This is a genomic window from Xenorhabdus bakwenae, from assembly GCF_030272115.1.
GTDB lineage: Bacteria > Pseudomonadota > Gammaproteobacteria > Enterobacterales > Enterobacteriaceae > Xenorhabdus > Xenorhabdus bakwenae.
Genome location: NZ_CP119194.1, coordinates 230,687 through 288,357 on the forward strand (window position 1 = coordinate 230,687; position 57,671 = coordinate 288,357).

Here is a 57,671-nt window from a genome sequence, read left to right on the forward strand (position 1 = left end):
TGGCAGGAGATGGCATTTTGACGGGGCTTCTGGGAACATGTGCCGTTTTTTTCAGGAACACCAAATTGTCAATAAAAGTAAGAAGATTTGTATAATGTATTCTTATAATTTATCGTTATCGACTTGAAGTTAATTTAAGTTTTTATCATCAGATACTTTGATAAATTTTTTGAGTTTTTACCCATAACATTTCTGGGCCTATTCAGTGAAAATGTTAATTTATTAAAAATGCTAATACTATCTGATAATGTTAAGTGTTCCTGATTCAGATTAAGTTATTCTTTGAAGCAAGTCAGAAAAAGGATATTTGTACTGGAAATTCGTGATTATGTGATGTAAATAGGGTTTTATCTCAGACTTATTTTGGGATTGCATAAATTTTGTTAAGAAAGGAGAAAATAAAACCCATGATGATTTAAATAGTAAAAAAATGCAGTAAACCTTTGCCCTATTTAATAGAGTAGAGTAATGTCACAATCGGTATTATTTTATTTGATACTGCTGAAGTAAAAACACCAGGTTAGTTAGTAATTAAAATCAAAAAAAAGTGATGAATAAACAATGATAAATGCAAATCGTCAGATAATAAACCTCGATCTCGATCTGCTAAGAACTTTTGTTGCTGTTGCTGACTTAAATACTTTTGCAGCAGCAGCGGCAGCTGTTTCTAGAACGCAGTCAGCTGTGAGTCAGCAAATGCAGCGGTTGGAACACCTCGTGGGGAGAGAGTTGTTTGCTCGTCACGGCCGTAATAAGCTTCTGACCGAACATGGTCTTCAACTTCTTGGTTACGCACGCCAAATTCTGCGAGCCAATGACGATGCAACCGCATCATTAACCTACAATGATGCAGACGGTGAATTGAGAATAGGTGTATCAGATGACGCTGTTGATACACTGCTTCCTTTCTTATTGAACCGTATTGCCTCTGTCTATCCACGTGTGGCTGTTGATGTGCGCATTAAGCGCGCTCAGTTTATCGAAAGCATGTTGGATAACCATGAGATTGATTTGGCAGTAACCACAGCAAAAATCAACCACCATCCTAAAACACTCTTACGTTCTTCGCCTGTCTTATGGCACTGTGCACCAGATTTCCAATTGCAGACAAACGAATCTGTCCCGTTGGTTGTGATGGATGAAACTAATCCTTTCCGCCAGATCGCTCAGGAAACGCTGGATATGGCCGGCATTTCATGGCGTATTGCGTATGAAGCTGCTTCCTTGTCCGCTGTGCGTGCGGCTGTGAATGCGGAAGTCGGTATTACCGCCCGCCCTCTGGAAATGCAGAATGCGGACCTGAGAATTTTAGGTGAAATTGAAGGATTACCACGTCTGCCGGAAATCCAATTCTTCTTATATCGTAATAGTAACGAACAGAACGAATCTGTTCTGACTGTTTTTGATGCGATAGAAAATAAGAAAACACCTTATACTGTAACAACTGTTGAATCCGATGAATCCGCCGAAATGGATGAATCTATCGACGTTATTGAACCCATTAAATCAACTGAATCAGTTGATGACAATTCCGTTGAAAATATAGACGAATAAGTATTATGTGTTTTATAGGCTAATATTTCCATTTTATTTATGGAAGTATTAGCCTGTTGCTAATGACTTATTAATAATCCTCCCAAGTTTCCATTTCCATTTCTGATATTTCTAACAAGAAATATACCCTACTAATTTTCCTATACCTTTCTAATTTTAGTTAAGAGAATGTTGCTGTGTTAACAAATTTCATTTTCCTAACTTGATAAAATAAAGCCATTTTCAGGAATGGTTCGCTTATCGCACTTTAATCGTTCTTTTTAGAAACGATTTATTAAGAATTGAATAAATTACATTCAAGTGTTGAATATTTTTCAATGAAATTGTGCACTTGATCATAAAAATACCCCAATTAGCGCAGTGGAAAGACAGGTTTTTCCTGCGATAATGATGTAGTAAAGTCGAGTTATCGGTTAGACTAGTTATGTCGGTAAGATGTTTTTTTTGTACGACTGACACGTTTTAGCGGTATACCAGCACAATCCGTTAATTAATGGTTTGTGGTTTGTAAATAAAAATGCAGGTGCTTTTGCCGTTATGGCAAATTTTGTTGAGAGGAATAAAAACCAAGACGACTCAAGCTAGAAGATAGATTGATTAGCATTGTTTCAGATTTGGTTGTTATCCCTTCCCATGAATCGATGTGGTGCAACACTGCCGGCAAAAAGAGCAGACACTTTGACACCACTTTTGATGAGTAAGCAACGAGTATGTCGACATCCACTGGAATTTTGGCCCATCACTGGGCATTCGCGGTTTTTCTAATAGGTGCTCTTGGTTTGTGCGCATTCATGTTATTGGGTGGGTACTTCATGGGGGGCAGGGCGAAAGCCAGAGCAAAACACGTACCTTATGAATCAGGTATCGATTCTGTCGGCAGTGCACGTTTGCGTCTGTCGGCGAAGTTTTATCTGGTTGCCATGTTCTTTGTTATCTTCGACATTGAAGTCCTTTACCTGTATGCATGGGCCGTCTCAATCAAAGAGAGCGGTTGGCTAGGCTTTGCCGAAGCAAGCATTTTCATTTTGGTGTTATTGGCAGGTTTGGTTTATCTGGCGCGCATTGGGGCGTTAGATTGGACACCAGCACGTTCAAAACGTCAGGTCAATAAACCGAGTGCTGATACTTATATCAACACGACTGGCAACCATACCAACAACAGTCACATGCAGTAATAGCGAGGCATAAAGATGGATTATACGCTCACCCGCATAGATCCTAACGGTGAGAATGACCGTTATCCCCTGCAAAAACAGGAAACTGTCAGCGATCCCTTAGAGCAGCATGTTCACCGAAGTGTCTATATGGGGAAACTGGAACATGCTCTGCATAATATGGTGAATTGGGGGAGGAAAAATTCCCTGTGGCCCTATAACTTCGGGCTTTCTTGCTGCTACGTGGAAATGGTGACGTCATTTACCGCTGTTCACGATGTTGCACGTTTTGGTGCAGAAGTTTTGCGAGCATCTCCCCGTCAGGCTGATTTCATGGTGATTTCCGGAACCTGTTTCGTCAAAATGGCACCTGTCATTCAACGCCTGTACGACCAATTGCTGGAGCCGAAATGGGTCATTTCAATGGGAGCCTGTGCAAACTCCGGTGGTATGTACGATATTTATTCCGTAGTGCAGGGGGTTGATAAGTTTATCCCTGTCGATGTTTATATTCCTGGCTGCCCTCCTCGCCCAGAAGCCTATATGCAGGCACTGCTGCTGTTGCAGGAGTCCATAGGTAAAGAACGACGCCCACTGTCATGGGTAGTTGGCGATCAGGGAGTTTACCGTGCCAATATGCAATCAGAAAGAGAAAGAAAACGCGGTGAACGTATTGCAGTGAAAAACCTGCGGACTCCAGACGAAATTTAAGGCTTTTAGCCATATAGCGTAACCAGAGCAATGTGTTGCGATCACAAAAACCCTGATCAAGCGTTGTGGTGAAGAATGATGACAGATCAGATAGCGCAAGAAAGCGCCCGGCCTGCCTGGGCAACACGAGATCATCTTGATGATCCTGTTGTCGGCGAGCTTCATCGTCAATTTGGCCCGGATGCCTTTACCATCCAGCCGACCCGTACTGGTATGCCCGTTGTTTGGGTCAAGCGGGAACCGTTCCTGAAGGTAATAACGTTCCTGAAACAATTGCCCAAACCCTATGTCATGCTGTTTGACTTGCATGGCGTCGATGAGCGTCAGCGCTCTCACCGAGAAGGCTTGCCAGCGGCTGACTTTTCGGTGTTTTATCACCTCCTTTCCATTGAGCGTAACCGTGACATCATGCTGAAAGTCGCGCTCGCTGAACAAGACCTGAATATCCCTACTGTCACGTCAATTTTCCCAAATGCCAATTGGTATGAACGTGAAACGTGGGAAATGTTTGGCATCACATTTAACGGCCATCCCAATTTGCGTCGTATCTTGATGCCGCCGACATGGGAAGGCCATCCGTTGCGCAAGGAGTATTCTGCGCGAGCCACGGAATTTGATCCTTTCGTCCTGACTAAGCAGAAAGAAGATCTGGAAATGGAAGCGCTGACTTTCAAACCCGAAGAGTGGGGCATGAAGCGGGGCACGGATAATGAAGATTTCATGTTCCTTAACCTTGGCCCAAACCATCCTTCAGCTCATGGTGCATTCCGCATTATTCTGCAACTGGATGGCGAAGAAATTGTCGATTGTGTTCCTGATATCGGCTATCACCATCGTGGTGCCGAAAAGATGGGGGAACGTCAGTCATGGCACAGCTATATCCCTTATACCGATCGTATCGAATATTTGGGGGGATGTGTTAACGAAATGCCTTATGTACTGGCGGTTGAAAAGCTGGCCGGTATTGAAGTCCCCGATCGGGTGAAAACCATTCGGGTCATGTTGTCCGAGCTGTTCCGCATTAATAGCCATCTGCTTTATATCAGTACATTTATTCAGGACGTTGGGGCGATGACGCCCGTCTTCTTTGCCTTTACTGACCGGCAGAAAGTTTACGATGTCGTCGAGGCGATTACCGGGTTCCGTATGCATCCGGCATGGTTCCGTATTGGAGGTGTTGCCCATGACTTGCCACGCGGTTGGGATAAGCTCTTGCGTGAATTGCTGGACTGGCTACCGAAACGTCTGAATTCTTATGTCAAGGCCGCGTTGAAAAACAGTGTCCTGAAAGGGCGTTCTGTTGGGGTTGCGTCCTACAATGCCAAACAGGCTTTGGACTGGGGGGTGACTGGTGCGGGGCTGCGGGCCACGGGTATTAGTTTTGACGTACGTAAATGGCGTCCTTATTCCGGTTATGAAAATTTCGATTTTGAAGTACCGACAGGCTACAACGGTGATTGCTATGATCGGGTAATGCTGAAAGTAGAAGAAATTCGTCAGAGTCTGCGCATCCTTGAGCAGTGCCTGAAAAATATGCCGGAAGGACCATTCAAGGCTGATCACCCACTGACCACGCCGCCACCGAGAGAACGGACTTTGCAGCACATAGAAACCATGATTAATCACTTCCTGCAAGTGTCATGGGGTCCGGTCATGCCCGCCAATGAATCATTCCAGATGATCGAAGCGACTAAGGGTATCAACAGTTATTACTTGACCAGCGATGGTAGCACCATGAGCTACCGTACCCGTATCCGTACACCCAGTTTTGCTCACTTGCAGCAAATTCCCTCGGTGATCCGCGGTAGTCTGGTTTCTGACCTTATCGTCTATCTGGGCAGTATCGATTTTGTTATGTCTGATGTGGATCGCTAACGATGCAAAGTGAATTTAACGCAAACAAGCAAGCACGCCTTGATGTGGTTAACGTAACGGACGCTCAGACACCGGATGAGTTTGTATTGAGTGCTGACGAACGTAATGCCATTGAGCAGGAAAAACACCACTACGAAGATCCGCGTGCTGCGTCAATCGAAGCACTGAAAATTGTACAAAAGCAGCGTGGTTGGGTGCCGGATGGTGCCATTTATGCCATTGCTGGGGTACTGGGTATTCCGGCCAGTGACGTGGAAGGGGTGGCGACGTTTTACAGCCAGATTTACCGGCAGCCAGTGGGACGCCACATTATCCGGTATTGTGACAGTGTCGTATGTCACATCACGGGTTACCAGGGTGTTCAGGCAGCGATAGAAGCGTGTCTGGACATTCGTCCGGGGCAAACCACGGCCGATGGGCGTTTCACACTGTTGCCAACCTGCTGCTTGGGTAACTGTGACAAGGGACCTACGATGATGATTGATGAGGACACCCACAGTTACGTGAAACCCGAAGAAATTGAAAAATTACTGGAGCAATATCCATGACAACGCATTCAGGAGTGAAAGAAATTATCCGCACAGCGGAAACTCATCCCCTGACATGGCGGTTGCGTGATGACCAACACCCTGTCTGGCTGGATGAATACCGGAGCCAAAATGGTTATAAAGGAGCCGAAAAAGCACTGAAGGGCATGGCTCCTGATGAAATTACCGCACTGGTTAAAGATGCTGGCTTAAAAGGTCGTGGTGGTGCGGGCTTCTCGACAGGCTTGAAATGGAGCCTGATGCCAAAAGACGAAAGCATGAATATCCGCTATTTGTTGTGTAATGCGGATGAGATGGAGCCGGGTACTTATAAAGACCGCCTATTGATGGAGCAACTGCCTCATCTGTTGGTGGAAGGCATGTTAATCAGTGCTTTTGCATTGAAAGCCTATCGCGGTTACATCTTCCTGCGTGGTGAGTATGTCGAAGCCGCTGTCCATTTACGCAAAGCCATAGAGGAAGCGAAAGCGGCCGGATTGCTTGGCAAAAACATTTTGGGCAGTGGTTTTGATTTTGAACTGTTTGTTCATACGGGTGCGGGACGTTATATCTGTGGTGAAGAAACCGCCCTGATTAACTCCCTTGAAGGGCGCCGGGCAAACCCACGTTCAAAACCCCCATTTCCTGCGACAGCGGGCGTATGGGGCAAACCTACGTGCGTCAACAACGTCGAAACCTTGTGTAACGTTCCTGCAATTCTTGAGCATGGAAAAGAGTGGTATATCGGTCTGAGTGCCGGCAAAAGTAAAGATGCCGGTACTAAACTGATGGGCTTTTCTGGTCGGGTCAAAAATCCGGGTCTTTGGGAACTCCCTTTTGGCACAACCGCCCGTGAAATTCTTGAAGATTACGCGGGAGGAATGCGTGATGGCCTGCAATTCAAGGCCTGGCAACCCGGAGGGGCAGGAACCGATTTCCTGACCGCAGACCATTTGGATTTGCCAATGGATTTTGAGCACATCGCCAAAGCGGGTAGTCGTTTGGGAACCGCGCTGGCAATGGCAGTGGATCATGAGATCAATATGGTTTCCCTGACCCGCAATCTTGAAGAATTCTTCTCTCGTGAATCTTGTGGCTGGTGCACACCATGCCGTGATGGCTTGCCGTGGAGTGTCAAAATCCTCCGGGCTATTGAGAGTGGCAAAGGCCAGCCAGGTGATATTGAAACATTAGAACAACTCTGTCGTTTTCTTGGGCCGGGCAAAACGTTTTGTGCCCATGCGCCAGGTGCTGTGGAACCTTTGCAGAGTGCTATTAAATATTTCCGTGAAGAGTTTGAAGCAGGAATTGTCACCAAAGATTACGGCAATACCAACCTGATTGCGGGTATTCAACCAAACCTGCTCAACCAGCGTTGGTAACAGACAGCGCTAATTTTTGATTAACGCCTGCTGCGGCAGGCCATTGGGAAGCATGCTGACTATGGCTACGATACATGTAGACGGCAAAGAATATGATGTAAACGGGGCTGATAACCTGTTACAAGCCTGCCTCTCATTGGGGCTTGATATACCTTATTTTTGCTGGCATCCAGCGCTGGGAAGCGTTGGCGCTTGCCGCCAGTGTGCGGTGAAGCAATATCAAAATGCGGAAGATACGCGTGGTCGTCTGGTGATGTCTTGTATGACACCCGCATCAGATGGCACGTATATTTCCATTGATGATGATGAAGCTAAACAGTTCCGTGCCAGTGTTGTGGAATGGTTAATGACCAACCATCCCCACGACTGTCCAGTTTGTGAGGAAGGGGGTAACTGTCATTTGCAGGATATGACAGTAATGACGGGGCATTCATTCCGCAAATACCGTTTTACCAAGCGTACTCACAAAAATCAGGAATTGGGACCATTTGTTGCTCATGAAATGAACCGTTGTATCGCCTGTTACCGTTGTGTCCGTTATTACAAAGATTATGCGGATGGAACGGATTTTGGCGTTTATGGTGCTCATGACAACGTCTATTTTGGTCGCCCTGAAAGTGGCACACTGGAAAGTGAATTTTCCGGTAACCTCGTTGAAATTTGCCCAACAGGGGTATTTACCGACAAAACACATTCAGAACGCTACAACCGTAAATGGGACATGCAGTTTGCGCCAAGCATCTGCCAACAGTGCAGTATTGGCTGTAACACCAGCCCCGGTGAACGTTATGGTGAACTGCGCCGGATAGAAAACCGTTATAACGGTACTGTCAACCACTACTTTATGTGTGACCGAGGGCGTTTCGGTTATGGCTATGTCAACCGCGACGACCGTCCTCGCCAGCCACAACAATTGCGTGGCGATCAATGGATTTCATTGAATGCCGAGCAAGTCATGCAAGGAGGCGCAGACATTTTGCGTCAGGCGAAAAATGCCATTGGCATCGGTTCACCGCGTGCCAGTATTGAAAGTAACTTTGCCTTACGTGAATTGGTTGGTGCGGAAAACTTCTACAGTGGTATTTCAGCGGAAGAACAACATCGCCTTGATACGATGTTAGAAATTCTCCAGCAAGGGGGCGTCTATACGCCATCTCTGCGTGAAATTGAAGATTATGATGCGGTGTTGGTGTTAGGGGAAGACCTGACCCAAACGGCTGCCCGCATGGCGTTATCTGTGCGTCAGGCAGTGAAAGGCAAAGCGCGAGAAATGGCGGCTGCTCAGAAAGTGGCAGACTGGCAGATTGCGGCTGTGATGAATATTGGTCAACATGCCAAGTATTCTCTTTTCCTGACCAGTGTTGATGAAACCCGACTGGATGATATTGCCGCATGGAGTTACCGTGCACCGGTTGATGATCAGGCTCGCTTAGGCTTTGCCGTGGCACATGCCCTGAACAATATCGCTCCTGCGGTTGATGGCCTGCCGGGTGAACTGAAATCGAAAGTGGCAATCATTGCACAGGCATTACGTGATGCGAAAAAGCCATTGATTATCAGTGGTAGCAATTCAGGCAGCGATGCCTTGATTCAGGCTGCCGCTAATATTGCATGGGCGTTGAAAGATAAAGGCGCAGATGTCGGCCTTTCTTATGTTGCCGCGTATGCCAATAGTCTGGGGCTGGCAATGATGGAAGCGCAGCCATTGGATGTTGCTTTGCAGCGTATTGCTAAAGGGGATTCAGACACCGCCATTGTGATGGAAAACGATCTCTATCGTCATGCACCGGCGGATAAGATAGATCGCGCACTGGATAGCCTGAAAAACCTGATTGTCGTGGATCATCAGCGCACCGCCATCATGGATAAGGCGCATTTGATTCTGTCAGCCTCCAGTTTTGCAGAGAGTGACGGTACGTTGGTGAATCAGGAAGGTCGTGCCCAGCGCTATTTCCAGGTTTACGAACCGGCATTTTATGACAAATCTATCGTTATGCTGGAAAGCTGGCGCTGGATGCATTCCCTGTATACCACTTATACACAGTGCCAAACTGACTGGACACAGCTTGATCATGTGATAGCCGCTTGTGTCAAAGTGATGCCGCAATTCAAAGGCATTATAAATGCGGCTCCCGATGCGACATTCCGTATTCGTGGGCAAAAACTGGCGCGTTCACCTCATCGTTACAGCGGCCGTACGGCAATGTTGGCTGATGTCAATGTCCATGAGCAGCGCCAACCCCAGGATATCGATACCGCATTTGCTTTCTCAATGGAAGGGAACAACAGCCCATATGCACCACGCCAGCAAATCCCATTTGCATGGGCACCCGGCTGGAACTCACCACAAGCGTGGAATAAATTTCAGGCGGAAGTCGGTGGTAAGCTGCGTTTTGGCGATCCGGGGGTTCGTTTAATTGAAACGGTTGATGGTGGATTAAACTATTTTGACACTATCCCGACCGCATTCACTGCGCAAAAAGATCAATGGCATGTTGCGCCCTATTTCCATCTGTTCGGTAGTGAAGAACTGTCCCAACGTTCTGATGTAATACAGGAGCGTATGCCTGAGCCGTATGTGATGTTCAATCATAAAGATGCGGAGCATTTGAAGGTGAAAGAAGGTGCAGTAATGGCATTTGATTGTGAAGGGCAGAAACTGCGTTTGGCCGTGCGCTTGAGTGGTAATCTGGCCCAGGGGCAAATCGGCTTGCCTCTGGGAATGTCGGGTGTACCGCCGATCCTGGCAGGCAAATTAGTCCATAATTTACGGGAGGTTGCATAATGAGCTGGTTTACTCCCGAGGTCATTGAAATCCTGATTGCTGTACTGAAAGCGGTTGTCATTCTACTGGTCGTGGTTATCTGCGGGGCATTCATGAGTTTCTTTGAACGCCGTATCCTTGGCCTGTTTCAAAACCGTTATGGGCCAAACCGAGTCGGTTGGGGCGGTTCATTGCAGCTTGTTGCAGACATGATCAAAATGTTCTTTAAAGAAGACTGGGCACCCCGCTTTTCTGACAGAGCCATTTTCACCTTGGCTCCTGTCATTGCATTCTGCTCAATGCTTCTGGCCTTTGTGATTGTACCGGTAAGCCCGACATGGATGGTTGCAGACCTGAACATCGGCATCTTATTCTTTATGATGCTGGCAGGTCTGGCGGTTTATTCCGTGCTATTTGCTGGTTGGGCGAGTAACAACAAATATGCCCTGCTGGGTGCGATGCGGGCATCCGCACAGACACTGAGTTATGAAGTTTTCCTCGGTATGTCCATGATGGGCGTTGTGGCACAAGCCGGCTCCTTTAACATGGTGGATATCGTCAACTCACAGCAACATGTGTGGAATGTTATTCCTCAATTCTTTGGCTTCCTGACTTTTGCCATTGCGGGGGTAGCGGTATGCCACCGTCATCCCTTTGACCAACCGGAAGCAGAGCAAGAACTGGCTGACGGCTATCACATTGAATATTCCGGTATGAAATTCGGTCTGTTTTTTGTCGGGGAATATATCGCGATTGTGACGGTATCTGCTTTGATCGTCACGCTGTTCTTTGGTGGCTGGAATGGGCCTTTCTTGCCGCCGTTCGTCTGGTTTGCGCTGAAAACAGCATTTTTCATGATGATGTTCATCTTGATCCGCGCTGCTTTGCCGCGTCCTCGTTATGATCAGGTGATGTCGTTTGGCTGGAAGGTTTGTCTGCCGTTAACGTTACTGAATATGCTAGCGACAGCCGCAGTTATTTTATACAACGCTCAATAAAGGGGGCGATTGAACCATGACATTGAAAGAATTAGTGGTCGGTTTCGCCACCCAAGTACGCAGTATTTGGATGATAGGGCTTCATGCCTTCCATAAACGCGAAACAAAAATGTATCCGGAAGAGCCGGTTTATCTGCCGCCCCGTTACCGTGGACGCATCGTCCTGACGCGTGATCCTGACGGTGAAGAGCGTTGTGTTGCGTGTAACTTGTGTGCAGCGGTATGTCCGGTAGGATGTATCTCACTGCAAAAAGCCGAGCATAAAGATGGGCGCTGGTATCCTGAATTTTTCCGCATTAACTTTTCGCGTTGCATTTTCTGTGGCCTGTGTGAAGAAGCGTGCCCAACTACCGCTATTCAGTTGACACCGGATTTTGAACTGGGTGAATTCAAGCGTCAGGATCTGGTGTATGAGAAAGAAGATCTGCTGATTTCAGGGCCGGGTAAATATCCTGACTATAACTTTTACCGTAAGACAGGTATGGCGATTGACGGCAAAGATAAAGGTGAAGCCGACAATGAGGCCAAGCCTATCGACGTTAAAAGCCTGTTGCCGTAAGGAACGATATTCATGGAATTTACATTTTATGTCGCAGGGCTGGTTGCTATTCTGGCAACACTCAGGGTGATAACCCATACGAATCCAGTGCATGCACTGCTGTATTTGATTATTTCCTTGTTGGCATTGTCCGTTGTGTTTTTTTCAATGGGTGCCTATTTTGCGGGTGCTTTGGAGATCATCGTTTACGCGGGCGCTATTATGGTGTTGTTCGTCTTCGTCGTGATGATGCTGAATTTAGGCAAATCAGTTGTCGAGCAGGAACGGCGCTGGTTACAACCCAGAGCCTGGATTGGCCCGTCAATCCTGTCTGTTGTGCTGTTGATTGTGCTGGTTTATGCCATCAGTACACTGCCATCCGCTGAAATCAGTGGTGAAGTGGTCAGTGCCAAAGAAGTGGGCATTAGCCTGTTTGGCCCTTATGTACTGGCGGTCGAGCTGGCCTCTTTGCTGTTGTTGGCAGGGTTGGTAGTGGCTTACCACATCGGCCGTGAAAATCGGCAAGGGGAAGTGATCAGCACTCGTACGGAGGACCAACAATAATGATAGCGTTACACCATGGACTCATTCTGGCGGCTATTCTGTTCATATTAGGCTTCACCTGCCTGATTATCCGCCGCAATCTGTTATTTATGCTGATCGGGTTGGAAATCATGATCAATGCTTCAGCACTGGCGTTTGTCGTTGCTGGCAGCTATTGGCTCCAGCCTGATGGTCAGGTGATGTACATTCTGGCCATTACTCTGGCAGCCGCCGAGGCGAGTATCGGGTTGGCACTGTTACTACAGCTGCACCGTCGTCGCCAAAACCTGAATATTGATACAGTCAGTGAGATGCGCGGATGAACTTACTCTATTTAACCATTCTGCTGCCACTGCTGGGATTTTTGCTATTGGCATTTTCCCGTGGCCGCTGGTCTGAAAATATGTCAGCCACCATCGGGATAGGTTCTGTTGGGCTGGCAGCATTAGTCACATTCTGGGTAGCACTTGATTTTCTTGCACAGGATGGGGCAGGGGGGCGGGTTTACAGCCAAACGTTGTGGAACTGGATGGCAGTGGATAATTTCAGCATTCCGGTTAATCTGGTGCTGGATGGTCTGTCACTGACGATGCTCAGTGTGGTGACTGGCGTGGGTTTTCTGATCCACATCTACGCGTCTTGGTACATGCGTGGTGAAGAGGGATACTCCCGTTTCTTCGCCTATACCAACCTGTTTATCGCTAGTATGGTGGTATTGGTACTGGCAGATAACATGCTGTTGATGTATCTCGGTTGGGAAGGCGTCGGCCTGTGCAGTTACCTGTTGATCGGTTTCTACTACAAAACCCCGGCCAATGGCGCGGCGGCAATGAAGGCCTTCATTGTGACCCGTGTTGGTGACGTATTCCTTGCCATTGGTATGTTTATCCTTTACGACCAGCTTGGTACGCTGAGTTTCCGCGAATTGGCGGTATTGGCACCACAATATATTGAAGCAGGTTCTGGCGCGATCACCTGGGCAACCTTGATGATTCTGGGGGGGGCTGTCGGTAAATCCGCGCAGTTGCCATTGCAAACATGGCTGGCTGATGCGATGGCCGGTCCGACACCCGTTTCTGCGCTGATCCACGCCGCGACGATGGTGACCGCTGGGGTTTATCTGATTGCCCGTAGCCATGCATTGTTCTTGATGGCGCCTGATATCTTACATTTGGTCGGTATTATTGGTGCGATCACTTTGCTGCTGGCCGGTTTCGCGGCACTGGTACAGACAGATATCAAACGCGTACTGGCTTACTCCACCATGAGCCAGATTGGCTACATGTTTCTGGCATTGGGCGTACAGGCGTGGGATGCCGCAATTTTTCACCTCATGACCCATGCATTCTTCAAAGCATTACTGTTCCTGGCTTCTGGCTCGGTGATCCTGGCCTGCCACCATGAGCAAAACATCTTCAAGATGGGAGGGCTGAGTAAGCGTATCCCATTTGTTTATCTCTGCTTCCTGGTGGGTGGCTCTGCGTTGTCGGCACTGCCATTACTGACAGCCGGTTTTTATAGTAAGGATGAAATCCTGTGGGGTGCGTTGGCAAATGGTCATATGAACCTGATGCTGGCGGGGCTGATTGGGGCATTGATGACATCACTGTATACCTTCCGCATGATCTTTATCGTGTTCCACGGTAAAGAAAATACCCATGCTCATCCAGTCAAGGGCATTACTCATACCTTGCCATTGTCAGTATTGCTGGTGTTGTCAACGTTTGTGGGCGCACTGATTGTACCACCGCTGGCGGGTGTCCTGCCTGAGAGTGTTCTGTCAGAAAACAGTGCGGCAGGGCATGATGGCAAAATGACACTGGAAATCGTTTCTGGTGTGGTTGCCGTTGTCGGTATCTTGCTGGCGGCAGCGTTGTATCTGGGCAAACGTGGTGTGGTCAATGCCACAGCGAACAGTGCAGCGGGGCGTTTCTTCTCCACATGGTGGTTCCATGCCTGGGGATTTGATGCGCTGTATGACTGGGTATTTGTAAAACCATTCAAGGGCATCACCCGTTTGTTGCAAAGTGATCCTTTGAACTCACTGATGAACATTCCAGCCATATTGTCACGTTGGGGCAATAAAGGGCTTCGTTGGAGTGAGAACGGACAAGTCCGTTGGTACGCTACCTCTATGGGGTTGGGTGCAGTGCTGGTTTTAGCTCTGCTGCTTTTGGTTTAATTAAGGGACACATTGCGCCATGCTACTACCTTGGCTAATTCTTCTGCCTTTCATCGGAGGCCTGTTGTGTTGGCAGGCCGAGCGCTTCGGCACTCGTATGCCGCGTTGGATAGCGCTTCTGGCGATGGGACTGACGCTGTTACTCTCCCTGTACCTGTGGTTACAGGGTGGTTATACACTTACCAACCCACAGGGCATACCACAGTGGCAATCAGAATTCCTGCTTCCGTGGATCCCACGTTTTGGCATTAGCATTCATCTGGCACTGGATGGTTTATCCTTGCTGATGGTGGTATTGACTGCATTACTGGGTTTGATGGCGATCCTCTGTTCGTGGAATGAAAACCAGCCATATCAGGGCTTCTTTCACCTGAACCTGTTGTGGATACTGGGGGGCGTGATGGGAGTTTTCCTTGCCATCGACCTGTTCCTGTTCTTCTTCTTCTGGGAAGTGATGCTAGTACCGATGTACTTTCTGATTGCCCTGTGGGGACACAGAGGCTCAGAAGGTAAAACCCGTATCACTGCGGCAACGAAATTCTTCATCTATACCCAGGCTAGCGGTTTGGTGATGTTGATTTCGATTCTGGCACTGGCTTTTATTCACCATGATGCAACCGGCGAATGGTCATTCAACTATGAAAAACTGTTGGATACGCCGATGTCAAACACCGTTCAATACTTGCTAATGCTGGGTTTCTTCATTGCATTTGCGGTGAAAATGCCGGTTGTTCCTTTACACGGTTGGTTGCCAGATGCCCATAGTCAGGCCCCAACAGCCGGTTCAGTTGACCTTGCAGGGATTTTGCTGAAAACAGCGGCTTATGGTTTGTTACGTTTCAGTTTGCCTCTGTTCCCGCAAGCTTCTGCGGAATTTGCGCCGATTGCCATGTGGCTGGGCGTCATTGGTATTTTCTACGGTGCGTGGATGGCATTCAGCCAGACTGATATCAAGCGCTTGATTGCCTATACCAGTGTTTCTCACATGGGCTTTGTGCTTATCGCCATTTACACAGGTAGCCAATTGGCTTATCAGGGCGCGGTGATCCAGATGATTGCACATGGCCTGTCAGCCGCAGGGCTGTTCATTCTGTGTGGTCAGCTCTATGAACGTCTGCATACCCGAGACATGCGCCAAATGGGCGGATTATGGGGAAGAATTCAACTCTTGCCTGCGATATCCCTGTTTTTTGCGGTAGCCACATTGGGTATGCCAGGAACCGGTAACTTTGTCGGGGAATTTATGATCCTGTTTGGCAGCTTCAGTAAATTTACCCTGATTACTACGGTATCCGTGTTCGGTTTGGTTTTTGCTTCCGTTTATGCACTGTACTTGATGCAGAAGGCTTATTACGGTACGCCAAAAACGGATAAACCTTTACAGAGAATGGATGTACGTGAAATTTCCATTCTGCTGTTGTTGGTCGTCTTGCTGGTGATTTTGGGTGTTTACCCGCAGCCAATCCTTGATACCTCAGCCGCAGCAATGAGTCACATCCAGAATGGGTATTCAGCTTCACTTTTAACTACAAGGCCGTAATTCGCCATGACAATAACTCCTGAACAATTGATCGCACTGTTGCCGCTATTGATCGTCGGATTGACGGTGGTGGTTGTGATGTTGTCCATTGCGTGGCGACGCGATCATTTCACCAATGTTACCCTGACGGTAATGGGTCTAAACCTGGCTCTGTTCTCTCTCTATTTTGTGGGACAACAAGAGCCAATGGATGTCACGCCATTGATTCATGTAGATCGTTTTGCAATGTTCTATACTGCTCTTGTGCTGATTGCGAGCCTTGCAACAACGACATTTGCCTACTCATGGTTGGAAAATTATCCCGATAATAAAGAAGAATTTTATCTGTTAGTGTTGATCGCGGCGGCTGGGGGAATTCTGCTCTCTTCGGCCAACCACATGGCATCACTGTTTATCGGAATTGAATTGATCACCCTGCCGCTGTTTGGTTTAGTGGGTTATGCATATCGCCAGAAACGTTCGTTGGAAGCAGGCATCAAATATATGTTGCTGTCTGCGGCCGCATCTTCATTCCTGCTGTTTGGTATTGCATTGCTGTATGCCGAATCCGGTGATTTATCTTTCGCATCACTCGGCAAGAGTTTGAGCGATAGCAAACTGCATGAACCGTTAGTGCTGGCTGGTTTAGGGATGATGATTGTCGGACTGGGCTTTAAACTTTCCCTGGTGCCTTTCCAACTGTGGACACCGGATGTTTATCAAGGTGCACCGGCACCGGTATCGACCTTTCTGGCAACGGCAAGTAAGGTTGCGATTTTCGCCGTGATCATGCGCTTATTCATTGAAGCACCAGTGGCTGAAAGCACAACCTTACGTATTCTGCTCACGGTGATTGCTATCGCATCTATCCTGTTTGGTAACTTGTTGGCATTAACACAAAGCAATATCAAACGACTGCTGGGTTACTCATCCATTGCTCATTTGGGATATTTGCTGGTGGTATTGGTTGCCATCAAAGATCATACGTTGGCAGAAGAGACAGCAGGTATTTATCTGGTCGGTTATTTGCTCGCCAGTATCGGGGCATTTGGTGTGGTCAGCTTGATGTCCAGCCCATACAGAGGGCCAGATGCGGATTCACTGTTCTCATATCGTGGCCTGTTCTGGCATAAACCGATCCTGTCAGCGGTAATGACAGTCATGATGTTGTCGTTGGCGGGAATACCATTAACATTTGGCTTCATTGGCAAATTCTATGTCATCGCGACAGGTGTTGAAGCAAGCTTGTGGTGGCTGACTGGTGCCGTTGTCGTGGGTAGTGCCATCGGCCTTTACTACTATCTACGCGTGATGGTGAGCTTGTACCTGCCGGCCCCGAAAACACTGAACCGTGATACACCACGCAATTGGGCGTTTACCTCTGGTGGGATTGTGGTGTTGCTCAGTGCATTACTGGTGTTGATCCTTGGTATTTGGCCACAACCGCTGATTGATATTGTTCAGCAGGCGAAAAGTGTTCTGTAAACAATAAGTGTTCTGTAAACAATAAGCTAAAGAAACTATTCAAAAACCCAGCCATCGTTGTCTGGGTTTTTTTGAGCAGAGCGACACCCGAAGCATGCGGCAACTGCTCGTATTTGAATCCCATCGAACACAAGTGGGCCGACGCAAAGCCTTATATTTTCCCGTTGAGCGGAGAAATATAACACGCATCCTGAAGTTGGATTGGTATATTTTCATGAATTAAATGCATTTTGGCTCTGATGATTTTTAACATATAAAATATAAATCGTTAGGCATAAAATTCAAAATGTTCACTGTAAGATAAGATCAGATGAAAGTTTTATTATGGGGGAAATTCACTCTGATTACAGTTATGGTGTGCGGTAATTTTAAGGAATAAGGAGAGGTTAACTATTTATTGATTTAATAAGGGGATATATGTCATGAATTCATTTGAAAATAAAGTGGTATTGATCACTGGAGGAACAGCCGGAATAGGGCTGGCTACTGCTATTGAATTTGCGAAAATGGATGCAAGAGTTCTTTTGGTAGGGAGAAATGTTGATAAAGGTAGTAAAGCAATAGCACAAATGCCACACAATGCTAATTGTGCGTTCTATTCTGCCGATATGAGCAAACAGTCAGACATTAAGCGGCTCTTCTCATATATTAAAGAGCATTATGGCCGTTTGGACATTGCTGTTAATAATGCCGGAATGTTCGGTGCTTCATTTACTAAAATAACCGAATATCCAGATGAAGTATGGGATGAGGTCATTGCGACGAATGTAACGGGCGTGTATCAATGTATGAAGTATGAAATACCGTTAATGGAGCAATCAGGCGGAGCAATAGTAAATGTCGCATCAGTTTCAGGTTTAAAAGCGAATTATGCAGGAGGGTGTGCCTATACTGCCAGTAAACATGCGGTGGTTGGATTGACAAAGTCCGCAGCTTTAGAGGTGGCAAAGTTAAATATTCGGGTTAATGCCGTGTGTCCAGGATTAATCAGGACAGATATGTCAGTCAGTGTGTTTGGTGATAATTTAGATGCTTATGGTGACGCCCACCCAATTGGACGGATTGGGGAAGTGGAAGAAGTAGCGAATGCTATTGTGTGGTTATCGAGTAACAGAGCGGAATTCATTACAGGTTGTTGTTTACCCGTTGATGGCGGTTTAATGGTAAAATAGACTTTAAATACCGATCTCTTGAATTGATACATAATAAGATCCGTGACGGACAGGTACATGGCTGTACTCAATCCGTCTTTTTAGTTTCTGATGGAAGTAATATCCTTGTAGGGCAATTGGTCGAGAATAAAGAGGGAGTTTATTTTCAATATGATGCGTTATCTCTTGCCATTCATCCGAAATTAATCTCTCCTTTTTTGATTAAGGCGAATACGTCATTACAAAAAGCTCCCAAAGAACCTCAGCGGCTACCATTGGACAGCATATGGAACAGAAATGGTCAAAGCTAAAGGCCCCGTAAAGCGTTTTTGCAGGGAGAATTCTTGTCATAACCATTTTTTGACAAACTCTTCCAACGGCATCGGACGGTCAAAGTAATATCCCTGTAAATAATCGACAGAATAGTTCGTTAACTGATTAACCTGTTCTTGGTTTTCAATTCCTTCTGCCACAATTTCCAGATGCAATCGCTGGGCAAGGTCAATGATATTTTCCACAATATTTTTTGAAATCATATCGGTATTCATTTTGCTAATAAAGTTATGTCCTATTTTCACTAAGTTAACATTAAGTTTTTGTAAATAATTGTAATTAGAAAAACCTGTGCCAAAGTCGTCCAGTGCAATTAATACACCTAATTCATTCAGCTTATTGAATAAACTAATAGTATGATTATCGAGTTTCAATAATTCTCGTTCGGTAATTTCCAAAATCAGTTTGATGGAATCTGCTGGAAATGATGTCAGAAAATAATGACAATCATCAATTAACCTAATATCTTTATAATGTCTTGCACTAATATTGAAGTTAAAATGGAAATTTGTCGGTAATTGATGAGCAATAGGCGAAAAATAGTCTCTCACTTGGGTGATTAGGTTATGCGTTAAGGGAATAATAAAATCTGATTTTTCAATTTGTGCGATAAATTTATTTGGCGTCAATAAGCCATGAATTGGGTGTTGCCAGCGAACAAGGATTTCACATCCAATGATTTCATTGTTTTTACTACAAATAATGGGCTGTATATAGGGGATGAATTGCTGATTTTTAATCGCTTTTTTCAAACGATATTCTGGGATAGTAATGGTTTTGGTATGTTTATAAAAAAATACCGCTGATATGAACGTAAGCAGAGACAATAAAATAAATACACATGCAGATTCTACATCTGGTTGGATATTATCCTGATAATTGGAAAATAATCTCCAAAATATAAAGCCAGTGCTGGCAGTGATGGTGATGAATAACATCACAAATATCCGATACAGGGATCGGTATGATTTCAGATCCAGCCCCATCATATCTCCTTTCTTGATAAAGCCTGTTACTTAACAGTAGGCTTGTTATCCAAACCATGCAAAATTTTATTAACTTATTGATTACAAAAAAAAGAGGCTCTTTTTTTTGCGAAAACAACTTCGGCTATGTTACAGGAAGAATTTAAAGACGGGAAATAACTATATGACTATATGGCAAAATGGGGGGGGGGGGGGGGGGGGGGTTATAATTGCTGAGGATGATCAAGATAAAAAAATATTGTGGCCATCCGTGGCTAAATTATTATTTGATTTATATCAATATATTATCAAGTTGCCCGTAATAAACAGGGCTGTTTTAAAACCCATATTATCGCTCATGGTATAGCGCTATTGCGGTGTCGTTATCACAATGGCAACCCGACGATTTTCTGCCCGACCTTTTGCACTTCGGTTATCGGCGATAGGTTGGCTTGGCCCTAATCCACGGGCGGTCAGATTAGTACGCTGCATACCTCCCTGTGTCAGTGCATCTGCAACGGTGTTAGCGCGTTTCAATGATAATTGATTGTTGTAACTCACTTCTCCGTAATTGTCAGTGTGGCCATCAAGGCGTGCGTGGTGGATACCCACTTTGGATAAAATACTGGCGAGTTGTTTTAATTTTGTTTCACCTTCTGATCGTAAATGAAATTGGTTATTACCAAACAACACCTTTTCTGATATACCAAATAACCAGCCTTCATCGGTTTGTTGAAATCCCTGTTGTTTAAGTGCGGCGATTTGTGCGGCTGTCAACGCCCCTTTATTCTGGCAGGCGCTGAGAAAAAGTGTGCCAATAAACGCAAAGATAAATACACAATAACGATTTCTGCTCATAGAGGGTTCCTTGATAGACAGTTGAGTTTTGTTGTATCAGCGGAATACCAGCCCCCGCCCCGTTGTTTTATGTGATACATCGCTGCATCGGCTTCAGAGAGTAGTTGTTCTGCCGTTAGTTCACCGTTGGATAATGCAATGCCGATGCTGAGTGTGATACGTAGATGTTGTCCGTTAGGAAGGAGGATCGGGGTATCCATAGCATGGATGATATTTTTGGCAACGCGTTCTGCATCTTCTAGATTGGCGGAAGGCAACAGGATAGCAAATTCATCCCCGCCAAGCCGGGCAACGGTATCTGTTTTTCTTACCCTTCGTTTTAAGGTGGCGGCGATAGTGACAAGCACGTGATCGCCGGCAGCATGTCCATAGACATCGTTGACATATTTCAGCCGGTTACCATCAATAAATAATATCGCTGCACTTTCACGCATAAATTTATCGCCCATGACGGTTGACAGAACACGTTCAAAAGTGGCCCGATTTGGTAAACCGGTCAGAGAGTCATGTTGTGCTTGCCAGGTTAACGCGGCTTTTTCTGTTTGCAGATGATGTTGCCACTCTTCCAGCTCTTCCAGCAGGTGATTGAAAACCTGACTTAGCTCATGCAGCTCAGCAATATGGGCCGAGGGCACGCGCCGGGAAAATGTCCGCCGTTGCCGCACATCATGGGCGACGGCCGTAATGTTTTGCAAAGCTCTGACAATACCATCATGCATACGCAACGAGAGGTAGAGTGAAATGACGGCGCTGAACAGCAGGCAGGCAAATAGTACCAGCAGGGCCTGATAAATAAATTTGATGATGTGGCAACTGTTACCAATTAACCAGACTGAGCCTACTTTTTGCTGATGATGGTAAATTGGCAGGGTGAAAGGTTCAAGAAATAGCCAGTGCTCGATCAATTTCTTGAAATTGCCGGTACGAGTCTCCTGATTTGCTTGCCAACTGGCTAACACCTGCTGTTTAGCATCAAAAATCTTGGCTTCTGTAAAGCCATCGTGAACGGCAATCATTTCCAGTATTTCGTTTGCTGCGGTTTTATCCTGAAAAACCACAGCGGCCTGTGCGGTATGGGCAATGGTCGTGGCAATCAGTTTTAAACTGTTTTCGGCATATTTCTGCATAGCAAGCAGTGCCAGTAACGATAAAAACAAGCCGACTACGGATAATATGATAAACGTAATGACCAGATGGATGCGGTGGAAAGCATGACGTAAAGTCGGGCGTGAGGGCATCCGTGAATAACGTTTTTTCATGTAGATTATTCCACCTTACGAGCCAGTTGCAGGACATTCGGATGTATGCGCACGCCGCTGCGCGTCAGAATATCAAGATTGAGGCTAAATGTTGCCGGAGCGCTGTTAATGTTGAGGCAAAATGCGCTGCCAATTTCACAGTTCGGATTATTTTCAGCAATGGTAAGCAATGGCTTGTCATTTTTCAGGTTGATTACCTGATGTTGAAGTTGTGGATCGATTTGACCGTAGTAAATGACATCACATTTTTCTATGAGTTGTTCTACGTTGAAATTGAGTGTTTCAACTTGCAGTTCTGTGTGATCAGAAATCATATCAATGTGGGTTAAGGCGCTGATGTAATTGGATGGAGGAACCAGACATAAGTGCAGAATAGTAGGTGTAATAGGCCAGTGGGTATAACTGATAATTCCAGAAACTACCCGCGCAACATTTTCGTTGTGCGCTGTTTTTTCATTGATTATTCGTTTTTCATTGATGTCAGGCATAGCCATTACTGCTGAATGACATGTGACGGTGATTAAGCATAACGTGATCAATACCCGTAGAAATAATCTGGAGACACAACGTTTAAAAATAGTGCGTTTACAAAGATGATGAATCCGTTCAATCACTTTCATATCATGTTCCAGTATTTATTTTTCATATTGTAAATGGTCGTGTTAAATTTATTGATAAAATCTGTTCTCAGCCAAGACCTATCTCATTCAGTTTTATTTCCTTAATGAGATAGGTTGTAAAATAGTTACTTGCCAAATAAGATTATTGGCAATCTAATCGATACCTTTAATATAATTTCATTATTAGTGAATAAATGACTATTTCTATATTGAAACATCTTCATTGATTCCTATTATATGTCCATGATTGTCATAAGTGATACTGGAAACTTTGCTTTGCCTTAAGGTGTCAAACAACTTTTGTTCCAAAATAAAACTCTGCGCCACTTCAGCGTGGGTTAATGCAGGTCGGTGACGACGACGTTCGATCCTAAATCGACGTTGGTTGTATTTTGCCCAGCCAATGAGCAAAAATGCATTAAATATGGCAATGGCAATATAAAGGGCGATGACGCCCAGTTCTGAAGTAAATAATGTCGACGTAAAAGGCCTGGGACCATTATGGGAGACGTAAAATAATCCCATTATGAATAAATAGATAAAACCTGCCCAGGCCAGGATGGTCAACAGGATATCAATTAAACGCGGCCATAACCTTTGTTCGGTAAAAATCAATGGTTCTTTCATGATTCGATTCTCTCTATTCCCCTGTCAGGGCTTTCCCAGCGAGCGCGTTTTCTGTGTACTTTAAGCATCACTTTGGGAAAAGATACCAGAGTCGTAAATAGGTTCAGCATCCAATAAACCATCGGATACCAAATCACCCAGAACAGCGATGAGGCAACGTGTTTTTCATAGCGGCGCTCAATCACTAAACTGACGGTAAACTGGATCAGGCAGGTAGCCGCCAGAACTAATCCCGTATACCCAGGTGGAAATAGGGTATAGACGCGAATGTTTTCCGGTAATGCGATGAACATGCCGAGTAAAAATAAAATGATGGAAAGGGCAAATGTAAATGACCAGATAACGGAGCAGCAGAATTCAGCAAATAACCCCCACATGCGGCGATATTGCCATGACCACAATTGACGCAGGTTTTTCAGGAAAACTTCGGCTCCACCCTGTGCCCAGCGTAACCGCTGCTTCCATAATCCCCGCAAGGTTTCAGGCATCAAAATCCAGCAGAGTGCGCGGGGTTCGAACAGGATAGCCCAATGGTGTAACTGGAGTTTCCAGCTCACATCAATATCTTCTGTGATCATGTCATTACTCCAATACCCCACGTCGGCCAGTGCCCGGCGATTAAAGGCTGCAACAACCCCTGACACGGTAAAGACCTGACCATAAATCCGTTGGGTTCGTTTGATCAGGCCAATGATGGAAGAAAATTCCCCAACCTGAATGCGCCCCACTAAAGTGGATCGTGTACGAACGCGGGGATTACCAGTAACAGCGCCAACACGGGGATTTTCAATCATAGGCTTGACCAGCCAGACAGCCGCATCTCGATCTAACAGGGCATCGCCATCAATACAGACCAGATAATCACTTTTCGCGGCAGCTGCCCCCGCTTGAAGTGCAGTGGCTTTGCCTTGATTCTGTTTCAGGTGTATCACTCTCAAGGCTTGATATTGTTTCGCCATCGCATTGAGTTCATCTGCGGTGCTGTCGGTTGAACCATCATTGATAGCGATCACTTCAATATTGGGATAGCGCTGGTTCAAGGCGGCCAGCAGTGTCTCGCGCACATTTGGCCCTTCGTTGTAGCAAGGGATCAAAATTGAAATTAGCGGTTTTCCTTCAAGATGCGGCGCTTCTTCATCAACAATTTTCCAATGCCTTTCCCGATAGAGCCAGAAATAGATCCCGCCTGAGATCCAGATGGCCGACATGAACAAAGGCCAGAAAAAGACAAAGTTCAGCATGACTTCCCCGGTAAAGGTGATAGCGATACCAAGGGGGATGCTCAGTACCAGGCAGAGCACGAGAAAAGCAATAATACGATCAATCATGAAGTGGATACCATTCAGGAGAAAGAACAGGGCGGATCTCATTCATTTCTGGTTGATTGTTAAGAAAGTCATCAGGGTAGTAACCGAAGCTCTGTGCGCCGTTGAGCTGCAATTGTCGCATCCACTCTGCTAATTGGTGCCCTGAAATTGCCCTTTTATCCAGTGGCTGGCGCCAATCTACGGATTGCAATTCAAAAACAGTTTTGTCCAGGGCTTGTGGGCGTTGGGCAATGATTTTCACCAAGCGGGATAACCATTGATTGCTTTTTGCTAGTGGCACATTTTCCATCAATGGCATTGCCATAGGGGCAACCCAATCGTAGTGGGCGAGGAAGTCATCCAGATTTTGGGCAAACCACGCTTCGCTGTCCGGTTCCAGAATGGGCAGGGCAAAAATATTGCGTGCAGTTTTGATCTGGTAACCCCGTATTGACTTGAGTTCTCTGGTTAACTCATGAGTGAAATCAATCAGGTATTGGCTTTTAAAGCGTGTCCAACGGGCGAATTGTTCTGGATCTTGCCGAATTTCTGCAAGGGAAGCAGATAAACCTGCGGCCTGATAAGCTTTAATGGCATCTGCGCCAGCATCTTCAAAATCAGACATGACGGCGTCATCGTGGTACAGGATGCCCTGAAAAATAGCATGAGAGGCCAAATCTTGATAAATCTCTTTGATCCTCCGGCGGTTTTCTGGGTTATAGGGCGATAAACGACGATATTGTGTCGGGTTTACAAACAGCTGGTCATGACTTGTGTCATCGCTCATCACCCGCGGGAGTGAAGACTCCAGTTCAAAGGCCAGAACGGGCATCCACGCATAAACTTCAATATTCAGGCGGCTGTGCAGTTGCCAGGCAACACGGTTAAAGAGATCCGCCCGCATCGGTAGCCAGCGATTAGGAAAGTAGAGTTCCCGTACAGTGCCATCGCCTTTGGGATCAGCAAAGGCTTGCAGGAAAACGGTATTGACGCGCAGATCGGCAATGCGCTGAACCAGCTTGTCGAGATTATCGGCTTGTTGAACGGGGTCTGGATCATAAACATAGTCCAGATCAATATGGGCAATCCGTAAGATCGGTTTATTCTGTACCTGAATAACCTGCCCGGCGAATTCTTTCAGAGAAGGGTTATGTGTGAGCAATATACGTGGCACATTATCAAGATTGTTGACGTTTGCCAGCCCGTTATCCAGGGTCAATGCCATTTTGTAGCCGTAGCGTTTGGCTATTTCCAGCGTAACACCGTTATCGATACCATAAGGCCAAATCCAGACCCGTGGCTGCTTGCCTGTGGCAGCGATAATTCTTTGGGTAATAGTGGCAATATCCTTTTCCATCCGCTGGCGGAACGCCTGCCCACTTTCATAGTGACCTGTTTTCGGATCGTAAATGCGAATGGCCGCAGCCGGCTCGGTATTGCCTTGTGGATTAGCGATGGCACCATAGTGATGCTGATAAGTATGGGAACCTATTTCCACTAAACCAGAACGAGACATCTCTGCTACCTGTTCCCAGGTCGTGAAGCGCTCCCGCGCCACCATCAACCCGCCAAAATCAACGGGTTTTTCGGCGGGTACATCAACCCAGATCCCAACGGGAGCCAGAACGGCAGGCCAGTGATAGGCTTTCAGCAGCGGAAATACGCGGTGGTAGAAACTGCTATAGCCATCATCGAAAGTCAGCAATACAGCCTTGGGCGGCAATGGCGTACCGCCCTGATTGGCAGTAAGAATTTGGTCGACTGTAACCGGCTGGTAGCCATTTTCCCGCAGCCAGGCAAACTGATCGTTTAATGCGCTGGTACGGACTGACATAAAACGCTGATCTGCCCCATCATCTTCGACATCATGGTAAGCCAGAACTACAAAGCCATTTTTAGGCCAGGGGCGTTCATTCATGGAAAGCGGCCGTTGCACGGGTGGAACAAAATCAGGTTTTTCTGCATATGCCAGCATGCCAAACTGGGGGAGTAACAAGCTAATCAGCAGGGCCGATATCATCAACCAATGACGAAAAACATTGTGTATCATAAAAAAATCCTTCAGAACCGATAGATTAAATCAAAAGCAGCTTGCAGATTACTCTCTCGTTTACCGTCATAAGGACGTTTATCCAGCGTGAGCCTTACCCCTGTGTTAATAACATCATTCCATTTAATACGTTGACCATATCCCATCATTGTGATTAGGCCACTGCCGTACCCTTGCTGCCAATATTGCCCGATACCCGCCACAACTTGCTGGCTCCAGACAGTTTGATAGTGCCGATATATGATGTGGTCTGCTTCCAGTTCAGGCAGAAAGGTAAAGTCGCTTTTGGGATTGAAATAGGGGGTATTTTGCCGGGTATTGTGAGTTGTGCTCAGTTCCAACTGCCCATCAAGTTTCAGGTAAGGAGCGGTATAGAGGCGTTGAAGGCCATCAATGCCATATTCAAAGCGATGGTTGCCATCTGAAAAGAATGCAGGGGTAAAGCGAGCGCTCCATTGGCTGCGTTCGCTGTATCTCCAGCGGGCATAAATTTGTCCGCCATTGGCATCGATATTATTGCTCAACGCACGCAGGGGGGTATTACGGGCAAGACGTTCTGCGGAGCCACCCAGTCGCCATTGATCATTGAAGTCATACCAGGCTGCAATCCGTAATCCCACCTTGCTGCCATGACGATAATGACGCGCAGAAACTTCACCTTCCAGCCAAAGATCCCGCGAGCGCCACTCTACACCGCCGCGTAAATCACGGTTCAACCCCCGGCCTTCTGAGAACTGGCCGCGATTGTAAGCACCACCGGCAAATAAGCGCCAATTATCCTCAAAGGGAGGGCTATAAAGTACTGCGTCAATATCTGAACTGTGTTTGCCACTTTCAGGATTATCTGAATTAATGCCCTGATTAACCTTAATTTGCAGTTCTGACATATGATGCACATTACGCAGACGGTTAAAGCGTTTAGCGGACGTGTCTTCTGGGGCGCGGGTAATAACATCATCGGCCAGCAAGTCCAGCTGCCGCCATTCTTGCAGAGCCAGCGCGGTATAACCTTGCTGGATTTCCAACGCCAGATGACGCTGATCGAGTCCTTCAATTTGCTTTAATTCACTCTCAGCACGGCGTGACCAACCACGATCCAGCCAGACAGACGCCAGATCAATCCGTAATTTCTGATTGCCAGGCGCTGTGCGGGCTAAATGGGTAAAGCGTTTTTCTGCTTCGGCAAGATCTTCACGTAATTGTGCAGACTCCGCTAAAAATTGCTGCCCTTGCAGCCAGCCATCATTCGGAACACGAATGGGGGAGCCAAAGACATTCAGCATATAAGGATTGCGTTGTTTGATACCGGTGGCAATTTGTTGAGCGGCATCCAGACGCTCACTTTCCACATTCGCATAAAAAAGGACGATATCATCTTCAAGGGGAATATTGGGCGGTGAAATTTTCCCTGACGACGAAATATTTTCATCAGGGTAATTCAACGAGTGCAGGATATTCCGCGCTTTTTCTGGCTGGCGCAGATTCAGATAGGCTGCCGCTGCCCATTTCTGTGCATATTCCGGGAGAGGTATGCCTTGTTTTTGCAACGTCTGGTATTCATCAATAACGTCTTGCATCCGATGGCGGGAAAGAAGAGCACCAAGCCTATCAATGCGCGCCCGTTGATAATCGTGTTGTGCATCGGGTAGGTTGTGCCATTGATTAAGCATCTGTTCGTAGCGTGCAAGTGCCCTGTCAGCAATGTCAAAGCGCTCTTTTTCATTACGATTGGGGATCATTGACAAGCGAACCAATTCTGCTGCGGCACCGGCTTCCAGATTGCGCAGTTGCGCCGTGGTTAATTGTGTAGCGTGCTGTTGCCCCAGGTGCCATGCAGGAGCACTGACGCGATTGTTTTTGAGGCTGAACAGATAGTCTTGGGTGACTTCCTTATTGTCGGGAAACCGTTTATGCGCGATAGAAAGCACTTGCAGGGCGTGCCATATCCGGCCGGCAGCCTGGTCAACGTAGGCCAGCAAACGGTAATTAGCGGCGTCGGGTTGACGAGCCAATAAATCGTTTGCCAAACGATGGGCTTCCGTGTCTTGTCTGGCATCGGCGAGTGTCATGATAAAGCCCGCTTTGATGTCTCTGTTCTGCTTGTCCAGGGTCAGGGCTGTGCGCCATAGCTGTATTGCCTGTGACCATTGACGTTGGTTGCGATAGGCCCGGGCAACCGCCGCGCTCCCTCTGGCAGGTATAGCCATTGAGCGATAGCGTTGCCAGAGCGAAATGACTTCATCATCATGTCCAGCCCAGCTTGCAATTTGCAACCAATCAGCAATTTGCGAGGAAGAAAGACGATGTCGTTTCTCTTCCTGACGAATATATTCGAGCATGGGATTGGTATTGCCATTTCTGGCTTGTTGAATTAATGCATCATAATCTGCCTGAGCGGATTCCGTTGTGATTAAACAACTTAATGAAATAAATAACGATAACAGCTTATACCGATATCTATAAAAGCCCATCGGACGGAAATAAAGATATGACACGCTATCCCCTTTTTATACTGCTTGTTGGTTTTACAAATAGCAGGACCAGACGGAATTTAATTTAATTTAGATTAAGATGAATTTTTACATTCTTCATTTTTGAAGAGGCAGAATAATACGTATTGCGTGAATTTATATCAATGAGAAAATTTCATGAAATAATTAAGCGCATTTGGTTTTGTATTGGCACTATATCTATATAAAATAATGCATAAGTATGATATTTATGTTTTGAAATCATTTTATTTGTTTTATATCAATTGGTTGTATTTTTCATTCCTCTGTCGTAAAAATATTTTAAAAAATAAATAGGAATATTGAAATTGATTTCAATGAAAAAAACTGAGACTGAGTGTAAATATTTTTTATTACCGAAGGATGAATGTTATTGGTTGTTGGGGCTTTTATTTTAAATAAATGCGTTAAAGTGAGGTTAATTTATTTTTCAGTATAAAAGTGGGGTTTGTTAATCGTAATATGACTATATTTCAAAATTAAATACTATTTTTAATCACCATGCCGAAAATGTTAGCGAAATTGATATTCGGGTATTCTCTTTTGTGTGTGAATTTCAAACGATATTGTATGAGTGATTTGCATTAGTAATTATATGGATATTGTTATCACTTGCAGATAACGTCAGAGGAAAATATAAGGCCTCGCGTCGTCTTGCGGGTTGCAACGTGAAGTTTATCGAGTATATAGCTGAAATATCGCCAATTAAATGACAATTCCTTGAACTAAGATAAGGAAATCGTTTTTATCCGCGTTAAGATCAAGAACATCTTATATAATTATCTCTTATTTTTTGGCCTCATTTTTGAAAGAACTTTTTGGGCATTCTATGTCAAACAGCGCACTCAACCGCCGCTGGGCGGAACTTTTATTGGAAGCATTAACCCGCCACGGATTGCGTCATGTCTGCATTGCTCCCGGCTCTCGTTCAACATCATTGACATTGGCTGCCGCAAAAAACCATAAGTTGAACTGCCATACTCATTTTGATGAGCGCGGGTTGGGCTATTTGGCTTTAGGACTGGCAAAAGCGGGCAAAGAGCCGATTGCGGTTATTGTGACGTCTGGAACGGCAGTTGCCAATTTGTATCCTTCTTTAATTGAAGCAGGATTGACGGGAGAGCGATTGGTATTTCTCACCGCAGACAGGCCGTCTGAATTAATCGATTGTGGTGCTAATCAGGCTATTCGTCAGGTAGGCATTTTTGCTTCTCATCCCGCGCAAACTTTAGCACTGCCACGACCAACCACAGAGATCCCTGCCAGTTGGTTGGTTTCGTCTATCGATAATGCAATGTCAAACCTGAAACAAGGTGCTCTGCATATTAATTGCCCGTTTGCGGAGCCTTTGTATGGTGATGAGGTGACAGCGCATCAAGATTGGTTGCAAACATTGGGGGATTGGTGGCAAGGGAATGAACCGTGGTTGATCCAGCCAGAAATATATACCACCCTCAAGGCAGTTGATTGGGATATCTGGCAGAAAAAACCGGGAATTGTACTGGCAGGGAGAATGAGCGCAGAAGAGGGCAACTATGTTGCTCAATGGGCAAAAGAGATGGGATGGCCACTTATTGGTGATGTGTTGTCCCAAACGGGACAGCCTTTGCCATGTGCAGATTTATGGCTGACTCACTCCCGCACTCAGGAGATCCTGGCACAAGGGCAATTGGTGATCCAATTTGGTGCCAGCCTGACAGGTAAGCGGCTGCTGCAATGGCAGGCTAAATGCCAGCCTGAGCAGTATTGGATTGTCGATCCCATTGCCGGCAGGCTTGATCCTGCAAACCATAGAGGGCGCAAATTCACTTGCAGTGTGACTGATTGGTTACGGGAACATCCCGCATATTCACGAGCACCCTGGGCAGAGGAATTGAATTCATGGTCAAAAAGTGCGTTTAAGTGTGTTGAAACAAAGTTGACGGGAGAATTCAGTGAGGCCGCGGTTGCGCATCAACTGCATCAATTGTTGCCAGAACAGGGGCAATTGTTTGTTGGCAATAGCTTGATTATACGTTTGGTTGATGCTTTGGGGCAGCTTCCCGTGGGTTATCCGGTTTACAGTAACCGAGGTGCCAGTGGTATAGATGGCTTGATTGCGACCGCAGCAGGCGTACAGCGGGCGACAAATAAACCGACACTCACGGTGATAGGTGATATCTCTGCCCTCTATGATCTCAATAGCCTGGCTTTATTACGCCACCTTTCTGAACCGATGTTATTGATCATAGTAAATAATAATGGTGGGCAGATTTTTTCTCTGTTACCGACACCGCAGGAAGAACGCCAGCGTTTTTACTGTATGCCGCAAGATGTCAATTTTAATCATGTTGCTGCCATGTTCGGCCTAAACTATGCGGCACCACAAAATTGGCCGGAATTAAAACGCTGTGCCCAACAAGTATGGGATCGTAAGGAGACGACATTGGTTGAGCTAAAAGTGCCAGGCAATGCCGGAGTGGTCTGCCTGCAGGAGCTGCTCAAACAGGTGGCGTCTTTGTGAAACTAAATTTCCGGGCATTTCATACACATAATCAAGGGACATGGTTAGTCTGGTTGCATGGATTATTGGGAACCGGCGACGACTGGTCTCCTGTCGTGGAGGCGTGCAATCGATATCCTTCATTGGTTGTTGATTTACCCGGGCACGGTAATTCCGCCGATATAGCCTTAACAGGCGGTTTTGCTGAGATGAGTGAATTGCTGGGAGCAGCCTTAGCGGAGTATCCAATCAATGAGTACTGCTTGATTGGCTATTCACTGGGAGGACGAATTGCCATGTACCATGCGCTCTATGGTAAACAAAATGGCTTGCGCGGATTGCTGGTGGAAGGAGGAAATCCGGGGCTGTTTTCCCAGCAGGAGCGTGCTATGCGATTACGCAATGATCAGCATTGGGCACAGCGTTTTCGTCAGGAGCCAATGGTGTCAGTCTTACCTGATTGGTATCAACAACCGATATTTGCTGATTTAACGACGGCTCAACGTGAGCAACTTATTCATCTGCGCAGTCAAAACAGGGGAGAGCGTATCGCGGATATGCTGGAAAATACCTCTTTAGGCCGCCAACCCTGGCTGGTTTCTGCTTTACAGCACATATCTATTCCTTTCTCTTACTTATGTGGGGAAAATGATCGTAAATTCCGGAAGATAGCGCAGCAATATACGTTGCCATTAACAACCATTCCTCAAACTGGACATAATGCTCATTATGGCAATCCTGCGGCTTTTGCCAGCGCAGTGAGCTATTTTTTATCACTTTTTGGTTAAAGGAAACTCAATAATGCGTTACCCAAGCGAAGAAAAATTGTATGCCCCTATTGAGTGGCAAGATTGTTCCCAGGGGTTTGAAGATATTCTCTACCATAAATCCGCAGATGGCATTGCCAGGATTACGATTAATCGCCCACAGGTACGTAATGCGTTCCGTCCTTTGACAGTCAAAGAGATGATTCAGGCGTTGGCAGATGCCCGTTATGACGAAGCCATTGGCACGATTATTCTGACAGGAATGGGAGAAAACGCGTTTTGTGCTGGAGGCGACCAAAAGATCCGTGGCGATTATGGCGGCTATAAAGATGATGGCGGAGTACACCATCTGAATGTATTGGATTTTCAGCGTCAGATCCGTACCTGTCCAAAACCGGTCGTTGCCATGGTTGCGGGGTATGCCATTGGCGGTGGGCATGTCCTGCATTTGATGTGTGATTTGACCATTGCGGCAGATAATGCCATTTTTGGTCAAACAGGCCCTAAAGTCGGTTCCTTTGATGGCGGCTGGGGGGCATCGTATATGGCCCGGATCGTAGGACAGAAAAAAGCGCGCGAGATCTGGTTCCTGTGTCGCCAATACCATGCCAAAGAAGCCCTGGATATGGGACTGGTTAACACCGTTGTGCCTTATGCCGAATTGGAAAAAGAAACTGTGCGCTGGTGTCGTGAGATGCTGGAAAACAGCCCAATGGCGTTGCGTTGCCTGAAAGCGGCATTGAACGCAGATTGTGATGGTCAGGCTGGTTTACAGGAGTTGGCGGGCAATGCCACCATGCTGTTCTACATGACCGAAGAAGGGCAGGAAGGGCGCAATGCGTTCAACGAAAAACGCCATCCTGATTTCCGTAAATTCACGCGTAATCCGTAAGTTGTCAGCCATCATGCGTAAAGCCACTTTGTACCTATTCAGCCTGCCCATGGAGGCAGGTATTATTCTGCGTTATCAGCGCCTGAAAACCCGTGACGGCTTTTTGGTGCACTTACAGGAAAATGGACGAGATGGTTGGGGAGAAATTTCCCCATTGCCTGAATTCAGCCATGAAACGCCTGAGCAAGCTGAAATATCGGCGGTGGAATGGCTGCAACAATGGTGCCTGGGCACACAGCCAGAAGAGAGCGATCTGCCTTCCGTTGCGTTTGGCATAAGCTGTGCACTGGCTGAATTACAGGGGACGTTGCCTGAAACTGCCGATTATTGCAAGGCAGCGTTATGTACGGGCGATCCCGATGCGGTGATCCTGCGTTTGGGAAGTATGGCAGGGCAGAAAATTGCCAAAGTGAAAGTTGGGCTATATGAAGCCGTACGGGATGGCATGGTCGTCAATGTGATGCTTGAAGCGGTGCCTGATCTCCGGTTGCGATTAGATGCTAACCGCAGTTGGACACGTACAAAAGCAGAGGGATTTGCTAAATATGTCAATCCAGTTTATCGGCACCGAATTGCTTTTATCGAAGAACCCTGCAAAACCCGGGATGAATCTCTGGCGTTTGCTCGTGAAACGGGTATCGCCATTGCATGGGATGAAAGTGTCCGTGAAGCCGGTTTTATCGTAGAAGCTCAGGAGGGTGTCTCTGCCATTATCATCAAACCAACATTGACAGGCAGCATTGACCGTTGTCGTCAATTAATTACCGAAGCTCATCAGTTAGGGTTAGAAGCAGTGATTAGCTCCAGCATTGAAAGTAGCTTTGGTTTGACACAATTGGCTCGTCTTGCTCAATGGCTTACGCCTGATTCACTGCCAGGTCTGGATACTTTGGATCTTATCCAGTCACAACTTATCCGTTGTTGGCCTGATAGTCATATGCCATGTGTCATGCTGGATAAGCTGGCTATGGTGTGGAGTTATGAATGTCAGTAACAGAGTGGACTCAATGGCCGTGGCAGCATTGGGCTGCGGCCTTACCTGAAAAACAGGCCATCCAGTTAGATGATGAGCAATTAACCTGGCATCAATTAACGCAAAGCATCAATGCTATTGCTGTCCATTTTCGCCAACAGGGCGTTGTGGAAGGTAGTGGCGTGATCTTGAGAGGCAAGAACAGTGCGGAACTTCTGTTGTGTTACCTGGCTGTCCTGCGATGTGGTGCCAGAGCGTTACTTCTTAATCCTCAATTACCTGATCGGTTGCTGGCGGAGTTATTGGCTCATCTCAATATGGATTATGGGGTGGATTTCACGGACTCGCCTTCGCCTGTTATGCCCGTTAAGCTACTTGACTGGCAACAAAAGTTTCCGGCGAAACATGATCGGCGGGCAAAAAAACAACCTATTGGTGGTGTGGGAAAGTCAACGTCCTGCCAGCATGATCCTGACCTCTGGCTCTTCTGGGTTGCCCAAGGCTGCGGTACACTCCATTGGTGCTCATCTTGCCAGCGCACAAGGTATTCTTTCCCGTATGGATTTTCAGCCAGATGATAGTTGGTTACTGTCATTGCCCCTGTTTCATGTTTCAGGTCAGGGGATCCTTTGGCGTTGGTTACAAACAGGCGCAACATTAGTGCTGCGGGATTTACATCCGCTGGATCGCGCGCTGTCTGGTTGTACCCATGCATCACTTGTGCCTACTCAACTGTGGCGTTTGCTGGAACAACCCCATAACTATCCATTGACATTAAAAGACGTGTTATTGGGCGGCGCTATGATACCAACGTCGCTGACTCAACGAGCTGAAGAACTGGGTATTCGTTGTTGGTGTGGCTATGGGCTGACAGAAATGGCATCAACTGTTTGTGCAAAACGCGCCGATGGGTTGCCTGGGGTAGGCAATCCACTTCCGGGAAAATCCATTCGCTTAGTCGATGAAGAAATTCAGATCCGCGCTGATAGTATTGCGAATGGCTATTGGTTTAACGGGGAATTGCAGCCATTGACAGATAATGAAGGATGGTTTTCGACACGGGACCGAGGCGTATTTGAACAGGGGGAATTACGGATCTTAGGGCGTCTCGACAACCAGTTCTTCAGTGGAGGAGAGGGTATCCAGCCAGAAGATATTGAGCGGATCATTAACCAACATCCTCAAATTGAACAGAGCTTTGTTATTCCCATTCCTGATATTGAATTCGGTCATCGGCCAGTCGCGGTCATTGAAACTCAATATCCTGTGCTAACAGAGACAATTATTGATTGGCTTGCGGATAAAACTGCGGCTTTTCAGCGGCCTGTTGCCTGCTATGTGTTACCTGCACAACTGAAAAACGGAGGAATAAAGGTTTCGCGCCAACACGTGAAGCAGTGGGTAACAGAGATAAATAGTAAGCATTATAAATAGTAACGTCATTTACATATCTTTATAAATATAAACATTTCCTTGCTTTTGTGATCTATGTCACCACGTTGGTTTAAGTACAATATCTTAGCCTATATGGGCAGTGACTAATTAAAGGACAAGATGATGAAAGGCTTTATTGCTATCGGCGCCGCGAGTTTGCTTTTTATAGCGGATTCAGCAAATGCTCTCTCTATAGATGCTCAGGTGGGAAAACACAGCACAAGCACCTCCGTGGGAATGGGTGATAAATATGCCGGCCTGTCTCTGACGGGTAACTGGATCCGCAGTGATCACAATGGCCAGCTGGGTAGTTTAGGTTTAGGCTTCGGGCTGCCATTGGGTCCATTCGCTGCAAACGTCGGCGCGAAAGGGCTTTATTTGTCCCCCAAAGATGGGAAAGATGGCGCAGCATTGGCTGTCGGTGCGGGCCTTAGTTGGGCTGTGACTTCTTCTTTATCCCTGTATGGTGAGGCTTACGGTTCGCCATCGGGCTTAACGTCAGGGATGGATTCTTACACTGAGGCGACAGCGGGAGCGCGTTATACGTTTTTCAGGCCTCTGAGTGTTGAGGTGGGCTACCGTGTCATTGACATACGGGGTAGTCATGGTAATCGTAATAACAAGGTTTCCGATGGTTTTTATGTTGGCATCGGTTTAAGTTTTTAATTAAACGAAAATGCTGCAAGGTTATCCGCATTAATATTGATGCGAATAACCTCAGACAGGATAACGTTACCCCACGTTTGGCAGTAGACCTGTGACAATGCCAAGTTGAATGGCAATAACGGCGAGTCCACACAGGAAAACAAAGACTAATGCAGGTTTACCACCTTTGACACGATAACCTGCCTGATTTTCTTCACGACTACGCCAAACCAACAGGGACGGCAATAATAGCGCGAGAATGGAGAGCGCAACCGCCGCAAATGTCAGTGCCATAACAAAATTAGGGTAATACAGAGCACATAATAGTGGTGGAACAAAAGTCATTAACCCTGTTTGTAAACGTCCTTTGACATTATTGCGGCGTTTAAACAGGTCAGCCAGGTAATCAAATAACCCCAGGGCAACACCGAGGAATGAGGTGGCGAGTGCAAGATCGGCAAACAGATGAACGGCAAACTCCACCTTAGGTACAGCGACAATTTCTCTGACTGCTTTCAATAACCCATTCAGGCCAGATTCTTGCGCAAGAATGCCAACAAATGTATTTGAAGAAATAGCCCCGAGCGTTACTAATTGCCACAGAATATAGGCTAACAGGGGAATGGCACTACCGATAACAAAGATTTTTCGTAGCTTGTTGGTCTCTCCTCCCATATAGGCAACGACACTTGGCACACTACCGTGAAATCCGAATGAAGTAAAAATGACCGGGATGGCAGAGAGTGCTAATCCTTGCTCAATGGGCATGGAGATCAGGTTGATTTTATCAACATGAGGCATCATTACGCTAAGTACGATCACCAGAAAAACAATTTTAGCAGTAAACAGCAGGCGGTTGATAAAATCGACAGATTGAGTGCCAATACAGACTACCCCACCACCAATAATAGTAAAAATGCTGATCCCGGCAGAGACAGAAACCGGTTTATCCAACCAAGAAGAGAGGGAGATCGCCAGTAACTCACCCGCACCACTAATATAAGCTGTTGTCAGGGCATACATAAGGAAAAGCATACTGAAGCCAGTCAACACCTGCCCACCTAACCCAAGGTAGCGTTTTGCGATAGTTCCTAACCCAGTATTAAACTCATTATGTTGATACACCTCCACGAGCAAGAGTGCTGTATAGCTCATTAACGCCCACAGGGCGACTAACATAGCAAATGTAGTTCCAAATCCCACACCCGCCGTTGCTAATGGCATTGCTAACATCCCTGCGCCAATCGTCGTTCCAGCAACGATAAAAATACTGCCAATAGTGCGATTTTTCACGCGATCCTCATTTCTGAATATGTTGAGAAATAATTATAAGATCCGCAGGTTAAATGATTGATTTATGGCTGTCAAATCTATAGTACACAGAGTGTAAATAAATAATTACACTTGTGGTGGCATTGGATAATTCGTTATCAAGCTATGTGATTCGGAAAAAATCACTAAGAAAGCAGAAGCATATTAAGTTAAAAAATAACCAGAAACTTCTTGGTTGAGTAACATAATTTATTGGTATGTTAAGTAACTTTATCGCTTTGCCAGGGGGAAACTTGGCCAACCAGGGCGATAAGATGGCAAAAAGCCAAATGAGAAGGGAGTATATGCAGGAAATTTTGTTGAGAATATAAAGTAAAAACCCGCTATTTCACCGATTGATTACGGGAAATAGCGGGTTCTTGTATGGTGCCGGCTACCGGAGTCGAACTGGTGACCTACTGATTACAAGTCAGTTGCTCTACCAACTGAGCTAAGCCGGCGAAATTTGGCGGAAGGATAGAGATTCGAACTCTAGGATGGTTTCCCATCGGCGGTTTTCAAGACCGCTGCCTTCGACCGCTCGGCCATCCTTCCATGGCGCGAGATTATGCCTATATCGTTTTGATGTGTCTAGCCCTCAAAGGAAAAAAATTGTTTTTTTTTACTGTTTGCTCAATCTTCGATCTGTAATAGCCTTTTCATTTGTGAAGCTGCTAATATTAAGCTTAGTACGCTGGCTTATTTATCGACGGGTTGATGTCGCATTGACCAAAATATATTCATATTAAAGGCAACCATTCAAAGAATGTATAAACAACCACCTATCAAGCCATCCTCTATTCCTCGTTTTTACGCGTTATTTGTTACTTTGCTTTTTACGTCTCTATTTTTATTCGGGTATAACTATTTTGATATTTGGCTGATGGATAAAAAATATGCTATCAGTAGTGTAACCGCTAAGATGAGATTGCAGATTAAAGATTATCGTTACCATGCAAGTCATATTTTTGAGCAGTCTAATACTCTGCTAATCTCCTCTCAGGAGAATGTGCCATTGTTTAAATTGCGTCCCGATGCTTATTGGCTAGAAAATCGTTATCAATCTGTTGATACCATTATTTTTGGGCAACATAACGACTCGAGTGTCCAGCTGGCTGAATATCTGTCTGGCTATTTGGATATTCTCTGGGGAGCTAATAATGAATACTTGTCCATGTACTACCTTAATGGGCAGGATAATAATTTGTTATTGATAACAACCTATCCGATTCTAAAACCAGAAATCAGGTTCAAAGAGAGCTATCTGACTCTGAATTCTGAAACCAAACGCACCGAGATGTTGGAGCAGTCTTCTGCTTTGGAGGAGAAAGAGAGCATTTCCTCCATTAATGTATTACGTGGTGAAAATATTTATTTCTACACCTATAAAGCTGCATTTAATGCAACAGGGCAATTAACCACCATTATTGCTTTTGATTTACCCATTAATAACCTTTTGCCGGTTGATATGTCACCAGCAAACTTCCGCTTGAATGCGATCAACTTACATGAACCTGAAGCTTCCGAGACTGCTGAGGTTTCATTAAACGGTTTTTGGCTAGAATTTTCTCAGCCCCTTGATGTCATGCCGTATAAATTGATTTATCAAGTCCCACTGAAGGCACTGATTGTAGATTTGTTGTTCAGGAATGTCTGGCTGTTACTTTCAATATTGTTTTTCTTTTTGTTTTCTTTGAGCGGGTTATTTTATATCCGCCGGCGATATATTGCACCAAATGCTTCTATGGATCATGAACTGAAAATTAAAAATGCCCTAAATAGTGATATTATCTCCCATATTCCTGTTGGCGTCGTGGTTTATGATTTTGAATCAAATCAGATAATGATAATTAATAAAATTGCGGAGCAGTTAATACCCCACCTGAATTTGAATAAAGTTAGAGCGATGGCACAGCAACATCATGGTGTAATTCAGACATCCATTGACGAAGCCGTTTATGAAGTAAAAATGTATAACAATAGCTTCTTACCAGAAACGTATCTGTTTTTACTGCAAGACAAAGATCAGGAAGTCATGGCAAATAAACGATTGCAATTTGCTCATCGTGAATATGATAAAAGCATTCAGATCAGGCGTTCTATGCTGTCAAATATTAATAATGAAATAAAATACCCTGTTAGCAGTATTAATGCTATTACCAAGCAATTGAAGCAGCTATCACAAGATGAAAATGGACAAAAGTTATTGGATAGGTTATTAGATAAATCAAAGTATATCACCGAATGGGTTGAAAATATTTCATTACTCAATGAGTTGGAGCTGGGAGATTGGCAGCCGGAAAATGAAACATTTTCCCTATCTTCACAATTGGAAGATATTTTGAAAATCTCTTTACCAATATTAAATGCTAAGGGTTTGAGGGTTTATTATCATTTTAATATTTCTCGTGAGTCTTTATTCATAGGGGATAGGGTAGCATTAAGTAAAATTGTTACATTGTTATTTAATTATGCAATAACGATGACCAGCTATGGTAAAATATCATTGGTTGTTAATGGTTCAGGTAAATATGACAACCATATTCAGATTGAGTTGATAGATAGTGGTGTTGGTTTAAGTGAAAGAGATCTAACCAGCTTAACTTATCCTTTTCTGAACCAATCCGTGGAAGATAAGTACTCTACAAATTCTGGCATGACTTTTTATTTATGTAATCAGTTGAGCAAAAGAATGGGAGGAAGCCTTGATATTAAAAGTAAGTTGGGGTTGGGAACACATTATGTTATCAATCTGCCCCTATTGCAGCATAAAGATGAAAATAGTGAAACGCCTCCACTTTTGGAAGGGGTCACGATTTTAATTGATATCAATAACCCTGAGATCAGCAAAATCGTCCATACTTATCTCAATAATTATGGTGCTGCGTACTTTTATAAAAGAAAAGAAAGCACTACGGAAGAATACGATATTATCCTTACGGATAGACTTTACAAAGAAGAAAAGCGGTACAAATATGAAAAACCAACTATATTATTAGTGGGAAGTTTAGCAGGATTTAAGCAGTTGAAGCCGGGAATGGTTCAGTGCAATTACAATCTTGCTGATGATATTATCAATGCAATATCGTTTCTTTTCGAAGAAAATTTCAGTTTAGATGAAATCAGGGAAATTCCTGAATCAGCAGGTGATTTAGCTAAAGGTGTTGATTTATTTGAGAATCTTGATAGCAGTATTTGCAATATCCTCAAAATTTATCAAACGCAGTTGGCAGATAGTGACTACAGGAAATTGTTTATAGAGACAGTACCTATGGATATCACCAGACTGTATACTGATATGGAACGACATGATTTGATATCACTTTCGCAAACGGTACACCGCCTTAAGGGTGCGTTTGCTGTGTTGGATTTAAAATTTCTTAGGTCATCATGTGAGGCGTTGGAAAAACACATAGCAGACAATAATGAAGTAGAAATCAAAAGTAGCATCAGCCTCATTGATTCCTTTGTCACAAAGCTGTTGCAGCAAGGTAACCAATAATATGAATAACCTTAATGTCATTATTGCCGATGACCATCCCATCGTTTTGTTTGGCATCCGCAAGTCACTTGAACAAATTGAGTGGATTAATGTAGTCGGTGAATTTGAAAATTCAACGACGCTCATTAATAGCTTGCCACATATAGAAGCAAATGTTCTCATAACAGACTTGTCAATGCCTGGGGATAAATATGGTGATGGTATCACCCTGATAAAATATATTAAACGTCATTACCCAACATTGGCAATTATTGTTCTTACCATGAACAATAATCCGGCTATTTTAAGTGCTATACTTGAGCTTGATATTGAGGGAATCGTGTTAAAGCAAGGAGCACCAACAGATTTACCTAAAGCACTTTCTGCTTTGCAAACGGGGAAACAGTTTACGCCTGAAAGTGTTTCTAAGTTACTTGAAAAGGTTAATGCTAATGGATATGGAGATAAGCGTTTATCTCCGAAAGAGAGCGAAGTCCTGCGTTTATTTTCTGACGGTTTTCTTGTTACTGATATTGCCAAAAAACTTAATCGTAGTATTAAGACAATTAGTAGCCAGAAGAAATCCGCCATGATAAAACTGGGGGTCGATAACGATATCGCATTGCTTAACTATTTATCTTCCGTCACTATCGATAAAGATATTGGTAACTAACCCATGTGTTATCTTTTCTAATGGGAAATCGGTAGCAATAGTTACCGATTTCCCATCATTCATAGCTCAGTAGGTATGAGTTTAAATATCACTGTATTTAATTAATGTTTCTTTTAATATAGCCCGTGTTACTGGCTTTGACAGGCAGTCATTCATGCCCACATTAGCACAACGCTGTTTTTCTTCTGCCAGTGCATTGGCAGTGATACCGATAATGGGTTTGGTATAACCTTTGTCCCTTAAGTATTGGGCAAGTTCATATCCATCCATATTTGGCATGTTAACATCCGTTAGAATAATATCTGGTGAGTTGTTTTTAAGATATTCAATGGCTTCAATGCCATCATTAACCATTGATGCACTAAATCCTATTGAGTTTAATTGATTGGCCAGTAAGTTCTGATTAATCGGATGGTCATCAACGACCAATATCTTAACTGTATTTAAACAAATATCAGTTTGGACGGTTTTATCTGTAACAGGGATTGTTGATACAGAAATACCGGGTAAGAAAGCCCGTTCTGCCAGAAGATTATCCAGCATATTAGGCAGTTCATTCAGTTCATAAGTGTTATATAACCAATAATTTTCTCTAATTTGTTCTGGCGAACCAATATGTTTCTCTGATATTTCTATAAAGTAATATACAGAATTTTTTGGTTTATTAGCTCGATCGCTAATTAGTATTTCGGTGCCATCTACTTGGCTTTCGTCATAGAGGGCAACCTGGAAATGATTTTGTGTAAGAAAATTTTGCAAATATTTTTCCAGAAAATCATTGCAAATATTTAACAAAATCCGCTTTTGAGTCCGCTGGTTGGATAATTGTTTGGCATGATATTTCACGCCATATAAAGGGAGACGGATAGAAAAGATACTGCCAACATATTTTTGTGAGACGAATTCAATATCCCCATCCATCAAATTAATCAGTTTTTCGCAAATAGCCAGCCCCAATCCTGTACCTTGTGAAGAGCTTTCTTTATTGGCACTGATTTGGAAGAATGGCTCGAATAACTGGAATTGTAATTTATCCTCGATCCCAAGCCCGGTATCTTTAATGCTGATATATAGGTAGCCATGCCTTGAGCTGATTTCAATAACAACGTAGCCAGATGCTGTGAATTTGATCGCATTGTTCAGCAAATTGGAGATAATTTGTTGTAATCTTACCGGATCATTATGGATGATATCAGGGATATCTGGTTCAATATAGCAGTACAAGCCTAAGCCTTTTTTGACAACCAGGGGAAGGTAGTTTGAAATCACATGTGACAGGATCTCTTTGCAACTGAAATCCTTGGGGTCAATTTTCAATTGCTTGGATTCTATCTTCGAGAAGTCGAGAATATCACTGATGATTTTCAACAATAGTGATGATGAATTATTCATTGTTGCCAGCAATCGGGTAGATTCTGGTGGTAATGTATGAGCTTGCATCAACTCCAGGTTACCAATAATGCCATATAGTGGTGTCCTTAATTCATGGCTGACTGTGGCAAGGAACATCGATTTTGCCTGGTTAGCTTGTTCTGCTGCTGAGGCCATTTCCTGCAAAGATTTTTCCATTTTGACACGGGTGCTGACATCTATCAGTACACAGATGGCGACTTCTTCATTACGATAACGTGAGTGTACGAAACTAATTTGCAAATGATTATTGTTACTGGTGACGACATCAATATAGCTACTGGTTCTATCGCAAATGATATCAACAATGCGTTTTTGATCTTCATACGTCAACATTCGAGTGTAATTATGTGCTAACTCATTACTTAAGATGCTAACGCCATCACTGATCCTTAAAATACTTATTCCTACAGGGGCAGAGGCGACAATTTTATGGTTAAATTGTTCATGTTCTTCAAGGCGAATAGCATTTTCCTCGGCTGGAGAAAACATTTTACGTTCAAACAACCAAATGAAAAAGATAATCGCAATGGCGGAAATAATATTCAGGATGATACCATTAATTGCACTGTCTTTCAGTTCATCGTAAATATGTTTTAGCGGCAATGAGTAAATAATGCGTAATGAAGAGGGCGATAGATTCCGCATTAATACTAAGCTGGTAAAATTTTCATCGTAACCAAAATACATCGGCTGTGAGTTGGAATTTATAACGAGGGGTTTATTATTTGTCTTTATCGAAAATTGCAATTCGGGCTGATTTGATTCATTTAGCATCATGACTGTAACAGGCCGCTCCTTTTTTTGCAAAAAAGTTTCTAATCTGATAGATTTTTCGATACCTATGATCCCTGTCATGTGGCCATTAATATAAATAGGCGTAAAAACATAAAGATTACCGCCATCCCCTTTGGGATTAGGTTGAATCCAAAAGAGCGTTCTTTCGTTGTTTTGTTCTCTCATGTTGATCAACCTGCGGGTATTCTCGGCGATCATTTTTTTTAGTGCATCAGGCTCTGTGATATTGTTATGAGGAAAAAAGTTCACCATGCATTTGCTTTTTACTCCAATGAAAAAAGTCTGATTTACACTGCGTATAGCGGCAACATTATCTCGCCAAAATGCAATCAACTGATCTAATGAATATAAATTATTATGTGTGGTTTTACGTAATAGTTCACAATCGGAATTCTCATTCAAAGGAATGTACGAGAGAATATCGTTATTATGCGATACGATTGTTTGATTTTTATCATTATTCTGTGATAAGCGATTTTCCGCCATAAATTGAATATCTCGCAAAATATTGGCGATATGTCGTATGTGGGAAAAGGCTATATCATAGTTGGCATTATATTCTTGACGAATATCTGATTTGAGTGCATTAAAAAGATTTGTCAAATAAAAGCTGGTTAATAAGGCTCCGAGCGCCCATAGCATAAATCCAAGCACCCGAAAAAGATAACGTGATATCTTTAATGACGTCCGAAAAGAAGATAGATATCTCAAGAGATCGCCTGATGAAATATATGATTAATAATAACTGTTCACAGCATATACTAGTGTAGCAGGGAATACAAAGCAGCATTTGCATCCTGCTGATTCTTCGTCAAAAAATTGAACAAAAAAAGCAGGCACTTAAATGCCTGCTTCTCTTTTAACTCACGGTCTTTTTATTCGTGATTCCCTTCATCAGAAGGCTCCGCGACATTGTCATTTTCATCATCGTCATCTGGTTCAGCTACGCGTTGCAAGCCAACGACTTGTTCGTTTTCGGCTGTGCGGATCAGAGTGACCCCTTGCGTATTGCGGCCAACAACACTGACCTCAGAAACACGGGTTCGTACTAATGTTCCTCCATTAGTAATCATCATGATCTGATCAGTTGGTTCTACCTGAATTGCGCCGATCACATTGCCATTACGTTCGCTGACTTTGATGGAAATGACCCCCTGGGTCGCCCTCGATTTCGTCGGGTATTCGCTTTCGGCAGTACGCTTGCCATAACCATTTTCAGTGACGGTCAGGATTTCTCCTTGCCCACGAGGAATGATCAGGGAAACAACTTTATCACCTTTACTGAGTTTGATACCACGAACCCCAGTTGCGGTGCGCCCCATTGCACGTACACCTTTTACGCGAACCGTACCGTCTTCCAGCGTTTCTTCCTCTTCTTCAAGGAAACGGACAACTTTGCCCTGTGCAGAGAACAGCATAACCTCATTGCTGCCGTCTGTCAGGTCAACGCCGATTAGCTCATCCCCTTCATTCAGATTCACGGCAATGATGCCGGCACTGCGTGGACGGCTGAATTCGCTGAGTCTGGTTTTTTTAACAATACCACTAGCTGTTGCCATGAAGATATTCAGCCCATCTTCATATTCACGCACGGGTAAAATAGCGGTAATACGCTCATTCTGATCCAATGGCAGCAGGTTGACAATTGGACGACCGCGTGCTCCACGGCTCGCTTCCGGCAATTGATAGACCTTCATCCAATACAGCTTGCCCTTATTTGAGAAGCAAAGGATGGTATCGTGGGTATTGGCTACCAGCAAACGCTCAATGAAATCTTCTTCTTTGGTACGTGCGGCTGATTTGCCTTTGCCCCCGCGACGCTGGGCTTCGTAATCGGACAGTGGCTGATATTTGACATATCCTTGATGAGACAGTGTCACGACAACATCTTCCTGAGTAATCAGGTCTTCGATGTTAATATCGGCTGAATTCTCAGTCAGCTCAGTCCGGCGGGCATCGTTATATTGCCCTTTGATAACCAGCAATTCTTCACGAATGACTTCCATCAAGCGTTCTGGGTTTTCCAAAATAAACAGCAGTTCCGCGATAGCTTTCAGTAGATCACGATACTCATCAAGCAGTTTTTCATGCTCAAGACCAGTCAGTTTTTGCAGACGCAGATCCAAAATGGCCTGTGCTTGCTGTTCGGTCAGGTAATATTTACCGCCACGGATACCGTATTCTGGTTCCAGCCATTCAGGGCGGGCAACATCGTCACCTGCTTGTTCCAGCATAGAGGCAACATTACCCAATTCCCACGCCTGGGAAATCAGGCTGGCTTTCGCTTCAGCAGGCGTGGAGGCTCTGCGGATCAATTCGATAACAGGATCGATATTCACCAGGGCAACAGCCAATGCCTCAAGGATATGGGCGCGTTCGCGAGCTTTGCGCAGTTCGAAAATCGTCCGGCGTGTCACGACTTCGCGGCGGTGGCAAACAAAAGCAGAAAGAATATCTTTCAGGTTAAGTAACTTAGGCTGTCCCTGATGCAGGGCAACCATATTGATACCAAATGAAACCTGTAATTGGGTCAGTGAATACAGGTTATTCAGGACAACTTCACCAACAGCATCCCGTTTTACTTCGATAACGATGCGCATTCCATCTTTATCGGATTCATCACGTAGTGCACTGATCCCCTCAATACGCTTATCTTTGACCAGTTCGGCTATCTTTTCGATCAGGCGGGCTTTGTTGACCTGATAAGGGATTTCATTGACGATAATGGTTTCGCGGCCATTTTTCTCATTAGTTTCAATTTCTGCACGGGCGCGGATATAAATTTTACCACGGCCTGTACGGTAGGCTTCTTGAATGCCACGGCGTCCGTTGATAATAGCAGCCGTCGGAAAGTCAGGACCCGGGATATACTCCATCAAGCCTTCGATGCTGATGTTTTCATCATCAATGTAAGCCAGGCAGCCATCGATCACCTCAGATAAGTTATGAGGTGGAATGTTGGTTGCCATACCGACAGCAATCCCTGATGAACCGTTCACCAGTAAATTGGGGATACGAGTTGGCATTACCTCGGGAATTTGTTCTGTGCCATCATAGTTGGGCACAAAGTCGACAGTTTCTTTTTCCAGGTCTGCCAGCAATTCATGGGCAATTTTTGCCATGCGCACTTCGGTATAACGCATCGCTGCCGCAGAATCGCCATCTACTGATCCAAAGTTCCCCTGACCGTCAACCAGCATATAGCGCATGGAGAATGGTTGTGCCAGACGAACAATCGTGTCATAAACAGCGCTGTCACCATGTGGGTGGTATTTACCGATAACATCCCCAACTACGCGGGCAGATTTTTTATAAGGTTTATTCCAATCATTTCCCAATACATTCATAGCGAAAAGTACGCGGCGGTGTACTGGCTTCAGTCCGTCACGAACATCTGGCAGTGCGCGTCCAACAATAACGGACATCGCATAATCCAGATACGAGCTTTTCAGCTCTTCTTCGATATTGACCGGTGTGATTTCTCTGGCAATGTCGCTCATGGAGCCACTGTCCCTCATACTCCGAATTCAAAGGCTTAGAATTATACCACAAAATGGCAGTTTTATAAAAATCTGACACGGGTATTTCAAGATTAAGGCATGTATAATGGTTTCCTATCACACATCCCCATAATACTGTTACATTTTCTGTGAACCAGTTTGCTGTGAACCAGTTTGCTGTGAAGCAGTTTCTAGGAGCGATATTGCTGATGAACGTCAAAACTCCCGATTCACACATTCAATCCCATGCCAATGTGGATCAGCAGGAAATCGAAAAATTTGAAGCCGTTGCTTCTCGTTGGTGGGATCTTGAAGGTGAATTCAAGCCATTGCACCGTATCAATCCACTGCGTCTGAACTACATTTTGCAGCATGCTGATGGCCTGTTTGGCAAAAAAGTGCTGGATGTTGGATGTGGCGGCGGTATCTTGTCGGAAAGCATGGCGCGTGAAGGTGCGGAAGTGACAGGGTTGGATATGGGTTTTGAACCCCTACAAGTTGCCCGTTTGCATGCATTGGAATCCGGCGTTTCCGTTTCTTATGTTCAGGAAACGGTAGAAAGTCACGCAGAACAACACCAACATGCTTATGATGTTGTGACTTGCCTGGAAATGCTTGAACATGTACCCGATCCAGAGTCTGTAGTGCATGCCTGTGCTAAATTAGTCAAACCTGGTGGTCATGTTTTCTTTTCAACGATTAACCGCAATCGAAAAGCCTGGTTGATGGCCGTTGTTGGCGCTGAATATATATTGAACATGGTGCCAAAAGGAACACATGATGCGAAAAAGTTTATTCGCCCTTCTGAACTGATCAGTTGGATAGATAAGACTGTTCTGAAAGAGCAACATATTATTGGATTACATTACAATCCGTTAACAGACAAATTTCGACTTGGATATAATGTAGACGTGAATTATATGCTGCACACTCGATCTGTCTGACAAAGACTGTTAAGGGATTAATAAAACAGCAACTAAATATTATTTTTAAGATTTTATTTTCCCTGTTTCGCCGATAGCCTTATGAAAGTAACATCAAGTAACTACGCAGGTTATCGGCTTTTTGCCAAAATTAATCCTCAAGTTATCCACAAAACTTCTCGATCTTGTACACTTGATAAAACTCGAAAATAACATTATCTTGTTATTACCGTTTTAATTACCCCCTATATATTGTGTTTCTTGTCATCTTGTAGTAGCAACTTGTGATGTAGTCAGTATGTAGTAGCAAGTCGCAATAAGCAGTCGCAAAACAATAGTGAATTGCAGTTAAGCCCCAACTGGCGATCAGCCATCTTGGGGGCATCGTGCTGTCAAGAGGTCAAGGAACAATATAGGCGGGATACGAAAAGAGAGAAGGTGTATTTCCCCATGAACCAGAGTCTGCTAGTTACCAAACGTGATGGACATAAAGAACAAATTGATCTTGATAAAATTCACCGGGTTGTTGCCTGGGCTGCTGAAGGTCTGAAAAATGTCTCAGTGTCACAAGTAGAACTGCGTTCCCAGATTCAATTTTACGATGGCATCAAGACATCGGATATCCATGAAACCATGATTAAAGCTGCGGCTGACCTGATCTCCGGTGATGCTCCTGATTATCAGTATCTGGCGGCACGCCTGGCTATTTTCCACCTGCGTAAAAAAGCTTATGGTCAGTTTGAGCCACCTGCGCTGTATGACCATATCGTAAAAATGGTCAACCTGGGTAAATATGACAAACATTTGCTGGAAGACTATTCCAAAGAAGAATTTGAGCAAATGGATAGTTTTATTGATCATTTGCGTGATATGAATTTCTCTTATGCAGCGGTCAAGCAGCTGGAAGGGAAGTATTTAGTACAAAATCGTGTAACTGGTGAGATTTACGAAAGTGCCCAGTTCCTCTACATGCTGGTTGCTGCATGCCTGTTTTCCTCTTATCCAAAAGAAACGCGGTTGGACTATATCCGTCGTTTCTATGATGCGGTGTCTACCTTTAAAATTTCGCTGCCAACGCCAATCATGGCGGGAGTTCGCACTCCCACTCGCCAATTTAGCTCTTGTGTCCTGATTGAGTGTGGTGACAGCCTGGATTCTATCAATGCGACATCCAGCGCGATTGTTAAATATGTTTCCCAGCGTGCCGGCATAGGCATAAATGCGGGGCGCATCCGTGCATTGGGTAGCCCAATCCGTGATGGTGAAGCGTTCCACACAGGTTGCATCCCATTCTACAAACATTTCCAGACGGCGGTGAAATCGTGTTCTCAGGGTGGTGTGCGTGGCGGTGCAGCAACCCTGTTCTATCCGCTTTGGCATCTGGAAGTTGAAAGCCTGCTGGTACTGAAGAACAACCGTGGTGTTGAGGGTAACCGTGTTCGTCACATGGACTACGGTGTACAAGTTAACAAACTGATGTATGAGCGCCTGATTAAAGGCGGAGACATTTCTCTGTTCAGCCCGTCTGATGTTCCGGGATTGTACGATGCATTCTTTGAAGATCAGGAAGAATTTGAGCGCCTGTACACGCAGTATGAAAATGACAGCAGTATCCGTAAAGAGAGCATTAAAGCAGTTGAATTGTTCTCTTTGATGATGCAAGAGCGTGCTTCAACAGGCCGTATTTACATCCAAAACGTAGACCACTGCAATACTCACAGCCCGTTTAATCCGGCTATTGCACCTGTGCGTCAATCGAACCTGTGCTTAGAAATTGCATTGCCAACTAAACCGCTGGACAATATTAACGATGAAAATGGTGAAATTGCGCTGTGCACGTTGTCTGCTTTCAACTTGGGAGCCATCGAAAATCTGAGTGAATTGGAAGCGTTGTCGGAGTTGGCCGTTCGTGCGCTGGATTCCTTGCTGGATTATCAGGATTATCCGATTGTCGCTGCAAAACAAGGCTCAATGGGGCGTCGGACGCTGGGGATTGGCGTAATTAACTTCGCTTATTATCTGGCGAAACACGGTGTACGTTATTCTGATAGCAGCGCTAACAACCTGACTCACAAAACATTTGAAGCGATGCAGTATTATCTGTTAAAAGCGTCAAACGAATTGGCGAAAGAGAAAGGTACTTGTCCGTGGTTTGGTGAAACCACTTATGCACAAGGTATTTTGCCGATTGATACTTATAAAAAGACACTGGATACCCTGACCAGCGAACCTTTGCACATGGATTGGGAAGCTCTGCGCCGTGACATTCAACAATATGGCTTGCGTAACTCAACTTTGTCTGCATTGATGCCATCAGAGACTTCTTCGCAGATTTCTAATGCGACCAATGGCATTGAACCACCGCGTGGTTATATCAGTGTAAAAGCATCCAAAGACGGTATCTTGCGTCAGGTTGTACCAGATTACGAGCTTCTGAAAGGTGCTTACGAGCTGCTGTGGCAAATGCCGAGCAACGATGGTTACCTACAGTTAGTAGGGATCATGCAGAAATTTATCGACCAGTCGATTTCTGCCAATACGAACTATGATCCGGCGCGTTTCCCTAATGGCAAGGTTCCGATGAACCAATTGCTGAAAGATTTGCTGCTCGCTTACAAATATGGTGTGAAAACATTGTATTACCACAACACCCGTGATGGGGCAGAAGACGTTCAAGGTGATCTGGAAGAAGTCGTTGAGTCAGCAGATTCCGATTGTGAAGGCGGCGCGTGTAAGATTTAATTTGAGGAAACTATGTCCTATACCACTTTTTCACAAGTAAAAAATGATCAGCTACAAGAACCGATGTTTTTCGGTCAGTCTGTTAATGTGGCGCGTTTTGATCAGCAAAAATATCCTATTTTTGAGAAGTTGATTGAAAAACAACTCTCCTTTTTCTGGCGTCCAGAAGAAGTGGATGTTGCCCGTGATCGCATTGACTATAACGCGCTGCCGGATCATGAAAAGCATATTTTCATTAGCAACCTAAAATATCAGACGTTATTGGATTCCATTCAGGGCCGTAGCCCGAATGTGGCTTTTCTGCCATTGATTTCCATTCCTGAATTGGAAACCTGGGTTGAAACGTGGTCGTTTTCAGAAACGATCCACTCGCGTTCTTACACACATATTATCCGTAATATCGTGAACGATCCTTCCATCGTATTTGATGATATTGTGGAGAACGAAGAGATTTTAAAACGCGCCAAAGACATTTCCGCGTATTACGATGATCTGATCGAGATGACCCACTATTATCATCTGTTCGGTGAAGGAACGCATGATGTTGCGGGCAAAACTATTACCATTAATCTACGTGAATTGAAAAAGCAACTTTACTTATGCTTGATGAGTGTTAATGCTCTGGAGGCCATCCGCTTCTATGTCAGTTTTGCGTGCTCATTTGCTTTTGCTGAACGTGAATTAATGGAAGGTAACGCCAAAATTATCAAACTGATTGCTCGTGATGAAGCATTGCATTTAACGGGAACACAGCACATGTTGAACCTGTTACGCTCCGGTCAGGATGATCCTGAAATGGCGGAAATTGCCAAAGAGTGTGAACAACAGTGCTACGATCTGTTTGTACTGGCAGCAGAGCAGGAAAAAGAGTGGGCTGATTATTTGTTTAAAGATGGATCTATGATCGGCCTGAACAAAGATATTCTGTGCCAGTATGTTGAATATATCACCAATATTCGTATGCAGGCAGTGGGCTTGAAATTACCGTTTGAAACCCGTTCTAATCCGATCCCCTGGATCAATTCATGGCTGGTTTCTGATAATGTCCAAGTGGCTCCACAGGAAGTCGAAGTCAGCTCTTACCTGGTTGGTCAGATTGATTCGGAAGTCAATACTGAGGATCTCAGCGGTTTCGAACTCTGATATGGCTGATTACAAAGTCACCCTGCCGTCACGGCAGGGGTTATATATCCATTACTCTTCAGGTTTGCACGACAATTTGTTGGAAGCACTGGAACATGGCAAAGTTCAGCTTGAATACCAATGTCGGCAAGGGTATTGCGGTTCTTGTCGTGTTCGCCTGGTGAAGGGCAAGGTTGGATATCCTTGTAAGCCACTGGCATTTGTTAATGAAGGGGAAATTTTACCCTGTAGCTGTTATCCACTGACAGATATTGAAATTGAGCCATAATTTCCTTTAATATTCCTGATCGTGGGCATATCGATTATCACGACGGTATGTCCATATCCTCACCATTTTTCCATCTGCCTCTTCACGATGTTCCAAAAATAACTAAACAAATACCTTTATTGCTATGTTTGTTCCTTTTATGCTGTTGGCAACAACGGATTGGAGGTGATTTAATACTTACAGTGTTACATAGCAAAACCAAATAAAGGGGCACAATAATGTATAAAATTGATTATAATTCATATCGTTCAACCAAAAGTTTTAACAGACGTTCCCGCTTCTTAGTTATGCACTACACTGCTTTGAACTTTGAGAAATCTATTCAGGCGCTGACCGGGGAACTTGTCAGTGCTCACTACCTGGTTCCAAACCCAGATGATCCAACTTACCAAGCGGCTGGATTTGATAAAATTCACATATTCAATTTGGTTGATGAACTTGAAAGGGCCTGGCATGCAGGAATAAGTTATTGGGATGGGCGAGAAGGGTTGAATGATACATCCATAGGTATTGAGATTGTGAATGAGGCCAGTGATGATGGTGGCGTTTTCACTTTCCCTCCTTATCACCCTGAGCAAGTTGCAGCAATCAAAGAGTTAGCCATCAATATATTACAACGTTACCCGGATATTAAACCGACTCATGTTGTAGGGCATTCAGATATTGCATGGCAAAGAAAAACCGATCCAGGCCCCTCTTTTCCGTGGAAAGAACTCTATGATGCGGGAGTTGGAGCATGGTATGACGAAGAAACTAAGCAAAAATATATTGAACAATTCGGGCATTGCCTGCCTGATGTCACCAAGATTTTAGAAAAGTTTAAGCGTTATGGTTATGACATCACAGGGGCAGAAAAAAAAGAAAATTTTCAATCTTTATTGAAAGCATTTCAAATGCACTTCCGTTCGTCACATTATGATGGTGTACCAGATATAGAAACCATCGCCATTTTATATGCCTTGGTTGAAAAATACTGTGATAATAAATTCTGATTTCTGATGAAATATACTCAATAAACTTCAGGTTGCAATCCGCAAGGCGACGCGAGGCCTTATATTTCCCTGCGGCGCGGGGAAATATAACACGGATCTTGAAGTTGAACATTGCAAGCCAGTCAGCATAGAAATTCCATGAACTCTATACCTTCATTTTGATTTTACAGGTTGCTGCTTTGTTGGCTGTTCTCTCACCTGATAACATCCTCAGTGACTTAGCTATTATCAAAGTTACTGGGGGATGTTGCCTTGCCGCAGTATGACGCCTTGAAATTTATGAGTCTTATAAGACTCATCTTTCGGAACAGAAGTGCTTCAATGAATAACGTGTCAATAATGAAATAGATAAGAAAGCACTTGCCTTAAGACTGTAGTGACGATAAAAAAGCCAGTTTTTGACTGGCTTATTTTTATATTGCAGCAGCTCTTACATAAAACGAGTTGCTGATAACCGGATAACAACGCAGTGTACATTTGAGAGGAAAGATTTTACAGATTTCATGATGATTTCCTTTGACGGTTATAAATTGTGATTTACTTCACGAAAATCTAAATTCTGAGAAAGATTTTATGCTCAAAAGCAAAAGAGTCAAGATATTTATTAAAGTAATTTTTAAAAATTAAAAAATTTTTGTATAAAATAATAATTTGTTGATATTTAACGAATTTTTTTTATTTATTTTTTGCTGAAGATTTTACCACCGAGTATAATTGTAGCATTGCTGATTGTTTTTTCATCTAAACTTGATTTCTGGGTTGTTTTTTAGACCAAAATAATCTTGGTGTTCAATCTGGTAGCGGGGAAAATGAATGAAGATCAGTGAAAATGGTATTAATAAACTTAAAAGCTATGAAGGCTTGAAATTGAGAGCATATCCAGATCCTGCCACTGGAGCAGCACCGTGGACAATTGGATATGGTCATACAAAAGGAGTAGAGCCTGGACAAGTGATAACTACGCAACAGGCTGAGGGATATTTACATCAAGATCTTATCCCTGTTTATGCCGCCATTGAGCAATTAGTTAAAGTACCTCTAACACAAGGGCAATTTGATGCGTTATGCTCATTTATTTTCAATTTAGGGATCGGTAATTTTGCTCATTCAACATTATTGAAAAAATTGAATACCGGTGATTACCAAGGTGCAGCAAAAGAGTTTGTGAAATGGGATCGTGCCGATGGGAGAGCGTTAGCAGCTTTGCGTATGCGAAGGGAATCTGAGCAAAAAACATTCTTATCATAACATGATCAAATAAGTATCATGGTGGTTTTTTAGGCTATCAGAAATAAAAAATAGAAGTCTAATCAGATTATTGCTAATAGCCTAATAAATGAATGACCAATATGGTAAGGACGTAATCCTGTGAATAAACAATTAATCGTAAAATAAATAACTAAATCTCTGATGTACCATGTTGTAATACAACACGATAACCATCGCTATCTTCGAAAGTTTTTCCGCTTTTATCCCAATAAGGATTATAAGAATGAATGAGAATAAACCCGGCATTTTGCATTGATTTTACATGCTCTTGCCATTCAAGTTCATCTTCTATATAAAATACTAATAAATTATCTTTAGTTGGGGCTTTACCAACATGTGTATTGTGGTGATGAGTAAATTCAAGATGCCAGGAATGGTTGGGATGCCCTAGCATAATACCATCAAAACCATCGTGATCTTTGAATTCTCCTAGTATGATAAAATCTAAGCCGTGACAATACATTTCTGCAATTTTAGTAAGATTATCTGTTGGTCGGGCAATCCTAAGAATTGTTGATTTTTTCATATTTTTCTATGTGTAGAGTTGTTTTGGGTGAATAGATCATATCTGAAAAGCATTTTTATTTTTTAGAAAAAGTGCTGGTCATTTACCAGCACTTTTTGTGCTCATATAATATACTCGATAAACGTCAAGTTGCAACCCGCAAGACGCCGCGAGGCCTTATATTTTCCCGCTGAGCGGGGAAATATAACACGCATCTTGAAGTTGGGTTGGTATATTTATAAATAAAATGTCAGTGTAATTAAAAATATTATTTAATATCAACATCAATAACTTGATAGAAAGCATTGGGGGTATCAGCAATTGTCCACACGCCGAGAATAACATGATAGCCTGAGCGATCGGGAATATCACAGTCCAGTGAGACAGTTTGGCCTGGCCTTTTTCCATTATCAAGGTACTCACAGAAGGGTTTTAGATCAAATTGTGCACGTGTTAAAGGTTTATTTGGATCCCAGCCAGGTTTGGCAATATAGAATTGCCATGAAGTGGTGCTATGCCGGGCTGTTATTGTCCATTTAAATTGGTTGATTCCTTTATTGATAGTGACATGATGCCAGCGGTCTGTACTTTGTTCATTGAGTTGTTTGAATTGAGCAACACCACCACTGGCGATTTGTCCATCTGGTGGTCCCCCTTGTGGGAAGCCTTTGGGACCTTCAACCGATTGTGGTTCATACATGACAGGTCCGCAGTTTTTATTGATACCTTTTTGGCATAAAAGTGCCCTGCTTGGCGGTGTATCGACATATCCATGATTTGAATCTGGTTCAGCAATACTAGAGAATGGGATAGCACCAAAGGCCGTTAATCCTACTAAAAGTAGAGACTTTTTAATATTCATGATGAAGTTCCTATTTTTTCCTTACTTAATTGTAAAATAAGTGAATTTATTTTCTTATTCTTATATTAATCATTAATGAAATTTAAATTTCTTATAATGGAAATGCACAGAAATATTTATAACAAAATTATATAATTATAAATACTTAATTTATGATAGAGGTATGCCAGAAAGATATAATTGCCGTTTGCTCTGACGCGATTACGGACAGTAAAAAACATTCGTTTTATAAAATTTTCAACGACAAAAATCCCTCCCTGAATTCAGGGAGGGGAAGAGCGAAATAAGAAGCAAATGAGGGTGTACTAAATTAAGTAGGATTTTGAGTACACATAGATAAGGTAGCCCCAAATGGAAGAATATGCAATAAACCAAACTTAAACAAAGAGTGAGGGTAGATATATGATCAAAGTGGGTGAAGATAATTATTGGACACAATCGAGGCTTGTTCAGCAGCTACAAAGGATAGGCATAAAACAAGGTGATGTTGTGATGGCTCATGTTGCTATGCGATCTGTAGGCAATTGTTTGAATGGTGCAGATGCTCTTATCCACGCTATTTTAACGGTTTTGGGAATTGAAGGCGTATTATTGTGTTATACGAACTGGGAACAAAATTATGAAGATAGTTTGGATGTAAACGGTTATGTCCTATCAGAATTAAAATCTGAAATCATGCCATATGATCGATCATTTTCCCGAGCAAGCAAAGATCATGGTGTATTCGCTGAGTGTGTCAGGACAACTAAAGGAGCTATTAGAAGCCAAAACCCTGGTGCTTCTGTCGTCGCTATTGGAAATAATGCTGAATATTTCGTAGAGAATCATTCATTAGATTATGGTTATGGTAATGATTCACCATTTGCAAAATTGGTAGAGCGTCAGGGTAAAATTCTTATGATTGGCGCTCCATATCAAACTATGAGTCTTTTGCATCATGCTGAACATTTGGCAAATATTCCCAATAAGCGTATTAGAAAAATGGAGGTCCCACTATTGCAAAATAACCAAGTAGAATGGGTGATGTTAAAGGAATTTGATACTGTAGATCCTGTTTGTGAAAGGTTTCATCAAGGTTATTTTAAAGATATTGTTGAACATTTTTGTCATGAGCATTCAGAGGTTATTATTGAAGGCACCATCGGATCTGCTAATACATTGCTTGTACCTGCTAAAGAGATATTGGATTATGCAGTACATTGGATGGAGAAATAAAGGAGGGAATAAATAAACAATTATTTTAATAAATTTTAAATTTCCGGCGGCCCCATTTTACCCTCATTTTACCAAGAACAAATTTCACCCATAAAAAAACCAACCGCAAGTGGTTGGTTTTTCTAGGGAAATTTGGTCGGCATGATAGGATTTGAACCTACGACCCCCGACACCCCATGAATGCGATTGTTTCACTCTCAAAGCCTTATGTAGCAAGGGCTTAAAGCGTTTTGACTGGTTTTGCAAACAGTGCATAATCTGTAAAATTAGCACTTTATACATCAATGAGTTAAGCTCTATTTTACCATGCTAAATGGCTATCTCTCCGTGAGGAACTTCTACCCATTCGACATGGTTCTGAGTATAAACTTTTGTCGATTTTGCATCACTGTGTGCCATACGTGCCTGTGGGTCTAATCCATTATTTTTAAACAAGTGTGCAGCCAATGCGCGAATTTCATGAAACGTGGGTCT

General features: G+C 44.1%; 43 protein-coding genes, 2 tRNA genes and 1 pseudogene (1 of these 46 cut by a window edge). 30 read left to right on the top strand and 16 right to left on the bottom strand.

The genetic code is table 11. The features are described from left to right. Nucleotides 1-561 precede the first annotated feature (561 nt). The 15 genes from hexA to PXH59_RS01690 all read left to right on the top strand — a co-directional run bounded on the left by hexA (nt 562) and on the right by PXH59_RS01690 (nt 18,404). On the top strand, nt 562-1,554 hold the full coding sequence (gene hexA, locus PXH59_RS01620) for a transcriptional regulator HexA (RefSeq protein WP_285810023.1): 993 nt from the start codon (nt 562-564) through the stop codon (nt 1,552-1,554). Nucleotides 1,555-2,264: 710 nt separating this feature from the next. Next, nucleotides 2,265-2,729 carry an NADH-quinone oxidoreductase subunit A gene (locus PXH59_RS01625; RefSeq protein WP_285810024.1) on the top strand — a complete coding sequence of 155 codons (465 nt, stop codon included), beginning with the start codon at nt 2,265-2,267 and terminating at the stop codon, nt 2,727-2,729. Nucleotides 2,730-2,744: 15 nt separating this feature from the next. Beyond that, nucleotides 2,745-3,419 (top strand): NuoB/complex I 20 kDa subunit family protein, encoded by a 675-nt coding sequence (locus tag PXH59_RS01630; protein ID WP_047769419.1) that lies wholly within the window; start codon nt 2,745-2,747, stop codon nt 3,417-3,419. 75 nt (nt 3,420-3,494) lie between these two features. Beyond that, nucleotides 3,495-5,294, top strand: coding sequence for an NADH-quinone oxidoreductase subunit C/D (gene nuoC / locus PXH59_RS01635; protein ID WP_200897770.1), 1,800 nt, complete (start codon nt 3,495-3,497; stop codon nt 5,292-5,294). Nucleotides 5,295-5,296: 2 nt separating this feature from the next. Then, nucleotides 5,297-5,842, top strand: a complete 546-nt coding sequence (gene nuoE / locus PXH59_RS01640) for an NADH-quinone oxidoreductase subunit NuoE (protein ID WP_047769415.1) — start codon at nt 5,297-5,299, stop codon at nt 5,840-5,842. Beyond that, nucleotides 5,839-7,203: an NADH-quinone oxidoreductase subunit NuoF gene (gene nuoF, locus PXH59_RS01645; RefSeq protein ID WP_285810025.1), complete on the top strand. Its 1,365-nt coding sequence runs from the start codon at nt 5,839-5,841 to the stop codon at nt 7,201-7,203. The genes nuoE and nuoF overlap by 4 nt, the downstream gene beginning before the upstream one ends. A 61-nt stretch (nt 7,204-7,264) precedes the next feature. Beyond that, nucleotides 7,265-9,988 carry an NADH-quinone oxidoreductase subunit NuoG gene (nuoG, locus tag PXH59_RS01650; RefSeq protein WP_285810026.1) on the top strand — a complete coding sequence of 908 codons (2,724 nt, stop codon included), beginning with the start codon at nt 7,265-7,267 and terminating at the stop codon, nt 9,986-9,988. Beyond that, complete coding sequence (gene nuoH / locus PXH59_RS01655; RefSeq protein WP_047769408.1) at nt 9,988-10,965, top strand: NADH-quinone oxidoreductase subunit NuoH; 978 nt, start codon at nt 9,988-9,990, stop codon at nt 10,963-10,965. Before nuoG ends, nuoH begins: the two co-directional genes overlap by 1 nt. 16 nt (nt 10,966-10,981) lie before the next feature. Next, nucleotides 10,982-11,524: an NADH-quinone oxidoreductase subunit NuoI gene (gene nuoI / locus PXH59_RS01660; protein WP_047769406.1), complete on the top strand. Its 543-nt coding sequence runs from the start codon at nt 10,982-10,984 to the stop codon at nt 11,522-11,524. Nucleotides 11,525-11,536: 12 nt separating this feature from the next. Further along, the gene (gene nuoJ / locus PXH59_RS01665; protein WP_285810027.1) at nt 11,537-12,067 is read left to right on the top strand and encodes an NADH-quinone oxidoreductase subunit J; all 531 of its coding nucleotides are present in this window, start codon (nt 11,537-11,539) and stop codon (nt 12,065-12,067) included. After that, a complete protein-coding gene (nuoK, locus tag PXH59_RS01670; RefSeq protein WP_045971435.1) occupies nt 12,067-12,369 on the top strand; it encodes an NADH-quinone oxidoreductase subunit NuoK in 303 nt (100 codons plus the stop codon). Before nuoJ ends, nuoK begins: the two co-directional genes overlap by 1 nt. Then, nucleotides 12,366-14,228 (top strand): NADH-quinone oxidoreductase subunit L, encoded by a 1,863-nt coding sequence (gene nuoL / locus PXH59_RS01675; RefSeq protein WP_285810028.1) that lies wholly within the window; start codon nt 12,366-12,368, stop codon nt 14,226-14,228. The genes nuoK and nuoL overlap by 4 nt, the downstream gene beginning before the upstream one ends. A gap of 19 nt (nt 14,229-14,247) precedes the next feature. Then, nucleotides 14,248-15,768, top strand: coding sequence for an NADH-quinone oxidoreductase subunit M (nuoM, locus tag PXH59_RS01680; RefSeq protein WP_047769400.1), 1,521 nt, complete (start codon nt 14,248-14,250; stop codon nt 15,766-15,768). 6 nt (nt 15,769-15,774) lie between these two features. Next, the gene (nuoN, locus tag PXH59_RS01685) at nt 15,775-17,232 is read left to right on the top strand and encodes an NADH-quinone oxidoreductase subunit NuoN (protein ID WP_285810029.1); all 1,458 of its coding nucleotides are present in this window, start codon (nt 15,775-15,777) and stop codon (nt 17,230-17,232) included. Nucleotides 17,233-17,654: 422 nt separating this feature from the next. After that, nucleotides 17,655-18,404: an SDR family NAD(P)-dependent oxidoreductase gene (locus PXH59_RS01690; RefSeq protein WP_285810030.1), complete on the top strand. Its 750-nt coding sequence runs from the start codon at nt 17,655-17,657 to the stop codon at nt 18,402-18,404. Between the two features lie 326 nt (nt 18,405-18,730). Here PXH59_RS01690 and PXH59_RS01695 read toward each other — a convergent pair whose 3' ends face one another. From PXH59_RS01695 to pgaA, 8 genes are all read right to left on the bottom strand, one after another. Beyond that, entirely contained in the window at nt 18,731-19,702 is a 972-nt protein-coding gene (locus PXH59_RS01695) for an EAL domain-containing protein (protein ID WP_047769394.1), read from the bottom strand. Between the two features lie 348 nt (nt 19,703-20,050). Continuing rightward, nucleotides 20,051-20,539: an outer membrane lipoprotein YfiB gene (gene yfiB, locus PXH59_RS01700; RefSeq protein ID WP_285810031.1), complete on the bottom strand. Its 489-nt coding sequence runs from the start codon at nt 20,537-20,539 to the stop codon at nt 20,051-20,053. After that, nucleotides 20,536-21,798 (bottom strand): diguanylate cyclase DgcN/YfiN, encoded by a 1,263-nt coding sequence (gene dgcN, locus PXH59_RS01705; RefSeq protein WP_285810032.1) that lies wholly within the window; start codon nt 21,796-21,798, stop codon nt 20,536-20,538. Before dgcN ends, yfiB begins: the two co-directional genes overlap by 4 nt. Nucleotides 21,799-21,803: 5 nt before the next feature. Then, nucleotides 21,804-22,418, bottom strand: coding sequence for a regulatory sequestration protein YfiR (yfiR, locus tag PXH59_RS01710; protein WP_285810033.1), 615 nt, complete (start codon nt 22,416-22,418; stop codon nt 21,804-21,806). Between the two features lie 204 nt (nt 22,419-22,622). After that, nucleotides 22,623-23,045: a poly-beta-1,6-N-acetyl-D-glucosamine biosynthesis protein PgaD gene (gene pgaD / locus PXH59_RS01715; RefSeq protein WP_285810034.1), complete on the bottom strand. Its 423-nt coding sequence runs from the start codon at nt 23,043-23,045 to the stop codon at nt 22,623-22,625. Beyond that, entirely contained in the window at nt 23,042-24,373 is a 1,332-nt protein-coding gene (gene pgaC / locus PXH59_RS01720) for a poly-beta-1,6-N-acetyl-D-glucosamine synthase (RefSeq protein WP_047769385.1), read from the bottom strand. Before pgaC ends, pgaD begins: the two co-directional genes overlap by 4 nt. Beyond that, nucleotides 24,366-26,402 carry a poly-beta-1,6-N-acetyl-D-glucosamine N-deacetylase PgaB gene (gene pgaB / locus PXH59_RS01725; RefSeq protein WP_285810035.1) on the bottom strand — a complete coding sequence of 679 codons (2,037 nt, stop codon included), beginning with the start codon at nt 26,400-26,402 and terminating at the stop codon, nt 24,366-24,368. Before pgaB ends, pgaC begins: the two co-directional genes overlap by 8 nt. Nucleotides 26,403-26,413: 11 nt before the next feature. Next, nucleotides 26,414-28,897, bottom strand: coding sequence for a poly-beta-1,6 N-acetyl-D-glucosamine export porin PgaA (pgaA, locus tag PXH59_RS01730; RefSeq protein ID WP_285810036.1), 2,484 nt, complete (start codon nt 28,895-28,897; stop codon nt 26,414-26,416). An 844-nt stretch (nt 28,898-29,741) separates the two neighbouring features. Between pgaA and menD the strand changes: the two genes are divergently transcribed. The 6 genes and pseudogenes from menD to PXH59_RS01765 all read left to right on the top strand — a co-directional run bounded on the left by menD (nt 29,742) and on the right by PXH59_RS01765 (nt 36,126). Next, nucleotides 29,742-31,415, top strand: a complete 1,674-nt coding sequence (menD, locus tag PXH59_RS01735; RefSeq protein WP_285810037.1) for a 2-succinyl-5-enolpyruvyl-6-hydroxy-3-cyclohexene-1-carboxylic-acid synthase — start codon at nt 29,742-29,744, stop codon at nt 31,413-31,415. Next, entirely contained in the window at nt 31,412-32,182 is a 771-nt protein-coding gene (gene menH, locus PXH59_RS01740; RefSeq protein ID WP_285810038.1) for a 2-succinyl-6-hydroxy-2,4-cyclohexadiene-1-carboxylate synthase, read from the top strand. The genes menD and menH overlap by 4 nt, the downstream gene beginning before the upstream one ends. 13 nt (nt 32,183-32,195) lie before the next feature. Next, on the top strand, nt 32,196-33,053 hold the full coding sequence (menB, locus tag PXH59_RS01745; RefSeq protein ID WP_047769379.1) for a 1,4-dihydroxy-2-naphthoyl-CoA synthase: 858 nt from the start codon (nt 32,196-32,198) through the stop codon (nt 33,051-33,053). Between the two features lie 13 nt (nt 33,054-33,066). Next, nucleotides 33,067-34,047, top strand: a complete 981-nt coding sequence (menC, locus tag PXH59_RS01750; RefSeq protein ID WP_285811846.1) for an o-succinylbenzoate synthase — start codon at nt 33,067-33,069, stop codon at nt 34,045-34,047. Next, nucleotides 34,038-35,460: pseudogene (menE, locus tag PXH59_RS01760) on the top strand (o-succinylbenzoate--CoA ligase). The gene menC and the pseudogene menE overlap by 10 nt, the downstream one beginning before the upstream one ends. Before the next feature lie 123 nt (nt 35,461-35,583). After that, on the top strand, nt 35,584-36,126 hold the full coding sequence (locus PXH59_RS01765) for a YfaZ family outer membrane protein (RefSeq protein ID WP_285811848.1): 543 nt from the start codon (nt 35,584-35,586) through the stop codon (nt 36,124-36,126). 66 nt (nt 36,127-36,192) lie between these two features. Here the strand turns inward: PXH59_RS01765 and tyrP are convergent, their stop codons facing one another. From tyrP to PXH59_RS01780, 3 genes are all read right to left on the bottom strand, one after another. Beyond that, nucleotides 36,193-37,398 (bottom strand): tyrosine transporter TyrP, encoded by a 1,206-nt coding sequence (gene tyrP / locus PXH59_RS01770; protein ID WP_285810040.1) that lies wholly within the window; start codon nt 37,396-37,398, stop codon nt 36,193-36,195. Between the two features lie 403 nt (nt 37,399-37,801). Further along, a tRNA-Thr gene (locus PXH59_RS01775) sits at nt 37,802-37,877 on the bottom strand. A gap of 6 nt (nt 37,878-37,883) precedes the next feature. Continuing rightward, a tRNA-Ser gene (locus tag PXH59_RS01780) sits at nt 37,884-37,971 on the bottom strand. Nucleotides 37,972-38,182: 211 nt separating this feature from the next. Here PXH59_RS01780 and rcsD point away from each other — a divergent pair. Next, nucleotides 38,183-40,918 carry a phosphotransferase RcsD gene (gene rcsD, locus PXH59_RS01785; RefSeq protein WP_285810042.1) on the top strand — a complete coding sequence of 912 codons (2,736 nt, stop codon included), beginning with the start codon at nt 38,183-38,185 and terminating at the stop codon, nt 40,916-40,918. 1 nt (nt 40,919) lies between these two features. Further along, nucleotides 40,920-41,570, top strand: a complete 651-nt coding sequence (gene rcsB / locus PXH59_RS01790; protein WP_285810043.1) for a response regulator transcription factor RcsB — start codon at nt 40,920-40,922, stop codon at nt 41,568-41,570. A gap of 81 nt (nt 41,571-41,651) precedes the next feature. On the opposite strand, the gene rcsC is transcribed toward rcsB, so the two are convergent. Both rcsC and gyrA read right to left on the bottom strand, forming a co-directional pair. Further along, a complete protein-coding gene (rcsC, locus tag PXH59_RS01795) occupies nt 41,652-44,489 on the bottom strand; it encodes a two-component system sensor histidine kinase RcsC (RefSeq protein ID WP_285810044.1) in 2,838 nt (945 codons plus the stop codon). A 164-nt stretch (nt 44,490-44,653) separates the two neighbouring features. Beyond that, a complete protein-coding gene (gene gyrA, locus PXH59_RS01800; RefSeq protein ID WP_285810045.1) occupies nt 44,654-47,278 on the bottom strand; it encodes a DNA topoisomerase (ATP-hydrolyzing) subunit A in 2,625 nt (874 codons plus the stop codon). 209 nt (nt 47,279-47,487) lie between these two features. Here gyrA and ubiG point away from each other — a divergent pair, with 209 nt between their 5' ends. From ubiG to PXH59_RS01830, 6 genes are all read left to right on the top strand, one after another. Then, on the top strand, nt 47,488-48,222 hold the full coding sequence (ubiG, locus tag PXH59_RS01805; RefSeq protein WP_047769362.1) for a bifunctional 2-polyprenyl-6-hydroxyphenol methylase/3-demethylubiquinol 3-O-methyltransferase UbiG: 735 nt from the start codon (nt 47,488-47,490) through the stop codon (nt 48,220-48,222). A 429-nt stretch (nt 48,223-48,651) separates the two neighbouring features. After that, entirely contained in the window at nt 48,652-50,943 is a 2,292-nt protein-coding gene (gene nrdA, locus PXH59_RS01810; RefSeq protein WP_047769359.1) for a class 1a ribonucleoside-diphosphate reductase subunit alpha, read from the top strand. 12 nt (nt 50,944-50,955) lie between these two features. Next, nucleotides 50,956-52,086: a class Ia ribonucleoside-diphosphate reductase subunit beta gene (gene nrdB / locus PXH59_RS01815; RefSeq protein WP_047769357.1), complete on the top strand. Its 1,131-nt coding sequence runs from the start codon at nt 50,956-50,958 to the stop codon at nt 52,084-52,086. A 1-nt stretch (nt 52,087) separates the two neighbouring features. Next, on the top strand, nt 52,088-52,354 hold the full coding sequence (gene yfaE, locus PXH59_RS01820) for a class I ribonucleotide reductase maintenance protein YfaE (RefSeq protein WP_047769355.1): 267 nt from the start codon (nt 52,088-52,090) through the stop codon (nt 52,352-52,354). A 218-nt stretch (nt 52,355-52,572) separates the two neighbouring features. After that, on the top strand, nt 52,573-53,346 hold the full coding sequence (locus tag PXH59_RS01825; protein ID WP_285810050.1) for an N-acetylmuramoyl-L-alanine amidase: 774 nt from the start codon (nt 52,573-52,575) through the stop codon (nt 53,344-53,346). An 813-nt stretch (nt 53,347-54,159) separates the two neighbouring features. After that, entirely contained in the window at nt 54,160-54,594 is a 435-nt protein-coding gene (locus PXH59_RS01830) for a lysozyme (RefSeq protein ID WP_285810051.1), read from the top strand. A gap of 151 nt (nt 54,595-54,745) precedes the next feature. Here PXH59_RS01830 and PXH59_RS01835 read toward each other — a convergent pair whose 3' ends face one another. Both PXH59_RS01835 and PXH59_RS01840 read right to left on the bottom strand, forming a co-directional pair. Continuing rightward, nucleotides 54,746-55,141, bottom strand: coding sequence for a VOC family protein (locus tag PXH59_RS01835; RefSeq protein WP_047769350.1), 396 nt, complete (start codon nt 55,139-55,141; stop codon nt 54,746-54,748). A 247-nt stretch (nt 55,142-55,388) separates the two neighbouring features. Next, nucleotides 55,389-55,982, bottom strand: a complete 594-nt coding sequence (locus PXH59_RS01840; RefSeq protein WP_047769348.1) for a lytic polysaccharide monooxygenase — start codon at nt 55,980-55,982, stop codon at nt 55,389-55,391. A gap of 402 nt (nt 55,983-56,384) precedes the next feature. Here PXH59_RS01840 and aac(3) point away from each other — a divergent pair, with 402 nt between their 5' ends. After that, nucleotides 56,385-57,197, top strand: coding sequence for an aminoglycoside 3-N-acetyltransferase (gene aac(3), locus PXH59_RS01845; protein WP_285810052.1), 813 nt, complete (start codon nt 56,385-56,387; stop codon nt 57,195-57,197). Between the two features lie 309 nt (nt 57,198-57,506). Here aac(3) and PXH59_RS01850 read toward each other — a convergent pair whose 3' ends face one another. Beyond that, on the bottom strand, nt 57,507-57,671 hold the 3' end of the coding sequence (locus PXH59_RS01850) for a tyrosine-type recombinase/integrase (protein ID WP_285810053.1). The gene runs 1,014 nt beyond the window's last position; only the last 165 of its 1,179 coding nucleotides appear in the window; the start codon falls outside the window, past its right edge; it ends in the stop codon at nt 57,507-57,509.

Bases quoted from the DNA above. Each gene is read 5' to 3' on its own strand.
- PXH59_RS01830 (WP_285810051.1), top strand. From the start codon at position 54,160: ATGAAGATCAGTGAAAATGGTATTAATAAACTTAAAAGCTATGAAGGC.
- nuoN (WP_285810029.1), top strand. From the start codon at position 15,775: ATGACAATAACTCCTGAACAATTGATCGCACTGTTGCCGCTATTGATC.
- pgaC (WP_047769385.1), bottom strand. From the start codon at position 24,373: ATGATTGATCGTATTATTGCTTTTCTCGTGCTCTGCCTGGTACTGAGC.
- rcsD (WP_285810042.1), top strand. From the start codon at position 38,183: ATGTATAAACAACCACCTATCAAGCCATCCTCTATTCCTCGTTTTTAC.
- menB (WP_047769379.1), top strand. From the start codon at position 32,196: ATGCGTTACCCAAGCGAAGAAAAATTGTATGCCCCTATTGAGTGGCAA.
- gyrA (WP_285810045.1), bottom strand. From the start codon at position 47,278: ATGAGCGACATTGCCAGAGAAATCACACCGGTCAATATCGAAGAAGAG.
- PXH59_RS01695 (WP_047769394.1), bottom strand. From the start codon at position 19,702: ATGGGGCTGGATCTGAAATCATACCGATCCCTGTATCGGATATTTGTG.
- PXH59_RS01825 (WP_285810050.1), top strand. From the start codon at position 52,573: ATGTATAAAATTGATTATAATTCATATCGTTCAACCAAAAGTTTTAAC.
- nuoJ (WP_285810027.1), top strand. From the start codon at position 11,537: ATGGAATTTACATTTTATGTCGCAGGGCTGGTTGCTATTCTGGCAACA.
- PXH59_RS01625 (WP_285810024.1), top strand. From the start codon at position 2,265: ATGTCGACATCCACTGGAATTTTGGCCCATCACTGGGCATTCGCGGTT.
- nuoL (WP_285810028.1), top strand. From the start codon at position 12,366: ATGAACTTACTCTATTTAACCATTCTGCTGCCACTGCTGGGATTTTTG.
- nuoH (WP_047769408.1), top strand. From the start codon at position 9,988: ATGAGCTGGTTTACTCCCGAGGTCATTGAAATCCTGATTGCTGTACTG.
- menC (WP_285811846.1), top strand. From the start codon at position 33,067: ATGCGTAAAGCCACTTTGTACCTATTCAGCCTGCCCATGGAGGCAGGT.
- nuoM (WP_047769400.1), top strand. From the start codon at position 14,248: ATGCTACTACCTTGGCTAATTCTTCTGCCTTTCATCGGAGGCCTGTTG.
- nuoI (WP_047769406.1), top strand. From the start codon at position 10,982: ATGACATTGAAAGAATTAGTGGTCGGTTTCGCCACCCAAGTACGCAGT.
- nuoE (WP_047769415.1), top strand. From the start codon at position 5,297: ATGCAAAGTGAATTTAACGCAAACAAGCAAGCACGCCTTGATGTGGTT.
- ubiG (WP_047769362.1), top strand. From the start codon at position 47,488: ATGAACGTCAAAACTCCCGATTCACACATTCAATCCCATGCCAATGTG.
- nuoK (WP_045971435.1), top strand. From the start codon at position 12,067: ATGATAGCGTTACACCATGGACTCATTCTGGCGGCTATTCTGTTCATA.
- yfiB (WP_285810031.1), bottom strand. From the start codon at position 20,539: ATGAGCAGAAATCGTTATTGTGTATTTATCTTTGCGTTTATTGGCACA.
- pgaB (WP_285810035.1), bottom strand. From the start codon at position 26,402: ATGATACACAATGTTTTTCGTCATTGGTTGATGATATCGGCCCTGCTG.
- PXH59_RS01690 (WP_285810030.1), top strand. From the start codon at position 17,655: ATGAATTCATTTGAAAATAAAGTGGTATTGATCACTGGAGGAACAGCC.
- nrdB (WP_047769357.1), top strand. From the start codon at position 50,956: ATGTCCTATACCACTTTTTCACAAGTAAAAAATGATCAGCTACAAGAA.
- PXH59_RS01840 (WP_047769348.1), bottom strand. From the start codon at position 55,982: ATGAATATTAAAAAGTCTCTACTTTTAGTAGGATTAACGGCCTTTGGT.
- menD (WP_285810037.1), top strand. From the start codon at position 29,742: ATGTCAAACAGCGCACTCAACCGCCGCTGGGCGGAACTTTTATTGGAA.
- nuoF (WP_285810025.1), top strand. From the start codon at position 5,839: ATGACAACGCATTCAGGAGTGAAAGAAATTATCCGCACAGCGGAAACT.
- PXH59_RS01835 (WP_047769350.1), bottom strand. From the start codon at position 55,141: ATGAAAAAATCAACAATTCTTAGGATTGCCCGACCAACAGATAATCTT.
- yfiR (WP_285810033.1), bottom strand. From the start codon at position 22,418: ATGAAAGTGATTGAACGGATTCATCATCTTTGTAAACGCACTATTTTT.
- nuoG (WP_285810026.1), top strand. From the start codon at position 7,265: ATGGCTACGATACATGTAGACGGCAAAGAATATGATGTAAACGGGGCT.
- rcsB (WP_285810043.1), top strand. From the start codon at position 40,920: ATGAATAACCTTAATGTCATTATTGCCGATGACCATCCCATCGTTTTG.
- hexA (WP_285810023.1), top strand. From the start codon at position 562: ATGATAAATGCAAATCGTCAGATAATAAACCTCGATCTCGATCTGCTA.
- dgcN (WP_285810032.1), bottom strand. From the start codon at position 21,798: ATGAAAAAACGTTATTCACGGATGCCCTCACGCCCGACTTTACGTCAT.
- PXH59_RS01630 (WP_047769419.1), top strand. From the start codon at position 2,745: ATGGATTATACGCTCACCCGCATAGATCCTAACGGTGAGAATGACCGT.
- nuoC (WP_200897770.1), top strand. From the start codon at position 3,495: ATGATGACAGATCAGATAGCGCAAGAAAGCGCCCGGCCTGCCTGGGCA.
- pgaD (WP_285810034.1), bottom strand. From the start codon at position 23,045: ATGAAAGAACCATTGATTTTTACCGAACAAAGGTTATGGCCGCGTTTA.
- yfaE (WP_047769355.1), top strand. From the start codon at position 52,088: ATGGCTGATTACAAAGTCACCCTGCCGTCACGGCAGGGGTTATATATC.
- PXH59_RS01765 (WP_285811848.1), top strand. From the start codon at position 35,584: ATGAAAGGCTTTATTGCTATCGGCGCCGCGAGTTTGCTTTTTATAGCG.
- nrdA (WP_047769359.1), top strand. From the start codon at position 48,652: ATGAACCAGAGTCTGCTAGTTACCAAACGTGATGGACATAAAGAACAA.